This window comes from Pseudomonas sp. UBA1879 (assembly GCF_002338065.1).
Classification (GTDB): Bacteria; Pseudomonadota; Gammaproteobacteria; order Pseudomonadales; family Pseudomonadaceae; genus Aquipseudomonas.
Genome location: NZ_DDHJ01000011.1, coordinates 57,296 through 114,966 on the forward strand (window position 1 = coordinate 57,296; position 57,671 = coordinate 114,966).

General features: G+C 59.9%; 50 protein-coding genes (2 of these 50 running past the window's edge). 16 read left to right on the forward strand and 34 right to left on the reverse strand.

From position 1 onward, the window contains the following. On the reverse strand, positions 1 to 361 hold the beginning of the coding sequence (locus B3N48_RS10805; RefSeq protein WP_296183205.1) for a DeoR/GlpR family DNA-binding transcription regulator. It extends 419 nt beyond the left edge of the window; 361 of the gene's 780 nt are visible here — the first part of the coding sequence; it begins with the start codon at positions 359 to 361; its stop codon lies beyond the left edge, outside the window. A gap of 198 nt (positions 362 to 559) precedes the next feature. On the opposite strand from B3N48_RS10805, the gene B3N48_RS10810 reads away from it, so the two are divergent. Continuing rightward, positions 560 to 1,354, forward strand: a complete 795-nt coding sequence (locus tag B3N48_RS10810) for an SDR family NAD(P)-dependent oxidoreductase (RefSeq protein ID WP_296183209.1) — start codon at positions 560 to 562, stop codon at positions 1,352 to 1,354. 82 nt (positions 1,355 to 1,436) lie between these two features. Here B3N48_RS10810 and B3N48_RS10815 read toward each other — a convergent pair whose 3' ends face one another. The 4 genes from B3N48_RS10815 to B3N48_RS10830 all read right to left on the reverse strand — a co-directional run bounded on the left by B3N48_RS10815 (position 1,437) and on the right by B3N48_RS10830 (position 6,052). Then, entirely contained in the window at positions 1,437 to 2,378 is a 942-nt protein-coding gene (locus B3N48_RS10815) for a sensor domain-containing diguanylate cyclase (RefSeq protein WP_296183212.1), read from the reverse strand. A 172-nt stretch (positions 2,379 to 2,550) separates the two neighbouring features. Further along, complete coding sequence (locus B3N48_RS10820; RefSeq protein WP_296183215.1) at positions 2,551 to 3,840, reverse strand: serine/threonine transporter; 1,290 nt, start codon at positions 3,838 to 3,840, stop codon at positions 2,551 to 2,553. Between the two features lie 191 nt (positions 3,841 to 4,031). Then, the gene (locus tag B3N48_RS10825; protein WP_296183218.1) at positions 4,032 to 5,372 is read right to left on the reverse strand and encodes an ATP-binding protein; all 1,341 of its coding nucleotides are present in this window, start codon (positions 5,370 to 5,372) and stop codon (positions 4,032 to 4,034) included. Next, positions 5,369 to 6,052 carry a response regulator gene (locus B3N48_RS10830; RefSeq protein ID WP_296183221.1) on the reverse strand — a complete coding sequence of 228 codons (684 nt, stop codon included), beginning with the start codon at positions 6,050 to 6,052 and terminating at the stop codon, positions 5,369 to 5,371. The genes B3N48_RS10825 and B3N48_RS10830 overlap by 4 nt, the downstream gene beginning before the upstream one ends. A 279-nt stretch (positions 6,053 to 6,331) precedes the next feature. On the opposite strand from B3N48_RS10830, the gene dsbD reads away from it, so the two are divergent. The 4 genes from dsbD to B3N48_RS10850 all read left to right on the forward strand — a co-directional run bounded on the left by dsbD (position 6,332) and on the right by B3N48_RS10850 (position 10,372). Next, positions 6,332 to 8,068 (forward strand): protein-disulfide reductase DsbD, encoded by a 1,737-nt coding sequence (gene dsbD / locus B3N48_RS10835; RefSeq protein ID WP_296183223.1) that lies wholly within the window; start codon positions 6,332 to 6,334, stop codon positions 8,066 to 8,068. Beyond that, on the forward strand, positions 8,068 to 8,901 hold the full coding sequence (locus B3N48_RS10840; RefSeq protein ID WP_296183226.1) for a TlpA disulfide reductase family protein: 834 nt from the start codon (positions 8,068 to 8,070) through the stop codon (positions 8,899 to 8,901). Before dsbD ends, B3N48_RS10840 begins: the two co-directional genes overlap by 1 nt. Beyond that, a complete protein-coding gene (gene dsbG / locus B3N48_RS10845; protein WP_296183229.1) occupies positions 8,898 to 9,665 on the forward strand; it encodes a thiol:disulfide interchange protein DsbG in 768 nt (255 codons plus the stop codon). The genes B3N48_RS10840 and dsbG overlap by 4 nt, the downstream gene beginning before the upstream one ends. Before the next feature lie 140 nt (positions 9,666 to 9,805). Next, positions 9,806 to 10,372 carry a TetR/AcrR family transcriptional regulator gene (locus B3N48_RS10850; RefSeq protein WP_296183232.1) on the forward strand — a complete coding sequence of 189 codons (567 nt, stop codon included), beginning with the start codon at positions 9,806 to 9,808 and terminating at the stop codon, positions 10,370 to 10,372. A gap of 43 nt (positions 10,373 to 10,415) precedes the next feature. Here B3N48_RS10850 and fabF read toward each other — a convergent pair whose 3' ends face one another. The 17 genes from fabF to mtnA all read right to left on the reverse strand — a co-directional run bounded on the left by fabF (position 10,416) and on the right by mtnA (position 32,990). Further along, the gene (gene fabF / locus B3N48_RS10855; protein WP_296183235.1) at positions 10,416 to 11,690 is read right to left on the reverse strand and encodes a beta-ketoacyl-ACP synthase II; all 1,275 of its coding nucleotides are present in this window, start codon (positions 11,688 to 11,690) and stop codon (positions 10,416 to 10,418) included. 43 nt (positions 11,691 to 11,733) lie between these two features. Beyond that, positions 11,734 to 12,540, reverse strand: a complete 807-nt coding sequence (locus B3N48_RS10860) for an SDR family NAD(P)-dependent oxidoreductase (protein WP_296183238.1) — start codon at positions 12,538 to 12,540, stop codon at positions 11,734 to 11,736. A 184-nt stretch (positions 12,541 to 12,724) separates the two neighbouring features. Further along, positions 12,725 to 13,054: a ComEA family DNA-binding protein gene (locus B3N48_RS10865; RefSeq protein WP_296183241.1), complete on the reverse strand. Its 330-nt coding sequence runs from the start codon at positions 13,052 to 13,054 to the stop codon at positions 12,725 to 12,727. A gap of 190 nt (positions 13,055 to 13,244) precedes the next feature. Continuing rightward, positions 13,245 to 15,239: a polysaccharide biosynthesis protein gene (locus tag B3N48_RS10870; protein WP_296183243.1), complete on the reverse strand. Its 1,995-nt coding sequence runs from the start codon at positions 15,237 to 15,239 to the stop codon at positions 13,245 to 13,247. Positions 15,240 to 15,342: 103 nt separating this feature from the next. Further along, positions 15,343 to 16,359 (reverse strand): MraY family glycosyltransferase, encoded by a 1,017-nt coding sequence (locus B3N48_RS10875; RefSeq protein WP_296183248.1) that lies wholly within the window; start codon positions 16,357 to 16,359, stop codon positions 15,343 to 15,345. Between the two features lie 115 nt (positions 16,360 to 16,474). Further along, on the reverse strand, positions 16,475 to 17,848 hold the full coding sequence (locus B3N48_RS10880; RefSeq protein WP_296183251.1) for a phosphomannomutase: 1,374 nt from the start codon (positions 17,846 to 17,848) through the stop codon (positions 16,475 to 16,477). Positions 17,849 to 18,076: 228 nt separating this feature from the next. Next, positions 18,077 to 19,540: an MBL fold metallo-hydrolase RNA specificity domain-containing protein gene (locus B3N48_RS10885; RefSeq protein ID WP_296183254.1), complete on the reverse strand. Its 1,464-nt coding sequence runs from the start codon at positions 19,538 to 19,540 to the stop codon at positions 18,077 to 18,079. Positions 19,541 to 19,762: 222 nt separating this feature from the next. Further along, the gene (locus B3N48_RS10890; protein WP_296183568.1) at positions 19,763 to 20,002 is read right to left on the reverse strand and encodes a lipopolysaccharide assembly protein LapA domain-containing protein; all 240 of its coding nucleotides are present in this window, start codon (positions 20,000 to 20,002) and stop codon (positions 19,763 to 19,765) included. 19 nt (positions 20,003 to 20,021) lie between these two features. Then, on the reverse strand, positions 20,022 to 20,342 hold the full coding sequence (gene ihfB, locus B3N48_RS10895) for an integration host factor subunit beta (protein ID WP_296183259.1): 321 nt from the start codon (positions 20,340 to 20,342) through the stop codon (positions 20,022 to 20,024). A gap of 262 nt (positions 20,343 to 20,604) precedes the next feature. Further along, positions 20,605 to 22,290: a 30S ribosomal protein S1 gene (rpsA, locus tag B3N48_RS10900; RefSeq protein ID WP_081567543.1), complete on the reverse strand. Its 1,686-nt coding sequence runs from the start codon at positions 22,288 to 22,290 to the stop codon at positions 20,605 to 20,607. Between the two features lie 121 nt (positions 22,291 to 22,411). Beyond that, positions 22,412 to 23,101 carry a (d)CMP kinase gene (gene cmk, locus B3N48_RS10905; RefSeq protein WP_296183289.1) on the reverse strand — a complete coding sequence of 230 codons (690 nt, stop codon included), beginning with the start codon at positions 23,099 to 23,101 and terminating at the stop codon, positions 22,412 to 22,414. After that, positions 23,098 to 25,302 carry a bifunctional prephenate dehydrogenase/3-phosphoshikimate 1-carboxyvinyltransferase gene (locus B3N48_RS10910; RefSeq protein WP_296183290.1) on the reverse strand — a complete coding sequence of 735 codons (2,205 nt, stop codon included), beginning with the start codon at positions 25,300 to 25,302 and terminating at the stop codon, positions 23,098 to 23,100. Before B3N48_RS10910 ends, cmk begins: the two co-directional genes overlap by 4 nt. 28 nt (positions 25,303 to 25,330) lie before the next feature. After that, positions 25,331 to 26,443, reverse strand: coding sequence for a histidinol-phosphate transaminase (gene hisC, locus B3N48_RS10915; RefSeq protein WP_296183294.1), 1,113 nt, complete (start codon positions 26,441 to 26,443; stop codon positions 25,331 to 25,333). 91 nt (positions 26,444 to 26,534) lie between these two features. Continuing rightward, positions 26,535 to 27,629: a prephenate dehydratase gene (pheA, locus tag B3N48_RS10920; RefSeq protein WP_296183296.1), complete on the reverse strand. Its 1,095-nt coding sequence runs from the start codon at positions 27,627 to 27,629 to the stop codon at positions 26,535 to 26,537. Continuing rightward, the gene (serC, locus tag B3N48_RS10925; RefSeq protein ID WP_296183299.1) at positions 27,629 to 28,714 is read right to left on the reverse strand and encodes a 3-phosphoserine/phosphohydroxythreonine transaminase; all 1,086 of its coding nucleotides are present in this window, start codon (positions 28,712 to 28,714) and stop codon (positions 27,629 to 27,631) included. Before serC ends, pheA begins: the two co-directional genes overlap by 1 nt. Before the next feature lie 101 nt (positions 28,715 to 28,815). Then, positions 28,816 to 31,608, reverse strand: coding sequence for a DNA gyrase subunit A (gyrA, locus tag B3N48_RS10930; RefSeq protein ID WP_296183303.1), 2,793 nt, complete (start codon positions 31,606 to 31,608; stop codon positions 28,816 to 28,818). Positions 31,609 to 31,913: 305 nt separating this feature from the next. Next, positions 31,914 to 32,990, reverse strand: coding sequence for an S-methyl-5-thioribose-1-phosphate isomerase (mtnA, locus tag B3N48_RS10935; protein ID WP_296183305.1), 1,077 nt, complete (start codon positions 32,988 to 32,990; stop codon positions 31,914 to 31,916). A gap of 228 nt (positions 32,991 to 33,218) precedes the next feature. Here mtnA and B3N48_RS10940 point away from each other — a divergent pair, with 228 nt between their 5' ends. The 5 genes from B3N48_RS10940 (at position 33,219) to B3N48_RS10960 (ending at position 38,266) form a co-directional block, all read left to right on the forward strand. Continuing rightward, the gene (locus B3N48_RS10940; protein ID WP_296183308.1) at positions 33,219 to 34,547 is read left to right on the forward strand and encodes a TRZ/ATZ family hydrolase; all 1,329 of its coding nucleotides are present in this window, start codon (positions 33,219 to 33,221) and stop codon (positions 34,545 to 34,547) included. Between the two features lie 74 nt (positions 34,548 to 34,621). Beyond that, on the forward strand, positions 34,622 to 35,320 hold the full coding sequence (ubiG, locus tag B3N48_RS10945; protein ID WP_274132325.1) for a bifunctional 2-polyprenyl-6-hydroxyphenol methylase/3-demethylubiquinol 3-O-methyltransferase UbiG: 699 nt from the start codon (positions 34,622 to 34,624) through the stop codon (positions 35,318 to 35,320). 3 nt (positions 35,321 to 35,323) lie between these two features. Continuing rightward, positions 35,324 to 35,995: an N-acetylmuramic acid 6-phosphate phosphatase MupP gene (mupP, locus tag B3N48_RS10950; RefSeq protein WP_296183311.1), complete on the forward strand. Its 672-nt coding sequence runs from the start codon at positions 35,324 to 35,326 to the stop codon at positions 35,993 to 35,995. Positions 35,996 to 36,295: 300 nt separating this feature from the next. Then, the gene (locus tag B3N48_RS10955; RefSeq protein ID WP_296183312.1) at positions 36,296 to 37,042 is read left to right on the forward strand and encodes a YciK family oxidoreductase; all 747 of its coding nucleotides are present in this window, start codon (positions 36,296 to 36,298) and stop codon (positions 37,040 to 37,042) included. A gap of 297 nt (positions 37,043 to 37,339) precedes the next feature. Next, positions 37,340 to 38,266 (forward strand): GGDEF domain-containing protein, encoded by a 927-nt coding sequence (locus B3N48_RS10960; RefSeq protein ID WP_296183314.1) that lies wholly within the window; start codon positions 37,340 to 37,342, stop codon positions 38,264 to 38,266. Positions 38,267 to 38,271: 5 nt separating this feature from the next. On the opposite strand, the gene B3N48_RS10965 is transcribed toward B3N48_RS10960, so the two are convergent. The 7 genes from B3N48_RS10965 to B3N48_RS10995 all read right to left on the reverse strand — a co-directional run bounded on the left by B3N48_RS10965 (position 38,272) and on the right by B3N48_RS10995 (position 46,433). Beyond that, positions 38,272 to 39,069 (reverse strand): TenA family transcriptional regulator, encoded by a 798-nt coding sequence (locus B3N48_RS10965; protein WP_296183316.1) that lies wholly within the window; start codon positions 39,067 to 39,069, stop codon positions 38,272 to 38,274. A 35-nt stretch (positions 39,070 to 39,104) separates the two neighbouring features. Further along, positions 39,105 to 41,570, reverse strand: coding sequence for an EAL domain-containing protein (locus tag B3N48_RS10970; protein WP_296183319.1), 2,466 nt, complete (start codon positions 41,568 to 41,570; stop codon positions 39,105 to 39,107). A 274-nt stretch (positions 41,571 to 41,844) separates the two neighbouring features. Next, positions 41,845 to 43,749, reverse strand: a complete 1,905-nt coding sequence (locus B3N48_RS10975) for an ABC transporter ATP-binding protein (RefSeq protein ID WP_414704225.1) — start codon at positions 43,747 to 43,749, stop codon at positions 41,845 to 41,847. Continuing rightward, positions 43,679 to 44,281, reverse strand: a complete 603-nt coding sequence (locus B3N48_RS10980; protein WP_296183571.1) for a DsbA family protein — start codon at positions 44,279 to 44,281, stop codon at positions 43,679 to 43,681. Before B3N48_RS10980 ends, B3N48_RS10975 begins: the two co-directional genes overlap by 71 nt. Positions 44,282 to 44,317: 36 nt before the next feature. Continuing rightward, positions 44,318 to 45,289 carry a rhodanese-related sulfurtransferase gene (locus tag B3N48_RS10985; RefSeq protein WP_296183322.1) on the reverse strand — a complete coding sequence of 324 codons (972 nt, stop codon included), beginning with the start codon at positions 45,287 to 45,289 and terminating at the stop codon, positions 44,318 to 44,320. 298 nt (positions 45,290 to 45,587) lie between these two features. Further along, positions 45,588 to 45,884 (reverse strand): BolA family protein, encoded by a 297-nt coding sequence (locus B3N48_RS10990; protein WP_166596663.1) that lies wholly within the window; start codon positions 45,882 to 45,884, stop codon positions 45,588 to 45,590. Positions 45,885 to 45,896: 12 nt separating this feature from the next. Next, positions 45,897 to 46,433, reverse strand: a complete 537-nt coding sequence (locus tag B3N48_RS10995) for a DUF2059 domain-containing protein (protein WP_296183332.1) — start codon at positions 46,431 to 46,433, stop codon at positions 45,897 to 45,899. A 452-nt stretch (positions 46,434 to 46,885) separates the two neighbouring features. On the opposite strand from B3N48_RS10995, the gene B3N48_RS11000 reads away from it, so the two are divergent. From B3N48_RS11000 to B3N48_RS11010, 3 genes are all read left to right on the forward strand, one after another. Then, complete coding sequence (locus tag B3N48_RS11000) at positions 46,886 to 48,280, forward strand: class II fumarate hydratase (RefSeq protein ID WP_296183335.1); 1,395 nt, start codon at positions 46,886 to 46,888, stop codon at positions 48,278 to 48,280. Continuing rightward, a complete protein-coding gene (locus tag B3N48_RS11005; RefSeq protein WP_296183341.1) occupies positions 48,273 to 48,887 on the forward strand; it encodes an NAD(P)H-dependent oxidoreductase in 615 nt (204 codons plus the stop codon). The genes B3N48_RS11000 and B3N48_RS11005 overlap by 8 nt, the downstream gene beginning before the upstream one ends. Before the next feature lie 375 nt (positions 48,888 to 49,262). After that, complete coding sequence (locus tag B3N48_RS11010; RefSeq protein ID WP_296183344.1) at positions 49,263 to 49,484, forward strand: DUF6316 family protein; 222 nt, start codon at positions 49,263 to 49,265, stop codon at positions 49,482 to 49,484. Between the two features lie 3 nt (positions 49,485 to 49,487). Here the strand turns inward: B3N48_RS11010 and B3N48_RS11015 are convergent, their stop codons facing one another. Continuing rightward, positions 49,488 to 50,078, reverse strand: coding sequence for a tRNA-uridine aminocarboxypropyltransferase (locus tag B3N48_RS11015; protein ID WP_296183346.1), 591 nt, complete (start codon positions 50,076 to 50,078; stop codon positions 49,488 to 49,490). 12 nt (positions 50,079 to 50,090) lie between these two features. Then, positions 50,091 to 50,984 (reverse strand): LysR family transcriptional regulator, encoded by an 894-nt coding sequence (locus B3N48_RS11020; protein WP_296183348.1) that lies wholly within the window; start codon positions 50,982 to 50,984, stop codon positions 50,091 to 50,093. A gap of 154 nt (positions 50,985 to 51,138) precedes the next feature. On the opposite strand from B3N48_RS11020, the gene speB reads away from it, so the two are divergent. The 3 genes from speB (at position 51,139) to B3N48_RS11035 (ending at position 54,223) form a co-directional block, all read left to right on the forward strand. Further along, positions 51,139 to 52,089: an agmatinase gene (speB, locus tag B3N48_RS11025; RefSeq protein ID WP_296183350.1), complete on the forward strand. Its 951-nt coding sequence runs from the start codon at positions 51,139 to 51,141 to the stop codon at positions 52,087 to 52,089. A gap of 214 nt (positions 52,090 to 52,303) precedes the next feature. Then, the gene (locus tag B3N48_RS11030) at positions 52,304 to 53,683 is read left to right on the forward strand and encodes a sodium:solute symporter (protein WP_296183352.1); all 1,380 of its coding nucleotides are present in this window, start codon (positions 52,304 to 52,306) and stop codon (positions 53,681 to 53,683) included. Between the two features lie 249 nt (positions 53,684 to 53,932). Beyond that, positions 53,933 to 54,223, forward strand: a complete 291-nt coding sequence (locus tag B3N48_RS11035) for a hypothetical protein (protein WP_296183357.1) — start codon at positions 53,933 to 53,935, stop codon at positions 54,221 to 54,223. Positions 54,224 to 54,379: 156 nt separating this feature from the next. Here B3N48_RS11035 and B3N48_RS11040 read toward each other — a convergent pair whose 3' ends face one another. The 3 genes from B3N48_RS11040 to rmuC all read right to left on the reverse strand — a co-directional run. Continuing rightward, positions 54,380 to 54,505: a PA1414 family protein gene (locus B3N48_RS11040; protein WP_256601618.1), complete on the reverse strand. Its 126-nt coding sequence runs from the start codon at positions 54,503 to 54,505 to the stop codon at positions 54,380 to 54,382. Between the two features lie 190 nt (positions 54,506 to 54,695). Further along, positions 54,696 to 56,147, reverse strand: a complete 1,452-nt coding sequence (locus tag B3N48_RS11045; RefSeq protein ID WP_296183368.1) for an NCS1 family nucleobase:cation symporter-1 — start codon at positions 56,145 to 56,147, stop codon at positions 54,696 to 54,698. A gap of 346 nt (positions 56,148 to 56,493) precedes the next feature. Continuing rightward, on the reverse strand, positions 56,494 to 57,671 hold the 3' portion of the coding sequence (gene rmuC, locus B3N48_RS11050; protein ID WP_296183573.1) for a DNA recombination protein RmuC. It continues 157 nt past the right edge of the window; only the last 1,178 of its 1,335 coding nucleotides appear in the window; its start codon lies beyond the right edge, outside the window; its stop codon occupies positions 56,494 to 56,496.

Sequence of the window (57,671 nt, forward strand, 5' to 3'; positions counted from 1 at the left end):
TCAGCGGCATGCCCGGATCGAGGGACCGAGCGATCGCCAGATTGGTCGACCCGCCGTCGATGAACACATGCTGCCCGGCGCTGATCAACTGCACAGCCGCCAGACCCAGTGCGCGCTTGCGCTGAGGCTCATGCTCGATCCGAGCAGTGATCGGCCCGTCGGAAGCCAACGAAATCGCCCCGCCATACACCCGCTTACATACCCCGGCCGCTGCCAGCGCGCCCAAGTCCCGACGAATCGAATGCTCGGAAACGTTGAACTCCGCGGCCAGATCTGCCGCAAGCACGCGCCCATGCGCCGCCAGACGCTCGGTGATCAAGCGCTGACGCTCGCCGGGGAAGGCTTCGGAACTGGCAGACATAAGGGCCTCGCGATCAAGCGGAATCGGTCATGAACGAGCAGGATGATGATCGCGGACCGGGGTGGTGTCAAACCAGCGCGCGCCTGCGCTTACACGGCAAAGGCAAACGAATCGGGAACGCGGATAAACACGGTTTTCCTGAACCCCTCCCCGTTTAAGTACTCCATCTTTCTTTGAACCTTGATGGAGATTTCTGACATGAAAATCGAGTTGACGGGCAAGACCGCTCTGGTAACGGGTTCGACGTTGGGCATCGGCTATGCCATTGCCAAAGGGCTGGCCGAGACAGGCGCTGAGGTGATCGTCAACGGGCGTAAACAGGAGGCGGTGGATGCGACGGTCGCGCGCATTCGGAGCGAAGTGCCGGGCGCGAAGTTGCGGGGGGTGGCGACGGACGTAGGGACGGCCGAGGGCTGCGAGGCGCTGGTGAAGGCCGTGCCGACGGTGGACATTCTGATCAACAACGTCGGCGTTTATGGCCCTCAGGACTTCTTCGAAACGCCGGACGACGTCTGGCAGCGCTTCTTCGATGTGAACGTGATGTCGGGTGTGCGTCTCTCCCGCGCCTACGCCGATGACATGGCGAAAAAAGGCTGGGGCCGAATTGTGTTCATTTCGTCGGAGTCGGCGCTGAACATTCCTGCCGACATGATTCACTACGGCTTTACCAAGACGTCCAACCTGTCCATTTCTCGCGGACTGGCCAAGCGGCTGGCGGGCACCGGAGTCACGGTCAACGCCGTGCTGCCTGGCCCCACGCTGTCCGAAGGCGTGGCCGACATGCTGAAAGACGACGTGCAAAAATCCGGAAAATCCCTGGAAGACTGCGCGGCTGATTTCGTCATGGCCCATCGTCCGAGCTCGATCATTCAACGGGCGGCAAGCATCGAGGAAGTGGCGAACATGGTGGTGTACGTCTCGTCGAAGCAAGCGTCCGCCACCAGCGGCGCCGCTTTGCGAGTGGACGGGGGTGTGGTCGATACCATCGCCTGATCAGCGCCGATCAATGGGTGACCAAGGGCGCAGACCCTGCCCCTTTGGTCATTCTTGCGAGGGCCGGAAGCAGGCTTAGAGGTCAAAACTCGCCGTATTCTGCGCGCATCCGCCCGTTGCGCTTGACCTGATACAGCAGCCCGTCGACCTGTTCGATAAACGACACCGCGCTGGCGCCCGGCCCTGGAATGATAGTGCCGACGCCCAGGCTCAACGTCAGCAACGGCGAAACTTCGGATTTCTCGTGAGTGATCTGCTGCTGGCGCACGAGCTGCATGCACTTGTCTGCGACCCTACGTGCCGCCGCCTGAGACGTGGCCGGCAGCAGCCACACGAACTCTTCACCGCCGATGCGGGCAATGAAGTCGCCGGGATTGTTGGCCGCCTGCGACAGCGTCTTGGCCACCGTGCGCAACGCTTCGTCACCTTTGATGTGCCCGTAATGGTCGTTGTACTGCTTGAAGTAGTCGATATCCAGAATGATCAATGACAGCGGCAGCCCGGTCTCCTGCGCGTGCGTCCATTCGCGTTCCAGCACGGTGTCGAACATGCGCCGGTTGGCGATGCCGGTCAGGCCGTCCTGATACGAAAACGCCTCAAGTTGCTTCTGCAGGCGTACCAGATGCTCTTCAGTCTTTTTGCGCTCGCTGATGTCGAACATGAAGCCCACCAGCGCCTCGACCTCGCCATCCTTGCGCACCACATGGACCACGTCGCGAATCCATACGTAATCTCCCGATTTGGTCATGGCGCGATAGTCGGCCTCATGATCGACGCCGGCCTTGGATTGAGAAACGCAAAAGTTGACCACGTAATCGCGATCGTCCGGGTGCATGCGCTCCACCCAGTCGTTGATTCCAACCCAACTGCCCTGCTCCCATCCCAGCAACTGCTCGATCTGCGGGCCGATGTAACTGAAGGTCAGGCTCTGCCAATCAATTCGCCAAGGAATGGCCTTGGTCGACTCGAGCAGGGTTTTGTAGACATCGCTGTCGGTGCCGGACGGCAGAGTAGGTTCGCTCATAATCGGCCACGTTCCACAGGGGTTAAGTGATGAGAGCATGTTGCCACTATCGGCGGGACGCAATAGCCAACACAAGGCTCTCACATACTTTCTGATCATCGGCGACACGGTGGCGCGGCAGTGAAGGCGACCCGATCACATTCAGGCCGCCAATGTCAGGGTTACGGCAGGGTTACGGCAATAGCGAGTACACCAGCGCAGAAATCGACACCAACCCCACCACCACGACGAACACGTTGGAGGCTTTACCCGCGTACTGACGCATTGCGGGCACCTTGCGCACGGCGTACATGGGCATCAGGAACAGCAATGCCGCAATGACCGGACCGCCGAGGGTTTCGATCATGCCAAGAATGCTTGGGTTGAGGGTCGCCACCAGCCAGCACACCACCAGCATGAACCCTGCGGTCAGGCGATCCAGCGCCCGGGGTGAAGGACGTTGTCCGCTCTTGATCACCAGCCCCTTGAGGCCTTCGCTGGCGCCGATGTAGTGACCGAGAAACGATTTGGTGATCGCCACGAAGGCGATCAAGGGCGCGGCAAAAGCGATGGTCGGGTTGCTGAAATGATTGGCCAGGTACGACAGGATCGACAGGTTTTGCGCTTTCGCCTCGGCCAGCTGCGCGGGCGACAGCGTTAACACGCAACTGAAAACGAAGAACAGCACCATGACCACCATCAGGCCATGAGCCCGGGCAAGAATCCGCGAACTGCGCTGTTCAGCCTGGTCGCCATATCGGCGCTTCTGATCGACGGCAAAGGCTGAAATGATCGGTGAATGGTTGAACGAGAACACCATGACCGGGATTGCCAGCCACAGGGTGTGCAAGAAAGCAGACGGTGCGGGGACGGAGGTAGCGGTGGTCAGAATGCCGCCGGTCCAGTGCGGGATCAGAAACACCGCCAGAAACAGCAATGCAACGATGAACGGATAGACCATCAGACTCATGGCCTTGACGATGAGCTGCTCGCCGCAACGCACCACGGCCAGCAGACCGAGGATGAGGACGAAGGCCAGTATCGCCCGAGGCGGCGGCTGAATGTGCAACTGATGTTCCAGGAAACTGCCCACGGTATTGGTCAGCGCGACGCTGTAAATCAGCAGGATCGGAAACACGGCGAAAAAATACAGCAGGGTGATCAGCGCACCGGCCTTCTTGCCGAAATGATCCTCGACCACCTCAGTGATATCAGCGCCTTCGCGTCCGGACAGCACGAAACGGGTCAGCCCGCGATGGGCGTAAAACGTCATCGGGAACGCCAGCACAGCCAGGATCAACAAGGGCCAGAAGCCACCGATGCCTGCGTTGATCGGCAAGAAAAGCGTGCCGGCACCGATGGCGGTGCCAAACAACCCGAGCATCCAGGTGGTGTCCTGACGCGCCCATTTGCTCATGCCCGTGGTCGCGCCTGCGGGCGCGGCGTCGAGGGCGTGCTCGACGCTTTTGGCCTGATCGTTCATCCGGTCGATTTCTCCGTTGCCGGTGATAACTACAAGGTCAAAAGCGCATCGAAAAGCTCGGCAGTCAGCGCCCCTGACCGGTTCTCTACAGGGAAAGGGGCGCGATTGTCCGGGATTAAGGAACAGAATCAAAGGGTTGTCGGAGGGATGGTCGTCGATTCAGAGATTTCTGACGGGTGACTACGACAGGATTACGCCGGCCCCGCACCCGCATTCCGACGCAGCGGCACACTCAACTCCACCCGCAAACCGTCACTGCGGCTGTCGAACTTCAACGAACAATCGCAGCGCTGCACGATGGCCTGGACGATGGCCAGGCCCAAACCGGCGCCGGGGCTTTTGCCATTGCGCCAGAAGCGCTGCGTGAGTTTGTCCAGATCCGGCTCAGGAATGCCCGGCCCGTAATCCCTCACGCGGAAATGCGCATGGCCGTCGAAGGTTTCCAGGCTCAACTCGACCCGCGCCCCCGCTTGCGTATGGCGCAGCGCGTTGTCCAGAAGATTGCGCAAGGCCGCTACGGCCAGTGCCGCCGGCATTTCGACCGGCGCTGTGGACAATTGCGTCGGCAGGGTCAGTTGGATGCGCGAATCATCGCCATGATTGGCGTCGTGAATGGCCAGGCGCGCCACGTTCTCGGCGTCGCACTGCACGCCGTCATCGAACGACAGACTGCCCTCGACCCGTGCCAGCAACAGCAATTGCTCAAGGGTGCGGTGCATGCGATCGGCGCCCTCTTCCGCATGGGCCAGCGCTCTGTCGCGCTTGTCGCCCTCGGTCATGCGCGCCACTTGCAGGTGGGTCTTGATGGCCGTCAGCGGGCTGCGCAGTTCGTGAGCGGCATCTCCCGTCAGCCGACGCTCGCGTTCGAGGGTCTGAGCGATGCGCTGGAACAACTGGTTCTGGCTCGTCAACAACGGCTGCAGTTCGCTGGGCAGATTGGGCACGTCCAGCGGTTCGACAGAGTCGGCGCTGTGTCTATTCAAGGCATCGCGCATTCGGTTCAACGGTGCGAGTCCTCGACCGATACCGAACCAGACGAGAATCAGACTGCCGAACAGCGCCACCAGCACTGGCACCGACGCCGCGAGCAACACCGAGTGGCCAAGCGCGTCCCGTTCGATCTGCCGGTCCGCCGTGCTGACCCGCACGTTGCCGTGCATCATGGTGTAAACGCGCCAATGCTCGCCGTTGATCATTTGATCGACGAAGCCGCTGGAATCAGCCTTCAATGGTTCTGCGGGCGAACTCTCGGTGCGTGCCAGCACTTCACCGCGCAATGAGCTCAGTTGACAGGCCATGCCGTTGGGAATGCTCAGCTCGCCAGCGTGCAGAATTTTGTCATCACCGTCGGTGGGCATCTGCATTTGTTCGAGCAACCCGGCCACCATGCGCGCCGACGCTTCCAGCCGTTGATCCAGAGACTCCATCATCTGCATGCGCAGGTCGCGCAGCATCCATGCGGCCGCCAGCACCCAGATGACGATGAACGCCGAGCCCAGGATCAGACTCAGGCGTGTTCTGAGGCTCATCATCGCTGCGGCTCCGGCAGGTCACCGGCGGGGCCCAGGCGATAGCCCAAGCCTCGTACGGTTTCGATGATGCCGCCACCGAGTTTGCGGCGCAGGTGATGAATGTGGACATTGAGCGCGTTGCTTTCGACTTCGTCGCCAAAGCCGTACACGCAGTCCTTGAGTTGTTCGCTCGACATCACGCGGCCACTGTTGTTGAGTAGAGCCTGAAGCAGCGCCTGTTCACGCCGCGACAGGTCCACGGGCCGACCGGCGAGGCGGGTTTCCCGGCTGCTGGGGTCGTAGGTCAGCGGGCCATGTTCGATGACGTTGACGCTACGCCCGGCCATACGCCGGACCAGCGTATGCAGACGCGCGCTCAGCTCGCGCAGGTCGAAGGGTTTAAGCAGGTAATCATCCGCCCCGGCCTGAAGGCCATCGACCCGATCGGTGACGGTGTCGCGCGCGGTGAGGATCAGCACCGGAATGTCGGTACCCTGCTGACGCAACTGGCGCAGCAGCTTGAGACCATCCTCGTCCGGCAGACCGAGATCCAGCACCATGACGTCAAAATGCGCCGCCGACAGCATTGCCCGCGCCGCAGACGCCGTCGCCACCCGGTCCACCGTCAGGCCTTGGGCATCCAGACCCGCCACAATGCCGCTGGCAATCAGGTCGTCGTCTTCACAGAGCAATACGTGCATGGCGGGCCTCGAAAAAAAGGCGATTGGAACAGGGAGCGATTAAGGATGGATTATGCCTCACAAATCCTGTCCCTGGCCGCAGGCAAGGCAGCGTCTGCGGTCTGCGGTCTGCGGTCTGCGGTCTGCGGTCTGCGGTCTGCGGTCTGCGCCAGCATCGAGCGCGGACCGCATTGCGCCAGCTATCTCACATACATCGGAATCTGGATGCGGTCCGCGTTAATAACTGCTTAATCACTCGCCCTCAGCCTCTCGCCATTGATAAATGAGCTGAGGGTGGGCATGCGCAGGTTGTGGGTGTTGGTGTTTCTCTGGTTTCCGTTGCTGGCGCAAGCGCTGCCGGGTGGGGATCTGTTCAACAAAAAGCCTGATTTTCTGCCAGTCGGGCAGGCTTTCATGTTCAGCTCCGAGCGTCTGCAGTCAGGGGAAACCCGTTTGTATTGGCAGATCGCCGACGGTTATTACCTGTACCAGAAGCGCCTCAAGTTCGAAGGCCTGCAGCTCGATCAGCAACCCACGCTCCCCACCGGCGAAGACCACAACGACGACTATTTCGGCCAGCAGCCCGTCTATCGCCAAGGGCTGGAACTGGTCATTCCCGCGTCCGCCACCGGCCAGGTGAAAATCGGCTGGCAAGGCTGCGCAGATGCCGGGCTGTGCTATCCCCCCCAAAGTCAGACCGTCGATCTGGGCGGCCTCCCCGCGAATGTCGACACCGCTCAGGCCGAGGATCAGGCGCTGGCGAGCACGCTTGAAGAACGCTCGCTGGGCTGGAGCCTGCTGATCTTCTTCGGCCTGGGTCTGCTGCTGGCGTTCACCCCTTGTTCCTTGCCCATGCTGCCGATCCTGGCGGGCGTGGTGGTGGGCAGCGGCGCCCGACCGCGCCGAGGTTTCGCGCTGGCCGGGGTTTATGTGCTGAGCATGGCGCTGGTCTACGCTGGCTTGGGCGTGATAGCGGCATTGCTAGGCAGTAATCTGCAAGCGACGTTGCAACAGCCGTGGTTGCTGGGCAGCTTTGCGGGACTGTTCGTCCTTCTCTCGCTGCCGATGTTCGGCTTCTTCGAACTGCAATTGCCGGCGTCCCTGCGCGACCGTCTGGACAGCGCCGGTCGTCAGCGCCGGGGAGGCAGCCTGATGGGCGCGGGTGTGCTGGGCGCGCTGTCGGGGCTGATGGTCGGGCCCTGCATGACCGCTCCTCTTGCAGGCGCCCTGCTGTACATCGCGCAAAGCGGCAATGCGCTGCACGGCGCGCTGGTGCTGTTCGTCATGGGGCTCGGGATCGGTTTGCCACTGGTGCTGATCGTCACGCTAGGCAACCGTTTCCTGCCGAAACCGGGCGCGTGGATGGACCTGATCAAGGGCGTGTTCGGCTTTCTGCTGTTGGGCACAGCCTTGATCATGATCCGTCCGCTGCTGGCGGAAAGTCTCTGGCTGGCGCTGTTCGGTGGCCTGTTGCTGGTCGTCGCGTACAGCGCCGTGGTGCAGACCCGCACGTTGAAACGCGCAGCGCTGATCGTCACACCTGTCGGCCTGATACTTGGCGCGTGGGGCACGATGATGCTGGTCGGCGCAGCGGGTGGCGGCGATGATCCCTGGCAGCCGCTGAATATTTACAGCGGGTCGCGATCAGGCGTGAACAGCGAGCGTCATGACGCCTTCACTACCCTCAAAGACCCCGCCGCCCTTGACCGCGAGCTGGCAGACGCGCACGCCAGCGGCCAATGGGTGCTGGTGGATTACTACGCCGATTGGTGTGTCTCCTGCAAAGTCATGGAAAAAAACGTGTTCGGCAACACCGATGTCATACAGGCCCTGAACGGCGTACGTCTGCTACGTCTGGACGTGACCGCCGACAACGACGCCAGCCGTCATTTGCTTCAGCGGTATCAGGTGCCTGGCCCACCAACCCTGCTGTGGCTCGGCCCTGATGGCAACGAACGTCGCGAACGGCGCATCACCGGCGAAGTCGATGACAAAGGTTTCATCCGACAGTGGCAAGCCACCCGGGAGCATGGCTAGTGCTGAGTCTCGCGCTGGGCCCTTTCGTGCTGGCCGTCGGTCATTTGCTGTTGATCGGCGCGCTGGCGCTAGCCACGCTGGTCGGCTGGATCGCCGGGCGTCGGCATGGGGTCAATCCTGAGCGCGCGATCTTCGGCCTGTTCATCGCCGGGTTGATGATCTCGCGGCTGAGTTTTGTGATCGCCTATTGGAGCCAGTATCAGCGTCACCCCCTGAACATCTTCGACATTCGCGACGGCGGTTTTTTGGTCTGGCCGGGCGTCCTCGCGATACTGATCGGTACAGCGTATTGGGGCTGGACCCGGCCCCCTCTGCGAAAATCGCTGGGGATGGGCGTCGCGAGCGGTCTACTGTTCGGGTGGCTGACGGGAGTCGGGCTGAACGCCCTGCAAGCGAATGCCCCTCTACCGGACCTCACGCTGCGCAATGCCGCTGGCGAAACGGTGCACCTGCGCGACTTTCAAGGCCAGGCACTGGTGGTCAATCTGTGGGCCACCTGGTGCCCGCCATGCCGCCGCGAGATGCCGGTCCTGCAGGCCGCACAGCAAGCCAACGCAAACGTGACCTTTCTCCTCATCAACCAGGGTGAAACACCCGATGAGGTCGCGACTTTTTTCGCTCACCAAGGTCTGCATCTGGACAACGTGCTATTTGACGCTAAGGGCCGATTGGCCGAACACGTCGGATCCGCGGCCCTACCGACCACCCTGTTCTACGGCCCCGACGGTCGCTTGTCGGGGACACACACGGGCGAACTGTCCAGCGCCAGTCTCAAACACGCTCTGGACACCATCATCGACCCCACGCCCTCTGTTTCCAGGAGCATTCCATGAGTTTCGTGCAACTTTCCGTTTTGACCGCCGCGTGCCTGATCGCACTGCAAGGCACCTGGGCGCAGGCCGAAGAGCTGCCAGCGCCGATCAAGGCCATGGAAGCAAAAGGCGCCACTATCAAAGGCGCGTTCGACGCCCCCGGGGGCTTGAAAGGCTATGCCGCCGAATACCAGAAACAGGCCATGGCGCTGTACCTGACGTCCGATGGCAAACACGTGCTGGCGGGCAATCTGTTCGATGAAAAGGGCGCAGACCTGAGCGAAGCGCCGCTACAAAAGCTGGTTTATGAGCCCATGAGCAAAGAAATGTGGGGCCAGATGGAACACAGCACCTGGATCCCCGACGGCGTCAACACCGCGCCGAAAATCATCTACCTCTTCAGCGACGCCAACTGCCCCTATTGCAATATGTTCTGGGAGCAGGCGCGTCCTTGGGTCAAATCCGGCAAGGTCCAGTTGCGCCACATCATGGTCGGCGTGATCCGCGAGGACAGCGCTGCCAAGGCTGCCACGCTGCTGGCCGACGACAACCCCGAAACCGCATTGCAAAAACACGAGCAGGCAGGTCCGAAGAGCACGCTCAAAGCCATGTCCACAATTCCCAAAGACATTCAGGCCAAACTCGACGCCAACATGAAGCTGATGGAGGACATGGGACTGTCAGCCACCCCGTCGATTTTCTACAAGGACGCTGCTGGCCACCTGCAACAGCAGCAAGGCGCGCCTCGGCCTGACGTGCTGGCGAAGATGATGGGGCCGAAGTGATTCATTACGTCCTGGCATGCGCGTTCCTGTGACCTTCTGACCAATGGCAACCTGGGTCGAAACGTGGATACTGCATCGGCGCACCATACGTGTAAAAATGTCGATCACCATTTCAAGAGCCAAAGCGGGAGGCTCGTTCAATGCGTTACGCCGAAGATCATAAAGCCCAAACCCACCAGCGCATCCTTCACGAAGCCGCTTCGCGTTTTCGTCGTGACGGTATTGGCGCTACCGGTTTGCAGCCCTTGATGAAGGCACTGGGCCTGACTCACGGCGGCTTCTATGCCCATTTCAAATCCAAGGATGACCTGGTCGAGAAAGCGCTGCGTTGCGCAGTCGATCAACTGAATGAATCACGGGCCGCCAAGTTGGCGGGAGACAATTCCGCCGCGGCATTCATTGATATGTACCTGGCGCCTGAACACCGGACACAACCGGAACAGGGCTGCCCGCTGACCACCATGTCGTCGGAATTGGGCCAGCGTGGCCAGCCAAGCGAGATCACCGACGAACTGATTAACCGCATGCTGTCCACGCTCCAGGCGGGCATGCCCTCCGATCAGGAAAACACCGACAAGAGTGTGATGATCATGGCCGGATTGGTGGGCGCGATGGTGCTCGCCCGTAGTGCGAAAGATCCGCAGCTGGCCGAGCGCATCCTGCAAACCACCCGCGATCAGCTCAAGCAGCAAGTTGCCGGAGCCTGATGTAAAAAGCCCCTGACGTCGCCGTCATGGGCTTTTCATTGACTCAAGGATGCCAGCGCCGGAACAGCGCGCTGGCATTGACCCCGCCAAATCCGAAACCGTTCGACAAGGCGTACTCGATGGCCATCGGGCGCGCCTTGCCATGAACGATATCGATGCCTGCCGCCGCCTCGTCCGGGTTGTTCAAATTGAGCGTCATGGGCGCGATCTGATCGCGAAGGGCCAACGCCGTGAAAATCGCCTCGATGCCGCCCGCAGCACCCAACAGGTGGCCGGTGGCGGATTTGGTGGAGGTCACCGCAATGCCGTTCTGATCGCCAAACAGGCTTTTGATCGCCGCCATTTCGCCTTTGTCACCCACTGGCGTGGACGTCGCGTGAGCGTTGAGGTGCTGAATGTCCGACGGTTTGATGCCCGCCTGACGAATCGCCGCCTGCATCGCTCGACGCGCCCCGCTGCCGTCTTCCGGCCCGGCCGTCAGGTGATAGGCATCGGCGCTGGTGCCATAGCCTACGAGCTCGACGATGGGTTTCGCGCCACGCGCCAGCGCGTGTTCCAGGGTTTCAATGACGACGATGCCGGCACCCTCGCCCATGACGAACCCGTCACGGTCTCGGTCGAAGGGGCGCGATGCACGTTCCGGCGTCTCGTTAAAGTCGCTGGACAACGCACGCGCCGCTGCGAAGCCACCCAGCGCGACGCGGTCGATGCAGGCTTCCGCACCGCCGCAAATGGCGACGTCGGCTTCGCCAGTCAGAATCATCCGCGCGGCATCGCCAATCGCCTGTACACCGGCCGCACACGCTGTAACCGGGGCCCCGAGTGGCCCCTTGAAACCGTGCTGGATTGACACATGCCCTGCCGCGAGGTTGACCAGAAACGAAGGAATGGTGAACGGCGACAACCTGCGCGGGCCTCGCGCATCCGTGGTACGCACCGCATCCGAAATCGATACGAAACCGCCAATACCGGAGCCGATGATCGTCGCCGTGCGCTCCCGCTCCTCCTCTGTCGAAGGCGCCCAACCCGCTTGCTTGACGGCCTCTTGAGCCGCTGCAAGGGCGAACAGAATGAAGCGGTCCATTTTCTTCTGCTCTTTTGGTGGAGCGGCGGCGTCGGCATCGAACCCCGCCTCGGGATCGTCGGCCAGCAACGGCACGATACCGCCCACCTTGCCGGGCAAATCGGCCACGGTTTCGTCAGACAAACGGACGATGCCAGAGCGCCCCTCAAGCAACCGGCGCCAAACAGCTTCGACCCCGGTGCCCAAAGGCGTCACCAACCCCATTCCCGTCACTACAATGCGACGTTCGCTCATGCGTTCACCCTTTCAACTTTCAGTGCGTAGGCCAGACGCGATCTCAAGCGCCTGGCGTTTTGTAACGTGCTGCTGCGTGCTGCAACGACAGGTTCGGGCCCAGCGCCAGGCGTGCGTTGACGAAGGCGTCCCAGTCCGCAACGTTCGCCAGCGATGGAATGGTCACGAGCTCTTTCTGGTCGAACCCGGCCAACGCAGCGTCGACCATTTCGTTCACGTCCATGACCATTTCAGCCGGAAACGCGTTGATGTCCATGCCCGCGCGCTCCCAGATTTCAGTGCGTGTGGCTCCCGGCATGACCGCTTGGACTTGAACACCCTTGTCGCTGATCTCGGCGTTCAACGACTGGGTCAGGCTCAGCACATAGGCCTTACTGGCGGTGTACACGGCATTGAAGCGTTCGGGAATCATCGGCACCACCGAGGCGATGTTCACAATGGCACCGCGCCCCCGCGCCACGAACCCGGCCGCTGCGGCCGAGGCCAGGTGAGTCAGCGCCACGATATTCAACTGGATGAGACGATCGACCTCGTTCAGGTCGGCTTCTGCCAAAGCGCTATTGGTGGCCACACCCGCGTTGTTCAGCAATAACGTAATTGAGGCATCGTTACGCAGACGCTGCTCGACGGCGGAAACATCCGAAGCGTCGGTCAAATCCGCCTTGAGCACTTCGACCTTGGCGGAAGTTGTCTTACGCAGATCAGCGGCGAGCGTCTCGAGTCGCGACTGATCGCGGGCGACCAGCAACAGATCGTATCCGCGCTTGGCCAGGCGATTCGCATACGTGGCACCGATACCTGAAGAAGCGCCGGTGATCAGGGCTGTACCTTGAATGGTGTTCGTGCTCATGGGGGGACTCCGTGGACAGTGAGGATAGCGACGAGCGCATATTACGCTCATAATTTAAGAAATTATATGTTGAGCGACATTTTTCCTGTCAAGCACGCATTTTGTGATCCGTAACAAATCCTTCAGGAAGGCCACGCAAAAAAAAGACCGATCAATGATCGGCCTTTCTAACGTCATGCAGAGGTTAGTCGATAGCGAGCTTCTCCCGATTCTTGTCCAGTAAAGCCTTGCCGATCCCTTTGACTTCAATCAGCTCATCCACCGAGGTAAACGCACCGTTTTCACTGCGATAAGCCACAATCGCTTCTGCTTTGGCTGCACCGATACCCGACAACGCTTTTTGCAACGCTTCGGCCGTGGCGGTGTTGAGATTGATTTTACCCCCCTGTTCGGCAGGTGCGGCGAGCGCCGGTGCCGGATTGGAAGGCGTGGCCGGGGTGGGTGCCGCATTGACGGCGACAGCGGTGCTGGCCAGCAAGCCAAACAGGAGGGACGACAGATAGGAAATACGCATGAGTAACTCTCTCCATGACATCGTGGGTTGGGAAACAGCATTCCTGAGCTGCTTTCCAAACCTAGTCGATGACCGTGGAGGGTCAATGCGGGGATGGGTGACTGAATGTGTAGCGCCCGCCAGCCCGCGAAATACGGGGCCTTACAGCGGCTCGCGAATTGACAGGACAGCGTAAGCGGAAGTGTCAGCCTCAGGGCTCATGTCGGCGCTGCTGGTGAATCCAGTCGACAATCTCGCCTTCTGGCGCATAACCGCTGACGGTGTCGCCGAGGATCTGGCGCACCTTGTCATAGTCGTCGTCATCGAGTGCTTTGAGCAGCAGCGTCAGGCTGTGCTTGAAGGCGTCCCACGGCAGATGATCCTCTTGAGCGCTCATGATCATTGGATGACGGGTCACCGCCACGTTATCGCCGATCAGGAGCTCTTCGTAGAGCTTTTCGCCCGGTCGCAGACCGGTGAACTCAATGGAAATATCCCCGTGGGGGTTCTTTTCCGAGCGAATGCTCAGGCCGGACAGATGGACCATTTTCTCGGCCAGTTCGATGATCTTCACCGGTTCGCCCATGTCGAGTACGAACACGTCACCGCCTTGGCCCATGGAGCCTGCCTGGATCACCAGTTGTGCAGCCTCGGGGATAGTCATGAAGTAGCGGGTGATTTTAGGGTGCGTGACGGTCAGCGGCCCCCCAGATTTGATCTGCGAATGGAACAGCGGAATCACCGAGCCAGACGAGCCCAACACGTTGCCAAATCGCACCATGATGAACCGAGTCTTGTTGACTTGATGCACATTGGCGCGGTCACCGAACATCACTGGCGCCGTTTCCCTGCTCAATGCCTGCAAAATCAGCTCGGCCAGGCGCTTGGTGCTACCCATGATATTGGTCGGGCGCACGGCCTTGTCGGTCGAGATCAGAACAAAGTTGGAAACGCCCGCCTGCAACGCGGCCTGCGCTGCGTTCAGCGTGCCGACCACATTGTTGATCACCCCTTCGGCAATATTGTGCTCGACCATCGGCACATGCTTGTAGGCAGCGGCGTGGTAGACCGTGTCCACTCGCCAGGTCTTCATGACGTCCAATAGCTTGGCGTGATTGCGCACGGACCCCAGAATCGGCAGCACTTTGACCTTCAGGGACTCCCGCGCGATACGTCGTTCCAGCTCAGAGAGGATCGTGTACAGGTTGAACTCGCTGTGGTCCAGCAGCAACAGCGTGGTGGGCTTGTGCAGAATGATCTGACGGCACAGCTCCGAACCGATCGATCCGCCCGCGCCTGTCACCAGCACGCACTGATTCTTGATGCAGTGCTCCAGGAGCTCTTCCTGCGCAGGGACCGCATCCCGGCCCAGCAAGTCGGCGATGTCGACTTCCTGCAGATCATCGACCTGCACTCGGCCAGCAGCCAGATCGGAGAAATTCGGCACGCTGCGCACATGCAGCGGAAAGCCTTCAAGGAAACCGAGGATCTCTCGACGACGGGCTCTGGCGGACGAGGGAATCGCCAGCAGAATTTCCTGCGCTCCGGTGACGTCGATCATCTGCTGAATATGTTTGGGCTTGTAGACCTGCAGTCCTGAAATGACCCGGTTGGAAATCGAGTCGTCGTCATCGATGAAAGCCACAGGGCGCATTGACCGCCCCATCCGCAGTGCCGCCACCAACTGGTTACCGGCCGCGCCTGCGCCGTAGATCGCTACCTTCGGCAAGCCATCGTCGCGCGTGGCAAATGGCACGTGCTGCACCGCTGAGAACCAGTCGCCAAGGAAATACTGGCGCATGGCGAGACGAAGACCACCGATCATCACCAGGCTCAACCACCAATAGTTGAACATCACCGAACGCGGCACGACGTGCTGATGGTTGCTGTAGAGGTAGACCACAACGCCCAGTATCAGGGCGGACAGGCTGACGGCCTTGATGATCGCCACCAGCGCGTCATTGCCGAAATAGCGCATGACGGCGCGATACATACCGATGCGGATGAACAGAGGGATGGCGATGACGGGCGCGCTGATGAACAGCCAGGTGTGAACAGCCAGCGGATTGATAAGGTCATCGATGCCCAGACGCACCACGAAGGCCATCCACAGCGCGAGCCAGACCAGACAAACGTCCGCCGCCACCTGAATGATCCGCTTTTGCCGACGCGGCAACGCAAGCAACATGACGCGCAACTTTTCCATGCATCCCTCGAACACGAGTTCAATCTCCTATCGACCTGAAACAGGGGCGTTTGATTCCAGCCTGAGGCGAGAATTCCACCCGCCTATTACCCGCAGGAAGCGTTTAGCCTCTTTCAAGTTCCCCGGCCCTGAAACCGAGCGCCAGGATCACCAGCGGGACATAAGCGACGATGAGACCCACGACCCCATCCATACCAAACTGCGTCACCGCGATAGCGACCGGCAAAAGCCAGAACAGGTTGATTACACCGACTGCGGACGTCACTGGAAGATGCTTGCCATATTTGCGCGAAGCGAATTGGTAAGCATGACTTCTGTGAGCCTCATAGATCTTGTCTCCTCGGACGAGGCGACGGATGAGGGTAACTGTAGCGTCTACGATGAAAACCCCCAGAAGAATAAGCCATGCCCACAGTAACTGCGAGGAAATCCACGCCGCCTGCAACGACAATACCCCCAGCGTGATGCCGAGAAAGCCGCTTCCGGCATCGCCCATGAAGATTTTCGCAGGCGGGAAATTCCAGATCAGAAAGCCGAGTACGGCAGCCGCCAGCAGTAGCGGCTGCCAGATCAACTCGGCATGGCCGCCCAATACATAGAGCAGCACAGCCCCGAGGCATACGCAGACCGCCTCTACACTGGCGATGCCATCAATGCCGTCCATGAAATTGTAGAGATTCAGCAACCACACCAGATACAGCGCTGCCAGCCCATGGCCCAGCCAGCTCAATTCCAGCGTCGCACCGAACAGACTGACCGGCGGCAAACCGCCTAGCCAGGACAAGGCCCAAACGGCCGCAAGGAAATGACCTGATAGACGCCACCGCGCTGCCACATGCCCGTGATCGTCCAGAAAACCAAGGGCCGCAACAGCAAGACCTGCCCCTCCCATTGCTGCAAAATCCGGTAACTTCAGTACGCCTTCGCCATATAGCACTGCCAAGGCCAAGAGATAACTCACAACAATGGCCACACCGCCGCCGCGTGGGGTCGGAACAGTGTGGGAGCTTCTGCCGTTCGGGATGTCCAGCAGACTCTTGTGCAATGCATAGCGTCGAAGCCAATAGGTAAACGCGAAAGAACAGCCGATAACGGCGACCGCTAACCACCAATGATTCATCTTTGTTCCGTTATAAAAAGGTCGGCTGCGTTTCTTCAGCTATCACTATTACTTCAACCACGTTTGCAGCGGTGGTGCCCTGTGCTGAGGCCCAAGCCACCCCGCTGCCCTCGCCTCAATCGGCCTTGAGTAGTGACTCGATTTCCTTGACCTTGGCCTCTACCAATTGCGGATCGCGTCGGCTCTCGACGTTCAAACGCAGCAACGGCTCGGTATTAGAGCCGCGCAGATTGAAGCGCCACTCAGGAAATTCAAGGCTGATGCCGTCCGTTTTGTCGATGTTCGAACAGGTCGGCGTGTAATGCTCCAGCACCTTGCTGATGATCCCCTTGACATCCGTCACCTTGTAGTTGATCTCGCCGCTGCACGGATAAGCCGCCATGCGCTCGTCTACCAGTTGCGAGAAAGACTTGCCGGAGACCGACATCAACGCGGTGACGAGCAGCCACGGAATCATGCCGCTGTCGCAATACGCGAAGTCGCGGAAATAGTGGTGCGCGCTCATCTCGCCACCGTAGACCGCATCTTCCTTGCGCATGCGCTCTTTGATGAACGCATGACCGGTTTTGCACAGCACCGGCGTACCGCCCGCCAGATTCACCTGATCAATGGTGTTCCAGGTCAGGCGTGGGTCGTGAATGATCTTCGAACCGGGGTGCTGCTTGAGGAGCATTTCCGCGAGCAGGCCTACCAGATAGTAGCCCTCGACAAAACGGCCTTGCTCATCGAAGAAGAAGCAGCGGTCGAAGTCGCCATCCCAAGCGAGTCCCAAATCACATTTGTGCTCGAGCAACGCATCGCGCGTGATGCTGCGATTCTCGGGCAACAGCGGGTTGGGCACCCCATTCGGAAAATTGCCATCCGGCTCGGCATTGATGATCACCCATTCGAAAGGCAGCTGCGACTTGATAGCCTGCAGCGCAGGGCCGACCGCGCCATTGCCCGGATCGGCCAGGATCTTTAGGGGGCGCAGTTCTGCACCTTCGACATACGTCAGCAAATGCTTGATGTACGCGTCTTTGTCCGGAGCGGATCGGACGCTGCCGGGTTGCGAGGCGACGGGGCCAAAATCGCCGGCATCGACCCGTTGGCGAATGGCATCCAGACCGGTATCACCGCTGATCGGGCGGGATTCACGCTGGACCAGCTTCATGCCGTTGTAACCCTTCGGATTATGACTGGCCGTGACCATCACCCCGCCATCAGCGGCATAGTGACTGGTCGCAAAATAGACTTCCTCGGTTCCGCACAAGCCGATGTCGATCACGTCCGCGCCGGCGTCCAGAATGCCTTGAGTCAAGGCTTGGGCGAGGGACGGGCTTTCGAGACGCATGTCTCTGCCGACCACGATATTTTTGGCACCCAGTTCCACCACCATGGAGCGCCCAATCCGATAGGCGATATCGGCATCCAGATCGTTAGGGACCTGTCCGCGGATGTCGTAGGCTTTGAAGCAACGGGTCTGAATAACGGGATAGTCGGGATTCATGTGTAAAAACCTATGCGACGAAAAAACCCGGAGGTTCCTCTGTTCAGTATGAAGCAGCCCATCCTTCGGGCTGCGCGCTACCCTCGCGCACAACAGCTTGAGGCGAGGGTTAGGCAGTAAAAATCCAGTTTTGTTAATCACTGAGGCGTAATTATCTTTGAAACGCAGAACCACGTCTCAAATGTTTTAACCACGCTGCCCATCCGATCAAATAGATATATAGCGATTTCACGGCACTGGGTGTTGCTCAACGACGATGGGACGATATGCTCGTTCGGCGCAACGGCTTTCGAGCGCTTGTTTTAGCATTTTTCGGGCTCGCGCCTCACCGTGCACCAGGCGAATTTCGGCAGGGAGCACATTCATGCCCATGACAAAATCCACTAATGCCTGCCGATCGGCGTGGGCTGAATAGCCGCCGAGGGTTTCAACACCGGCTTTTATTTCATAACGCCGCCCATCGAGTTCGACGTACCCCCCTTTCGGGCCATAGGTTTGAATGGCTGCGCCGGGCGTGCCCTTTCCCTGGTAGCCCACAAATACGACGTTGTGCCGAGGATCGCCTAGCATGGCTTTCAGGTAATTGACGATTCGCCCTCCTGCGCACATTCCGTGACCGGCAATGACGATGGCCGGGCGCCCTGTGCTTGCCAGGTAATTCAACGTTTGCTGGTGCTTCGCGTGGCTGTCGAGGGTGATGAGTTGCCTGAAACCCAAAGGCTTACGACCGAGGGTGAGTCGTTCGGCGGCCTCTTCATCCCAGAGGTCATCAAACGCCTGATACACCTTAGTCAATCGACTGGCCAGCGGCGAGTCGAGAATCACCGGCAACTGCGGCCAATTGACCGGCAGCGTAGCATCCGTCGAGGGGTCGATCTGGTCGGGGCCCGGCAACGCCTTACGGTGCAGAATGTCTTCTATTTCATAAAGCAGTTCTTGAGTCCTGCCCACGCTGAACGCCGGGATCAACACGGTCCCATGGTCGGCCAATGCCTTGTCGATGACGGCTTCGAGACGAGCTTGGCGAGTCGTTCGGTCTTCGTGAAGGCGATCGCCGTAGGTGCTTTCCAGTACGAGCAGGTCGGCGCGTTCAGGTGGTCGGGGGTCTGGAAGAATCGGGGTGTGGGATGAGCCCAAATCACCGGAGAAAACCACACGCTGATGACGCTTCTCACAGGGATAATCCACATCGCATTCGACGAACGCCGATCCGAGAATGTGGCCGGCGCGCTGCAACCGGATACGGCAGCTCAATTCTGGCGTATTGACCACGCTGAACCATTCGGCAAAGGGAACCGCGATGAGACGCTCATCGATCAACTTCAGGTAGCGTGCGATCTGCAGCTTGTCGCCCCCCAGCTCGATCCTGAAGGCATCTTCAAGGACCAGCGGCAGCAGCCTCGCAGAAGGTTCGCTGCACAGAATAGGTCCTTTAAAGCCTGCAGCGAGCAGATGCGGAATGCGGCCCACGTGATCAGCATGGACATGGGTGACGATAAGCAGCTTCAGGGTTTCGATGTTGAAGCCGACGGCATTGGCAGACGTCCCGACATGTGCGGTGTGGTCTGCTTCAGATCCTTGAAACAATCCGCAGTCGATCAAGACGCTGTGGGCGGCGTCCAGCTGCAACTGGTGGCACGAACCCGTCACACCCTCGCCCGCGCCGTGGTGGATGACGTCTGGATATATCATGAGCTTCCCTGTCGATCCTGTGCCCGAAAAGCGGCGCAGCTTAACCGTCTTGATTTCAGGGTTCAGCCATCAAGGTTTTGCGAGAGATTTCGGAAGCATTTGGGAATACATCTACTGATCGGAAATCGAGGGCATTTTCCTCGCGAGCAGGCAAACGAGTCGTTACGTACGGAGCGTGGTGTATAGGCGAATGAGAACTCACGCGGCCTATGGCCGCGACATTCAAGCGAGACGTGAAGCGTTTGGCTTTCTGCGCAGCCGGGTAACCCATGCTAGAAAAGGGCCGATCAGCATTCCGAGCAACAGCGCGAGGATCACCGGCACAGCCACCGACAATTCAGGTGCTGCCCAGCCAAAGAACACCAACGCCACAGGCTGTTGATTTTCCAGCATGAAAACGACCGTCGCTGCGACGATGAGCAGGACGACGACAAAAAACAGGAAGCGTCTAAGGTTTCGCATCGAGAACTCCATCGACTTGTTATGCGTGCCGGTGCTCCATGTGCTCGTGACCGTCCTCCTCGTCTTCATTAACCCGATCGCGCAACTCTTTGCCAGGTTTGAAATGAGGGACGAACTTGCCGTCGAGACTGACCGATTGCCCGGTTTTAGGATTGCGACCAACGCGAGGTGCGCGGTAGTGAAGGGAAAAGCTGCCAAAGCCCCGTATTTCGATACGGTCGCCTGTGGCAAGGCATTGCGACATCTGCTCAAGCATGGTCTTGATGGCCAGCTCCACATCTTTGGATGAGAGCAGTCCTTGATGGGTGACAATTCGTTCGATCAACTCCGACTTCGTCATATTTTTCCCTTCTTTTTCAAGCAGCTAGGTAAAGCGCTTTGAAGGTTTTAGCACGACAAGAGGTTTTTGAACAGCCCATGTTTCCAGTTATGTGAACAGCGCTTTCAGGCAACAGGCCATTACACCGTGCAACCCTTGTCAATACGAGGGGCTCAACCGGATCTGTTTTTTCCTCAACGACCCCGGATGATCGTCTCCACCGGACAGTCGGCCACAAAAAAGGGCGACCGAAGTCGCCCTTTTTTTAATGGTCAGACAGAACTCAGTTCTGTTTTTCCATTTGAGCACGCAGCAGGTCACCCAGCGTGGTAGGACCTGTGTTCTCAGCGGTTTCAGGCTTGCTACGCAGGCTCTGAATCGCTTCTTTCTCGTCTTCAACGTCTTTCGACTTGATGGACAAGCTGATCACGCGGCTCTTGCGATCAACGCTGATGATCTTCGCTTCGATCTCTTCGCCTTCTTTCAGAACGTTACGCGCGTCTTCAACGCGGTCACGGCTGATTTCGGAGGCTTTCAGAGTCGCTTCGATGTCATCGGCCAAGGTGATGATGGCGCCTTTGGCGTCAACTTCCTTGACAGTACCGCGAACGATAGCGCCTTTGTCGTTGACAGTGACGTACTCGGAGAACGGATCGCTTTCCAGTTGCTTGATACCCAGCGAGATGCGCTCACGCTCTGGATCAACCGACAGGATGACGGTGTCGAGTTCGTCGCCCTTCTTGAAGCGACGTACGGCTTCTTCGCCCACTTCGTTCCAGGAAATGTCGGACAGGTGAACCAGGCCGTCGATGCCGCCGTCCAGACCAATGAAGATACCGAAATCGGTGATCGACTTGATGGTGCCGGAGATCTTGTCACCCTTGTTGAACTGGCCAGAGAAATCTTCCCATGGGTTAGATTTGCACTGCTTGATGCCGAGGGAGATACGACGACGCTCTTCGTCGATGTCCAGGACCATGACTTCCACTTCGTCGCCGACTTGTACGACTTTCGAAGGGTGGATGTTTTTGTTGGTCCAGTCCATTTCGGAAACGTGTACCAGGCCTTCCACGCCTTCTTCCAGCTCTGCGAAGCAGCCGTAGTCGGTCAGGTTGGTGACACGCGCGGTCACGCGAGTGCCTTCTGGGTAACGTGCCTTGATAGCAACCCATGGGTCTTCGCCCAGCTGCTTCAGGCCCAGGGAAACACGATTGCGTTCACGATCGTACTTCAGGACTTTTACATCGATCTCATCGCCAACGTTGACGATTTCCGATGGATGCTTGATGCGCTTCCAGGCCATGTCGGTGATGTGCAGCAGGCCATCGACGCCACCCAGATCGACGAATGCGCCGTAATCGGTGAGGTTCTTGACGATACCTTTGACTTGCTGACCTTCCTGCAAGGATTCCAGCAGAGCTTCGCGCTCGGCACTGTTCTCGGCTTCCAGGACGCTGCGACGGGAAACGACAACGTTGTTGCGCTTCTGGTCCAGCTTGATGACCTTGAATTCCAGCTCTTTGCCTTCCAGGTGCGTGGTGTCGCGCACTGGACGAACGTCAACCAGAGAACCTGGCAGGAACGCACGGATGCCGTTAACGTCGACTGTGAAGCCGCCTTTAACCTTACCGTTGATAACGCCCTTGACCACTTCTTCGGCTGCGAAAGCGGCTTCCAGAACGATCCAGCACTCAGCACGCTTGGCTTTTTCGCGGGACAGTTTGGTTTCGCCAAAGCCGTCTTCAACCGCGTCCAGCGCAACGTGTACTTCGTCGCCGACCTTGATGGTCAGTTCGCCAGCATCGTTGTAGAACTGCTCGAGCGGGATGACGCCCTCGGACTTCAGGCCAGCGTGTACGGTAACCCAGTCGCCGTCGATGTCGACAACGATACCGGTGATGATCGCACCCGGCTGAAGATTGAGGGTTTTCAGGCTTTCTTCAAAGAGTTCTGCAAAGCTTTCGCTCATTTTAATTCCTGTTGATAAAGGCGAAGAATCCGCCTATCTGCCACGCTCCAGACAACGTGGGTTTCGTTCATATGAAAGGAAGCCTGCGGGACTGTGACTGGTCTCCCACATGGCTCCTTGATCATCCAGCAAGATCGCGAAGTGCGACTTCACTCAGGATGCGTTCCAGCACCTGCTCGATGGACAATTCGGTGGAATCCAGCTGGATGGCGTCATGCGCCGGTTTGAGCGGGGCTACCGCTCGCTGGGTGTCGCGCTCGTCGCGGACACGTATCTCATCTAGCAGACTCGACAGACTAACATCGTCCCCTTTCGCCTTCAACTGCAAATATCGGCGTCGGGCACGCTCTTCGGCACTTGCCGTCAGGAAAACCTTCAGCGGCGCCGCGGGGAACACCACTGTTCCCATGTCTCGCCCATCCGCAATCAGGCCCGGAAACTCCTGAAACGCGCGCTGGCGCTGGAGCAAAGCTTCGCGCACTGCCGGCAGTGAAGCCACCTGCGAAGCGCCACTGCCGATCTGCTCATTGCGGATGGCCAGGGTCACTTCTTCGCCTTCGAGGATGATGCGTTGGCCGTGGTCGCCAGTCGCCGCCTCGAACTGCACGTCCAGGTGAGCGGCCAACAGCTTGAGCGCTTCTTCGTTGGTCAGGTCGACCCCATGATTACGGGCCGCGAATGCCAGCAGTCGATACAGCGCACCTGAATCCAGCAGGCACCACCCTAGACGCTTGGCCAGCAGACCCGCCACCGTCCCCTTTCCGGAACCGCTTGGTCCGTCGATCGTAATGACCGGAGCTTGAACTTTCACGATTGCCCCTCTTGCGCTACACGAATACCCACCTGGCCGCACAGCGCCAGGAAATTGGGGAATGAAGTCGTCACATTGGCGCAGTCCCGGATACGGATCGGAGCTGACGCGCGCAACGACGCAATACTGAACGCCATGGCGATACGATGATCGCCATGGCCATTGACTTCGCCCCCACCGAGCTTACCGCCTTCAATAATGATGCCATCGGCGGTGGGTTCAACCTTGATGCCCAAAGCGACCAGACCATCGGCCATGACCTGGATGCGATCGGACTCCTTGACGCGCAACGCTTGCGCCCCCCGCAACACCGTACGCCCTTCGGCACAGGCAGCGGCTATAAAGATCGCTGGAAACTCGTCGATGGCCAAGGGCACCAGGGCCGCAGGGATCACGACACCCTTGAGCGGGGCGTGACGCACGTGCACGTCGGCCACCGGTTCGCCACCCACTTCCCGCAGGTTCTGCACCGACAGGTCTGCCCCCATCAAGCGCAGAATGTCGATCACGCCGGTGCGCGTCGGGTTGACGCCCACGTGCTCAAGCACCAGATCTGAGCCCTTGGCAATTGATGCCGCCACCAAAAAAAACGCCGCAGAAGAGATGTCGGCCGGCACTTCGATACGCGTCGCTTTGAGTGTGCTACCCGCTTCGACAGACGCCGTCGCACCGTTGCCGCCTACTGGATAACCGAAACCACGGAGCATCCGCTCGGTGTGATCGCGGGTGGGGGCAGGCTCGGTCACCGTTGTCGTGCCATCGGCATACAGCCCGGCCAGCAGCAGGCAGGATTTGACCTGCGCGCTGGCCACAGGCATCACATAACGGATGCCTGTGAGGGACTGCCCCCCACGAATGGTCAGCGGCGGTCGGCCCTGCGCAGCGGTATCGATCACGGCGCCCATTTCACGCAGCGGCTTTGCCACGCGGTCCATGGGACGTCTGGACAATGACGCATCTCCCGTCAGGACGCTGTCGAAACCCTGGGCAGCCAATAAGCCAGCGAGCAAGCGCATCGACGTGCCGGAGTTGCCCAGGTAAATCGGACCGGGCGCAGGCTTCAGCCCATTGAGGCCGACACCATGAATGGTCAGCCGACCGTGGTGCGGACCTTCGATGACCACGCCCATGTCGCGAAAGGCCTGCAAGGTCGCCAACGCGTCTTCGCCTTCAAGGAAGCCTTCGACTTCGGTGGTGCCTTCCGCAAGTGAGCCCAGCATGATCGCCCGATGGGAAATCGACTTGTCGCCTGGCACACGAATCTTCCCTCGGACGCTACCGCCCGGCTGACCAACAAAGGTCAGGTGGTCGGCGGCGGCCTTATCGACATAGGCGCGGCGCGCGAGGATGTTACCAAAATGTTCCCGCGCGACCCGGGCCCGGGTGAACACACCGAGCAACTGATGGCCATCGCCCGCATCCACCGCATCGCGCAGCGCGTCCAGGTCGTGGCGGAAGGTGTCCAGCGTACGCAGCACTGCCTCGCGATTGGCCAGGAAGATGTCGTGCCACATCACCGGGTCGCTTCCGGCGATACGGGTGAAGTCACGGAAACCGCCCGCGGCGTAGCGAAAGATTTCGAGGTTTTCATTACGCTTGGCCAGCGAGTCCACGAGACCAAACGCCAGCAAGTGAGGCAGATGACTGGTCGCGGCCAACACTTCGTCGTGTCGCTCGACCTGCATATGTTCGACATCGGCCCCCAGCGCAGACCACATGCGATCGACCAATGCCAACGCCTGGGGATCTGTGTCAGGCAGCGGCGTGAGGATGACCTTGTGACGGCGGAACAGCTGCGCGTTCGACGCCTCGACCCCGCTCTGCTCGGAACCGGCAATCGGGTGGCCTGGCACGAAGCGCGCGGGCGTCGTTCCGAACACCTCACGGGCGGCGCGCACGACATTGCCCTTGGCGCTGCCCACGTCCGTCAGCACAGCATCACCCAGGTCGAGGGTTGCCAGTACGCCGAGCAGTTTTTCCATGGCCAGGATCGGCACGGCCAATTGAATGACATCGGCACCGACGCAGGCGGTAGCAAGGTCTTCACAGCGATCGACGACACCCAGTTCGACGGCCAGCTTGCGCGACTGTGGATCGAGATCGACGCCGACCACCTCGCGACACAGGCCGCTTTCTTTAAGGCCCTTGGCGAACGAACCTCCGATCAAACCGAGGCCGACCACCACCAGGCGGCCGATCATAGGCGCAGTCGATTGCACTGCCGTGACATCAACCACGCGCCAGAACCTTGCTCAAGGCCTCAAGGAAGCGGTCGTTCTCGGCAGACAATCCAATGCTGACCCGCAGGTGGTTAGGCATGCCGTAACCTGCCACCGGCCGAACGATCACGCCTTCGCGCAGCAAACCTTCGTAAACCGAAGCGGCTTCTCGGCCCAGATCCACCGCGATGAAGTTGGCCCTGGACGGAATCCAGCCCAGGCCCATTCGACGCAGGCCCTCCTCCAGCTGAGCCATGCCGGCTTCGTTCAGGCGACGGCTTTCTGCAACAAACTCAACGTCGTCCAATGCGGCGCAGGCGCCGACCAGCGCAAGGCTGTTCACATTGAATGGCTGACGAACGCGGTTCAGCACATCCGCCACGACCGGCGACGACAGGCCGTATCCCACGCGCAACGACGCCAGCCCGTAGGCTTTGGAAAACGTGCGCGAGACGAGCAGATTCGGATGATCGGCCAGAAAACTCAGGCCGTCTGGCAGCTCGGAACCTGAGGCGTATTCGATGTAGGCCTCGTCCAACACAACCAGCACGTTTTCGGGCACGGCAGCAAGGAAATCGGTCAGCGCCTGGGGGCCGAACCAGGTGCCGGTTGGGTTGTTCGGGTTGGCGATGAACACCACCCGGGTGTGGCTGTCGATGGACGCGAGCATCGCTGTGAGGTCATGCCCCCAATCCTTGGCTTTCGCCACACGGGCACCGGCGCCCACGGCCTGAGTGACGATCGGGTAAATCGCAAAGGCGTGTTCACTGAACACCGCGTTCAGTCCGGGGGCCAGGTAGGCGCGCGCGACGATTTCAAGAATGTCGTTGGAACCGTTGCCCAGCGTGACCTGATTCGGCTGGACACCGCAGCGCTCGGACAACCGCTGTTTAAGGTCGAAGCCGTTGCCATCGGGGTAACGGGTCAATTCGGCCAGTGCATCACGAATCGCTGATAGCGCCTTGGGGCTGCCGCCCAGCGGATTTTCATTGCTGGCCAGCTTGATGATGCGAGCCGGATCGATATCCAGTTCACGTGCCAGCTCGTCCACCGGTTTGCCGGGAACGTAAGGCGAAAGTTTTTGCACACCGGCCTGCGCCAGCGCGAGGAAGTCGCCGCTCATTTACCGCATTACCTCTTCAAATATTGCTTGGCTCGTTGCTGCGAAGCGCAGGTTCCAGTCCGGGCGCCCCAACACTCGGGGCACCCGCCAATCAGAGAACTGCCTTCGGATAAGAACCCAGCACCTTGAGAGCCACCGCTTCCTGGCTGATGCGCTCCAGTACTGCCTTGATCAATGGATCGCGGTAATGACCGACGAAATCGATGAAGAACACGTAGGTCCATTTACCGCTGCGCGACGGCCGGGTCTCGATGCGGGTCAGGTCGATTCCGTTGTCGTGGAAAGGCACCAGCAGCTCGTGCAATGCGCCCGGCTTGTTGCTCATCGACACGATGATCGATGTCTTGTCGTCACCGGTCGGCGGCACTTCCTGATTGCCGATCATCAAGAAGCGCGTCGCGTTGTCCGGACGGTCTTCGATCTTTTCGGCAATGCGTGTGAGGCTGTACAGGCCAGCCGCCATGTCGCCGGCAATGGCAGCGGAGTTCCACTCACCCTTCACGCGCTTGGCCGCTTCGGCATTGCTGGAAACCGCCACGCGCTCGACGTTCGGGTAGTGGGCGTCGAGCCACTTGCGGCACTGCGCCAGCGACTGAGCGTGGGAATAGATGCGGCTGATGCTGTCGGTCTTGGTGTTTTCGCCCACCAACAAATGGTGGTGAATACGCAATTCGACTTCGCCGCAGATGACCATGTCATGTTCGAGGAAACTGTCCAACGTGTGGTTAACCGCGCCTTCGGTGGAGTTCTCCACCGGGACCACGCCGAAGTTGACCGCGCCCGCGGCCACTTCGCGGAACACTTCGTCGATGGCGGCCATCGGCTTGCTGATCACGGCATGGCCGAAGTGCTTCAGCGCCGCTGCCTGGGTAAAGGTACCTTCCGGGCCGAGGTAAGCCACCTTGAGCGGCTGCTCCAAAGCCAGGCAGGACGACATGATTTCACGGAACAGACGCGCCATTTCTTCGTTGCTGAGCGGGCCGCGATTACGCTCCATGACCCGTTTCAGCACCGCCGCTTCGCGCTCCGGCCGATAGAACACCGGCTCCTCGCCTTCAGCCAGACTGGCCATCTTCACACGTGCCACTTCCTGCGCGCAGCGAGCACGTTCGCTGATCAGCTCCAGAACCTTTTCGTCCAGGCTGTCGATGCGGACGCGCAGCGCCTTGAGTTCTTGCTCAGACATCAGCCATGTTCCTTCTCGAATTCGGCCATGTACGCCACCAGTGCTTCGACGGCGTCCAGGCCCAGTGCGTTGTAAATCGAGGCGCGCATGCCACCCACCGAGCGGTGCCCCTTGAGATTGAGCAGCGCGCGCTCTTCTGCACCGGCCAGGAACGCCTTGTCGAGACGTTCGTCCGCCAGGCGGAACGGCACGTTCATCCAGGAACGGGCGTTGTGGCTGATCGGGTTGGTGTAGAAGTCGCTGCCGTCAATGAAGCCGTACAGGCGATCCTTCTTCGCCCGGTTACGCTTCTCCATGGCGTCGACGCCGCCCTGCTCCTTGAGCCATTCGAAAACCAGACCCGACAAGTACCAGGAATAGGTGGCCGGGGTGTTGTACATCGAGGCGTTGTCGGCCGAGACCTTGTAATTGAGCATGGTCGGGCAACTGCTGCGGGCGCGACCGAGGAGGTCTTCGCGAACGATCACCACCACCAGGCCGCTCGGGCCGATGTTTTTCTGAGCCCCGGCGTAGATCAGGCCGAACTGCGAGACATCGGTCGGGCGCGACAGAATGTCGGACGACATGTCCACCACCAGCGGAACATCGCCGGTTTCAGGCACCCAGTCGAACTGCAGACCGCCGATGGTTTCGTTGGAGGCGTAATGCACGTAAGCCGCATTCTTCGTCAGGTTCCACTCGTTCTGACCCGGAATCGCCAGGTAGTCGAACGGTTTGGCGCTGGCGGCAACGTTGACGTGACCGAAGCGGCGGGCCTCCTCGATGGCTTTCTTCGACCAGATACCGGTTTCGATGTAATCGGCAGTGCCGTTTTCCGGCAGCAGATTGAGCGGAATCTCGGCGAACTGCTGACTGGCGCCACCTTGCAGGAACAGGATTTTGTAGTTGGAGGGGACGGACAGCAGCTCACGCAGGTCCTGCTCGGCCTTTTCCGCGATGGCGGTGTAGTCATCGCTGCGATGGCTCATCTCCATCACTGACAAGCCCTTGCCGTGCCAATCCAGCATTTCGGCCTGGGCGCGTTGCAGAACAGCATCAGGAAGCGCGGCAGGACCGGCGCAGAAGTTAAAGGCTCGCTTGCTCATATCCACTCTCGTCAACTCGTAGAATTCGAAACGGCCATCGCCAACACGCCTGCTGGCTAAAGCCAAGAGGGCCCGTCAAGGGCCCTCGAAAACAACGTCTATCAGTCCTGCGGTTCTTCGTCGGCAGCGGCGTCAGCCTGCAGATCGGTGGACGAGTCGTCGGCGTCAGAGAGGTTTGCAACCTCCCCGTCGAGCGCTTCGCCATCCAACGCTTCACCTTCGAGCTCTTCGCCTTCGACTTCGGACGGCTCCTGAACACGCTCAAGCCCGACCAGCTTCTCGTCTTTCGCCAGCTTGATCAGGGTCACGCCCTGGGTGTTGCGGCCCAGACTCGAGACTTCACCAACGCGCGTGCGCACCAGGGTGCCCTGGTCGGAAATCAGCATGATCTCTTCACCGTCCTGCACCTGAACCGCGCCGACCAGGCGGCCGTTACGCTCGTTGCTGACCATGGCGATAACGCCCTGACCGCCACGTTTGTATTCAGGGAATTCGGTGATGGCCGTGCGTTTGCCGTAGCCACGCTCGGATGCGGTAAGAATCTGGCTGCCTTCTTCCGGAATCAGCATGGAAATCAGCTTCTGCCCTTCCGCCAGACGCATACCGCGGACACCACGGGCAGTACGGCCCATGGCGCGGACGTCGGATTCCTTGAAACGGGTGACTTTGCCGCCGTCGGAGAACAGCATGATTTCCTGCTCGCCGTCGGTGATGGCCGCCGAAATCAGAATGTCGCCTTCGTCCAGCTCCAGCGCGATCAGACCGACGCTGCGCTGACGGCTGAAGGCTACCAGCGGGGTTTTCTTGACCGTACCGTTGGCGGTCGACATGAAGATGAACGGCGCCTTCTTCTTGTCTGCAGCCTTGATACGCGCCTTGCGCTCTTCTTCGGTCTCGTTGCTGTTCTCGACGTCGTCCACATCGACGTCAAGGCCCTCGGCCTCTTCTTCATCGGCCTGCTTACGCATGGCTTCCAGATCGACCGGCAGCATCGTGGTGATGTATTCGCCTTCGCTCAATGGCAGCAAATTGACCAGCGGACGGCCCCGGGCAGCGCGGGAGGCTTCCGGAATTTCGTAGGTCTTGAGCCAGTACACCTTGCCCTTGCTGGAGAACATCAACAGCGTGGTGTGGCTGTTGGCGACCAGCAGGTGAGCGATGTAGTCCTCATCCTTGACGCCGGTAGCCGATTTGCCTTTGCCGCCGCGACGCTGGGCCTGGTAAACGGCCAGCGGTTGAGTCTTGGCGTAGCCACCATGGGAGATGGTCACGACGCGCTCTTCTTCAGGAATCATGTCGCCCAGGGTCAGGTCCAGACGCGCATCGAGGATCTCGGTGCGGCGGACATCGCCGTATTCGGCACGAATCAGCTCCAGCTCTTCGCGGATGACTTCCATCAGGCGCGTGGAGCTGTTGAGGATGCGGATCAGCTCGCCGATCTGGGTCAGGATTTCCTGATACTCGGTCAGCAGTTTTTCGTGTTCCAGACCGGTCAGGCGATGCAGACGCAGCTCCAGGATCGCCTGGGCCTGTTCCGGCGACAGGAAGTACTTGCCGTCGCGCAGCCCGTATTGCGGGTCGAGGTTTTCCGGACGGGACGATTCGGCGCCTGCGCGCTCGACCATCTCGACCACGGCGCTTGATTCCCAAGGCGTGTTGATCAGGCCTTCCTTCGCTTCCGCCGGCGTCGGCGACGCCTTGATCAGCTCGATAACCGGGTCGATGTTCGACAGGGCAACGGCCTGACCTTCGAGAATGTGACCGCGCTCGCGGGCCTTGCGCAGTTCGAACACGGTGCGGCGGGTGACGACTTCACGACGGTGGCGAATGAAGGCTTCCAGCAGGTCCTTGAGGTTGAGGATCCGGGGGCGGCCGTCGATCAGCGCGACGATGTTGATGCCGAACACACTCTGCAGTTGGGTCTGGGCGTAGAGGTTGTTGAGGATGACCTCAGGCACTTCGCCGCGACGCAGCTCGATGACCACGCGCATGCCGTCCTTGTCGGACTCGTCGCGCAGTTCGGTGATGCCTTCGAGCTTCTTCTCTTTCACCAGCTCGGCGATCTTCTCGATCAGACGGGCCTTGTTCAGCTGGTACGGCAGCTCGGTGATGACGATCTGCTGGCGGCCGCCTACCTTGTCGATGTCCTCGACGATGGAGCGGGCGCGCATGTAAATGCGGCCACGACCGGTCTTGTAGGCTTCGACGATACCGGCGCGGCCGTTGATGATGCCCGCCGTCGGGAAATCAGGGCCGGGGATGTACTGCATCAGTTCGTCGACGGTCAGGTCGCCGTTGTCGATGAGTGCCAGGCAGCCATCGATGACTTCACCCAGGTTGTGCGGCGGAATGTTGGTCGCCATGCCCACGGCGATACCGCTGGAGCCGTTGACCAGCAGGTTGGGAATACGGGTCGGCATGACCGCCGGAATCTGCTCGGTGCCGTCGTAGTTGGGCACCCAGTCGACGGTTTCCTTGTGCAGGTCCGCCAGCAGTTCGTGGGCCAGCTTGGTCATGCGCACTTCGGTGTATCGCATGGCGGCGGCGTTGTCGCCGTCCACGGAACCGAAGTTGCCCTGGCCGTCTACCAGCAGGTAGCGCAGGGAGAACGGCTGGGCCATACGCACGATGGTGTCGTAGACCGCAGTGTCGCCGTGCGGGTGGTATTTACCGATGACGTCACCGACCACACGGGCGGATTTCTTGTACGGCTTGTTCCAGTCGTTACCCAGTTCGCTCATTGCGTACAGTACACGCCGGTGCACGGGCTTCAAGCCATCGCGTGCATCGGGCAGAGCTCGTCCGACGATGACGCTCATTGCGTAGTCGAGGTAGGACTGCTTCAGCTCGTCTTCGATATTGACCGGTAGGATTTCTTTGGCCAGTTCGCCCATGAGAAGCTCGATTCCTTTTTCTGGTGAAACCTCGTGCACCCATCCGGGATGAACGAAGCTCGCCGCCGCCGGCGATTGCCTGGCGGCGACTTACGACAAATCAGCGAGTTAAGCCATGGATTTGCGCAGTGAAGGAGGCCGCAATGCGCCCCCTTGGAAACCGCCGGATGTTACCACAATCGTCGTCGGACACGCAGCATCTGAGCGCCCTGCAAACACGCCTTTTCGCCATCAGCGGCCTGAGAAGCGCTCACAGGCCCCGTTAGTGCTCACCCGGCTGACCGGTAGCGCCTGCGACAAAGTGATCAATGCAAGCGTTTACGGCACATCAGCTGCGCCAATTTCGCGGTATCGGGACGTTCGACGATGCCCTTCTCGGTCACGATGGCGTCGATCAGGTCGGCGGGCGTCACATCGAACACCGGGTTGAACGCATCGACCTCGGCGGCCAGACGCTGCCCGCCGACGTTCAGAATCTCGCTGCCCCCACGTTCTTCGAGGGGGATGTCATCGCCGCTGGCGAGGTTCAGGTCGATGGTCGAACTCGGCGCCACGACCATGAAGCGGACGCCGTGGTGCATCGCCGCCACGGCCAACTGGTACGTGCCGATCTTGTTCGCCACGTCGCCGTTGGCCGCGATGCGGTCAGCGCCGACAATGACCCAAGTCAGGCCCTTGGTTTTCATCAGGTGCGCGGCGGCCGAGTCGACGGTGACTGTCACCGGGATGCCTTCGTTGGCGAGCTCCCAGGCCGTCAGCCGTGAGCCTTGCAGCCAGGGCCGGGTCTCGTCGGCGTAGACCCGCTCGATCATGCCTTCTATATATGCCGCGCGAATCACGCCGAGCGCCGTGCCGAAGCCGCCGGTTGCCAACGCGCCTGCGTTGCAGTGAGTGAGCACGGTTTGCAGATTGCCCTGATGTTTGCGGATGAGGTCCACGCCCAGTTGCGCCATCGTCAGGTTGGCTTCGCGGTCGCTGAGGTGAATCGCTTTGGCTTCGGCCTCCATGAGCGGGCGTGGGTCGTCGCCTTCTTTCAACCGATACAAACGTTCGCGCATGCGGTTCAGCGCCCAGAACAGGTTGACGGCCGTGGGCCGGGCGTTGACCAGCAGGTCGAAGTCCTCTTCCAAAGCCATTTGCCAGCGGTCGCCCTGGGAATAGCGCTCGAACACACCGAGGACCAGACCGTACGCGGCCGCGATGCCGATGGCCGGGGCGCCGCGCACGACCATCGCGCGGATGGCCTCGGCCACCCCTTCAGCGGTGTGATAAGCCAGCCACGTTTGCTCGAAGGGCAATGCGCGTTGATCCAGCAGATACAACGTGCCATCCCGCCATTCGATGGCTCTCACCTTTTCCGCGGCCAGTAATTGATCGCGCATTGCACACCCCACTTGCTGAATGTTGAAGATCAGGGCGCTCAGAACATTCGAATCATTGCGGTGATCGAACCGTAGCTTTCGCGAGCATGCTCGCTCCCACAATTTGTCTCGGATGCCAGAAATCAAATGGCCAGCAGCTGAAAAAGCCGCCGATTATAGCGAGCCGCCCGCCAAGACGCTCGGGTATACTTCGCCGTCCCCGTATTGCGCGATTGGATAGCCCTCCCCATGCCCCATTCTGCTGCCCCGCTCGACCTCTTGCTGTTGCCGGACTGGCTGGTACCGGTGGAACCCGCTGGCGTTGTGTTGCAGCAACACGGCATTGGCATTCGCGACGGCCTTATCGCGTATATCGGCCCCAAGGCCGAAGCCTTGCGGCAAAACGCCCTTGAGATCCGCGAACTGCCTGGCATGCTGCTCAGCCCTGGTCTGATCAACGCCCACGGACATGCGGCGATGACGCTCTTTCGTGGCCTGGCCGATGATCTGCCGCTGATGACCTGGCTGCAGGACCACATCTGGCCCGCCGAGGGCAAGTGGGTCGATGAAGACTTCGTGCGCGACGGCACCGATATCGCTATCGCCGAGCAGTTGAAGGGCGGCATCACCTGCTTTTCTGATATGTACTTCTTCCCGAAAGTGGCTGCAGAGCGGGCCCACAACAGTGGCATTCGCGCACAAATCACCGTGCCTGTGCTGGATTTCCCGATACCCGGCGCCCGCAATGTCGACGAAGCGCTGCACATCGGCATTGAACTGTTCAACGACATGGCGCATCACGATCGCATCCGGATCGCCATGGGGCCGCACGCGCCGTATACCGTCAGCGATGAAAACCTGGAAAAGATCCGGGTCATCGCCGACGAGCTGGACGCTGCCATTCACATGCACGTTCATGAAACCGCCTTTGAGGTGAATGAAGCGGTTCAGCAACGCAACGAACGTCCGCTGGCGCGGTTGCACCGACTGGGCCTGCTGGGGCCGCGCTTTCAGGCCGTGCACATGACGCAGATCAGCGATGACGATCTGGCGATTCTGGTGGAAACCAACTCCAGCGTGATCCATTGCCCCGAGTCGAACATGAAGCTGGCCAGTGGTTTCTGTCCGGTAGAGCGCCTGTGGCAAGCCGGCGTCAACGTGGCGATTGGCACTGACGGCGCGGCCAGCAATAACGACCTGGATCTGCTGAGCGAGACCCGGACGGCTGCCTTGTTGGCCAAAGCCGTTGCGGGCTCTGCCACCGCGCTGGATGCCCATCGCGCGCTACGCATGGCGACATTGAACGGCGCCCGGGCCTTGGGCATCGAAGATCAGACCGGCTCGCTGCAACTCGGCAAAGCGGCAGACATGACCGCTTTCGATCTGTCGGGGCTGGCCCAACAGCCGGTGTACGACCCTGTGTCCCAGTTGATCTACGCCAGCGGGCGCGATTGCGTGACCCACGTCTGGGTCGGCGGCAAACAGCTGCTGCACGACAAGCGCCTGACGCGGATGGACGAGGACGCGCTGGTCAGGGCGGCCAAAGCCTGGGGCAACCGCATCGCCGTCAAAGGCTGAGCACACGCCATATTGCACGATCAGGGCCAGACGCCGTGATCTGACACCGAATTCACGTTTTTGAGGGATCACACATGAGCAACGTCGACCACGCCGAAATCGCCAAATTCGAGGCCCTGGCCCATCGCTGGTGGGACCGCAACAGCGAATTCAAGCCGCTGCACGACATCAACCCCTTGCGAGTGAACTGGATCGACGAACGCGTCAGTCTGGCGGGCAAGAAAGTGCTGGACGTGGGCTGCGGCGGGGGCATTCTCAGCGAGGCGATGGCCCTGCGCGGCGCCACGGTGACCGGAATCGACATGGGCGAAGCGCCGCTGGCGGTGGCTCAGTTGCATCAGCTGGAATCCGGCGTCAGCGTCGAGTATCGCCAGATCACCGCCGAAGCCCTGGCCGAAGAGATGCCTGAGCAATTCGACGTCGTGACCTGCTTGGAGATGCTGGAGCACGTACCCGATCCGTCGTCGGTGATTCGCGCCTGCTACAGGATGGTCAAGCCGGGGGGCCAGGTGTTTTTCTCCACCATCAACCGCAATCCGAAAGCGTATCTGTTCGCGATCATCGGCGCGGAATACATCATGAACCTGCTGCCGCGCGGCACCCATGACTTCAAGAAATTCATCCGCCCCTCCGAGTTGGGGGCGTGGAGCCGTCAGGCGGGTCTTGAGGTCAAGGACATCATCGGGCTGACGTACAACCCGCTGACCAAGCACTACAAGCTGGCTTCGGACGTCGACGTCAATTACATGATTCAGACCTTGAAGGGAGCCTGAATCATGCGCCTGAGAGCGGTTCTCTTCGACATGGACGGCACGCTGCTCGACACCGCGCCGGACTTCATCGCGATTTGCCAGGCAATGCGCATCGAGCGCGGATACCCGCCGGTGGACGACAAGCTGATCCGCGACGAAATTTCAGGCGGCGCCAAGGCGATGGTCTCGGCGGCCTTCGCCATGTCGCCCACCGCGCCTGAATTCGAGCCTTTGCGGCTGGAGTTCCTCGAGCGTTATCAGCAGGATTGCGCGGTGCACAGCCGACTGTTCGACGGCATGGCCGAGTTATTGGCCGATATTGAAAAGGCCAGGCTGATCTGGGGCGTGGTCACCAACAAACCGCTGCGTTTCGCCCAACCGATCATGGACCAGTTGGGGCTGACGGAGCGCTCGGCGCTGCTGATTTGCCCTGACCATGTGACCAAGAGCAAACCCGACCCCGAGCCGCTGCTGCTGGCGTGCAAGATGCTCGATCTGGATCCGGCGAGCGTGCTGTTTGTGGGTGATGATTTGCGCGACATAGAGTCCGGTCGCGACGCAGGCACCAAGACGGCAGCGGTGCGTTATGGCTACATTCACCCCCACGACAACCCCGATCATTGGGGCGCAGACGTGGTGGTGAATCACCCACTGGAATTGCGTCGGGTGCTGGACAATGCGTTGTGCGGTTGCTGAGGGTTCTGACACCGTACACATAACCTGTGGGAGTGAGTTTGCTCACGAATCAGTCGGTACATCCGCGGCATTCAGTCGATCGTCAATACGCCTTCGTGAGCAAGCTCACTCCCACAGGATTCGACACCAGGCGATCGTTCGTCGTAAAACCTGACACCTCCTTTATGTCAAATGCGCTGCATCCGCTGGTTTTGCTGCCGCTTCGCGCCAGATCGCGAGCAAGCCAGCTCCCACGCCCTCCGCGCAGAAGCCGTTCGCGGCGTGTCATTTTCCAAAGGACCTAACAAACCGAGGCCCCCCATGTTCAATTATTCCGCCCGCCCCGACCTGCTCAGCGGCCGAATCATTCTGGTCACCGGCGCAGGCCGTGGTATCGGCGCTGCGGCAGCCCGCACCTACGCCGCCCATGGCGCGACGGTGTTGTTGCTCGGCAAGACTGAAGCGAACCTGACGACCATCTACGACGAAATCGAAGCGGCCGGGCATCCGCAGCCGGTAGTGATCCCCTTCAATCTGGAGACCGCCCTGCCCCACCAGTACGACGAACTGGCGGCCATGATCGAAGCTGAATTCGGACACCTCGACGGTCTGCTGCACAATGCCTCGATCATCGGTCCGCGCACGCCTATCGAGCAGTTGTCCGGCGAACACTTCATGCGGGTCATGCACATCAACGTCAACGCCACGTTCATGCTGACGGCCACGCTGCTGCCGCTGCTCAAGCGCTCACAGCAGGCGTCGGTGGTGTTTACCTCCAGCAGTGTCGGGCGCAAGGGACGCGCGTATTGGGGTGCTTACGGGGTGTCGAAATTCGCCACCGAAGGCCTCATGCAAACCTTGGCCGATGAACTGGAAGACGTGGCCACCGTGCGCGCCAACAGCATCAACCCGGGCGGCACCCGTACTGACATGCGCGCCCAGGCCTATCCGGCGGAAAATCCGCTGAATAACCCCACACCGGAAGCGATCATGCCGGTGTATCTGTACCTGATGGGGCCTGACAGTTCGGGCATCAACGGCCAGGCGTTTGATGCGCAGAAAAAATGATGCTCTGGAAGCATCTGGCGAGACTGCGCAGGCGTTTGAGTCGGGTGCCAAGCCTTTCGGCCAGCATCAAAGTACGCCGCCATTGCCTGCTCCTTCGGCGGTTTTCCGTCGCGTCTTCGTCGCTAAACACCTCGCAAACCCTCACGCCAGTCAATTCCTGGGCGTAGACAGGCTCAGCTCCTGAAGCAGTCCACGCTAACGTGCTGATTTGCAACAACATCGACGAAACGCATCGAACTGGCATGACTTTCGCTCTGTCAACGTCAGGCCGCCCGGAAGAGGCGCAGGAGCGAACACATGAGTTCTCCAACCAGAACCAACGCCATTGATTTCGACAGTGCACGGCTGCAACGCTTCGGCTTCTCTCACGGGCACACGCCTGCGCAACCGCTTCTGGACTTTGAACAACTGCAACGTCGCTTGGCCCTGCAACTGCAGACCAGTCTCGAAGCGGACAAGATTCTGGCGATGCTTTTTCACAATGTCGGCCAGGTCATTCCCCTTGATGCCCTGCTTTATAAGCACCTGGGTACGGACCTGCGTGTGGAATTCGGCGAGCGCGCACGGCACAACGCCAGCTACCGCATGACCTATGAAGGCGAGCAATTGGGGGAGTTGGCGTTTCAACGGGACCGGCGCTTCAACGAAGACGAATTGGCTCAGCTCGAATCGCTGCTGACCAGTCTGCTGTATCCGCTGCGCAATGCCCTGCTGTATCGCAACGCCAGTCTGAGCGCCTTGCGCGACCCGTTGACCGGCGCAGGCAACCGGATTGCCATGGCCCAGTCGCTGACCCGCGAGACCGACATTGCCCGGCGTCAGCAGCAACCGCTGTCGGTGCTGATGTTGGATATCGATCATTTCAAGGGTATTAACGACACCCATGGCCATGCCACAGGGGATGACGTGCTGAAAGCGGTCGCGGACGCGATCAAGGATCGCCTGCGCAACATCGATCAGGTGTTCAGATTCGGTGGGGAGGAATTTCTGATCCTGCTGACCAATACCGGTCGCGAGTCAGCCGCACGGGTCGGCGAACGCCTGCGGCAGGCGGCACTGCAACTCGCTTATCCAATCAATGGAAGCCCGGTGGAACTGACCGTCAGCCTCGGCTGCTCGACGCTGCTGCCGGGGGAATCCCACGACAGCCTGGTGCGCCGCGCGGATACGGCCCTGTACGCTGCAAAACGCCAGGGCCGCAATCGCCTCGAAATGGCTGGCTGAATCGCTCAGGCGCGAACAGCGAACCGGCGATCGTACGCAGGCGCTTTCGCTTCCTGCGGACGTTCCAGCACCATGCACCGTTCAAGGAACAGGTACATGTACTCGTAGCTCTTGCAAATGGCCATTCTCAGGTCGGCCTGCAGTTGTTCGCTGGGGTTGTTACCGGCCAGCGTGCAAATGATTTCCAGGGCCTCCCATGGGTGGGAATCGTCATACTGCGCATGCATTTTCAGCCACTTCATCGCGCGCTTTCGTGTCTCCGGCGGGAACAAATCTGCGTATGTCTCTTGTGAACATACGACAGCAGACCACTCACCGGTCGCGCCTTCGATGGCATAGTTGGTGGCCGCGATCGCGACCACCAGCGGCTCCGAGGAACAACTGTGCCAGCACCAGTGATTGAGTGCGTGCAGCTCGGATGGAACGCGTTGCGCCTGCAGGTCCTCCAGCGTGACCCCATGGGCCGCGCTCCAATTTACCCAGTAATCGGCATGATTGAGTTCAACCCGAATATTGCGCATCAACCAGCGACGCGCCATGTCTTCGCCCGGGTGACGGGCGAAACGGGTTTTGGTCAGGTTATGCGCCATGTAAACCGCAAACTGTTCAACGACAGGCCATCCGCCAATCAAATATTGGCGCATGGTCTTTGAACTCAGCTGACCATCTCGCATACGTTGATAAAGTTCATGCCCTACCACGCGTGACTTGGCTTCACTGCAATCTTTGATCAATTGCTGTGCCCAGGCGGGGTAACTGCTGGCATCCATCAGCGGACCGGTTCTAATGAACATATCGATCACTGTGTAGCTCCTTATAGTGTGTTGCATCGAGTGATTCAGCGAAAAGTCCCGGGTGCGCTGAATAACATGGGGGTCTGCCTCGCGGGCCGTGCGTGCAGACATTCACAGGTGAATAATTGCGGCCGCTCAATAACGTACCCTTGAGCGTAGTCCACCCCGATTTCCAATAACGCCTGCTCTATCTGGGGGCTTTCGACGAACTCAGCGATCGTCTTTTTGCCCATCACGTGCCCGATATGGTTGATCACTTCCACCATCGCCCGGTTCACCGGATCGTCGAGCATGTCTTTCACGAAACTGCCATCAATCTTCAAGAAATCCACAGGCAAATGTTTCAAGTATGCGAATGACGACATGCCTGCACAGAAGTCATCCAAAGAAAAACGGCACCCCAGGCTTTTCAGTTCGTTGATGAACCGAATGGCGCTGCCCAAATTGGCGATCGCACTGGTTTCGGTGATTTCGAAACAGATAAGTTCAGGGGGGATTGCGTAGATTTGGAACTGCTGCCGCAAATATTCGAGGAAAGCATCGTCGCCAATACTGATCCCGGACAAATTGATAGCACAGACCGCCAATGGACCTTTACGGTGATTGTCATGCAGGCATTCAGAGATGATCTTGAATACATTCTGCACCACCCACCGATCCAGCGTGGTCATCATCCCATAGCGCTCGGCAGCCGGTATGAAATTATCCGGCAAGATCATGCGACCGGATTCGTCACGCAGCCGCAACAGGATTTCGATGTGACCCTTGCCGTCAGCGGCATCACGGCTCAACGGCGCGATTTCCTGTGAGTAAAGGCAGAAGCGGTTGTCGTCCAGGGCCATGTGCAGGCGTTGAATCCAGGCCATTTCGCCGAAGCGCGTGGACAATTCCGAATCGTCGTCGTGGTAAACCTGCACCCGGTTTCGGCCTTTTTCCTTGGCCATGTAGCACGCCATGTCAGCCGACCGGAGCGAGGCTTCAAGGGTCGTCGGCGTGTCGGAAATGTGCACCAGCCCCACGCTCACCGTGGTCACGAAAGGTCGCCCTTTCCAGACAAAATGCAGGCTTTCCACGGTCTGGCGCAGGCCTTCGGCGATTTTCTCGGCGGCGTCGGGTGTGCAGTGTTCCAACAGAATCCCGAACTCATCGCCGCCAAGCCGCGCCAGCGTGTCGCCTTCGCGTATCCCCTGCTGCAACAGCGCACAAATATGCTTGAGCAGTTCGTCGCCGGCCGCATGGCCGCTGGTGTCGTTGACCAGCTTGAACTGGTCCAGATCGAGAAACATCACGGCATGGTGACCCGGATGATGACCCAGACCGCTCAGCGCCAGTTCCAGTCGGTACTCGAACTCGCGGCGGTTGGCCAGGCCGGTGAGCGCGTCGTGGGTGGCCTGCCACGAGAGGTTGGCGATGTACTGCCGCTCCTGCGTCATGTCGTGCAGCACCAGGACCGCACCGCTGATCTCCCCTTCGGTGCGGATCGGCGAGCCCACCAGCGCCACCGACACCGTGCTGCCGTCCAGACGCTGGATCACCTTGGCGTTTTCGCTGCCGCCCCCCAGTTTTCCGGTGAGGATGTGTTCGATGAGGGTCGGGGTTTCCTTCTGGTCGTTTTCATCGATCAGATTGAATAAGGCGGCCAATGGCAAACCGGTTGCCTGCGCGGTTTTCCAATGAGTCATCTGCTCGGCGGCGGGGTTCATGTAAGCAATGGAGCCGTCGACGTCGGTGGTGATCACCCCGTCGCCAATGGACTCCAGTGTGACCTGTGCACGCTCCTTTTCGGTTTGCAGGGCAAGTGCGAAGGCGTGTCGTTGTTCCAGCAACTTGTGCGTGCGCAATAGAGCAAGAAGGATCAGGAAGATCGCAGTGGTCAGGTTGACCACCACCAGAATCCGCAAGATCACCCGAGAGCCTTCACCCAGGGCGTCGCTGAACGCCATTGCCGCCGGGGTCACGCCTTCGTTGATGGCGTTGATCTTCTGCCGCCACGCCAGCACGTCTTCTTGAGTGGCGCTGCCGTCGACGATGCGCCCGTGCATTTCCTGTGCGACTTCATCGAGCTCAACGAGGTAGTTGTCACCGATCTTCCACAGGTCGATGGCCCTTTCCAAATAGCTGAAATGTCGGAAATTCAGGTAAAGCCAGATGATGCCTTGGGCATCGTCAGGATGGTTACCACCCTGCAGAATGCCTGCATTGGCGCGTACAAGGTCGGGTGTCGGCTGATCCATCGCGACCCTTAAATCATGGCCGCCCTGGGGGATTGCGATCGCTTTCTGGTACTTCTGAAAATTGCTCTCATCGCGACTGTTGGCGTAGAGATTCAGGTAATAAATGGCGTCTTTCTGGCCTTTGGACCAGAGGCTTTCTCCACCCACATAGCTGCGCACGGCCGACATCATGTAAAGGCTGACGCAACCAATCAGCGTTTGCAGCAGCACTACAGCGATAAATGGCCAAACGATGCCCAGAAGACGGGGCTTCTCGAGAATCCGCTTTTGCTTCATGGTGTCCCTTTCATCAGCACTGCCAGATACTCACTTCCCGGCCCAGGCGACCTGCCTGTAACTCGAGGAATTCGGCTAATTGTCCACGATGCAGCGGTCCGCTCTCACACTCTCAAAAGAGCCATTTAAGCAGCAATTCGCGAAAGCGGAGACGTAAATATGACGCTTTTCACAATTTCATTGAACACAGCGCTCAAGCGTAGCCCAAGAATTGACGTGTTCCAGTGGCGATACGCCATTTGAGCGAGGATGTGCGGAAACCCGACCAGCTGTATCAGAGCTGTTGCAGGTGTCCGTACAACCTTGCATAGAGACCGCCATCAGCAATGAGTTGCTGGTGATCGCCGTCTTCAGCAATTCGACCGCCGTCGAACACTAATACTCGATCCGCTTGCTTAACGGCTGACAGACGGTGCGCGATGATGAGTGTGGTTCTGCCACTGAGGAAGCGATTCAGGGCTTGATGCAGGTTGTACTCGGTCGCAGCGTCCAGCGCCGACGTCGCCTCGTCGAGGATCACGACCTTGGGATCGGCCAATACCATCCGCGCAATGGCCAACCGCTGTCGCTGGCCGCCCGACAGGCGCACGCCGGAACGGCCGACGACGCTGTCCAGCCCTTGGGGCAACGCGCGAATCGTGGCGTCCAGTTGGGCGATTTCCAAGGCCTGCCAGCACGCCTCGTCCGTGCGTTCACGGCCCATGGAAAGATTGGCCCGAACGGTGTCGTTGAACAACGCCGGGTGCTGCAGCACGATCGCGACGTGCTCCCGAACGGTTTCCAGCCCAATCTCTTCAAGGGGTGCGCCGCCGAAAAAAATCGTTCCGGACTGGGGACTGTAAAGGCCGAGTAACAGTTGCACCAGCGTGCTCTTGCCTCCCCCGCTGGCGCCAACGATGGCGACCTTTTCCCCCGGTCGGATGGACAAGTCGAGGTGATCGAGCACGCGCTCCTCGTTGTAGCCGAAGCACAGGCCGCGCACTTCGATACTCACCGTGTCCCGCCCGGCGAAGGGATTCAAGCCGCCGGCGTACTGCGGTTCATCGGCACGGGCCAGCAGTTCGTTGATTCGGGTCAACGCGCCGCCCGCCGCATAAAACGCATATTGCAGGTTCAGCAGTTGTTCTACCGGGCCAATCATGAACCACAGATAACTGAACACGGCCAGCATGTGGCCGATGGACAGGTCGGAAAACAGCACCGTGAGCATGGCCGCCGCGCGGAACATATCGATGCCGAACTGGAACAGCAAACCGCTCGCGCGGCTCGATGCATCGCTCTTCCACTGGGATGAGACGGCGTAGTCCCGCACTTCCCTGGCGCGGCCGCCGAGCAAGCCGAGGAAGTAGCCTTGGCGATTACCGGCGCGAATTTCTTGAATCGCATCGAGGGTTTCGGTCAGGGCTTGGGTGAAGCGCGACGTGCTGTCGTTTTCCAGTTTTTTGAGGTGTTTGACCCGCTTGCCCAACTTGACCGTGGCGAAGATCACCAGCGGGTTGAACAGCAGGATCAGCAGGGCCAGTTGCCAGTGCATCCACACCAGAATTGCTGCGGTGCCGGTCAGGGTCAGCATGGCGACGAGGAACTTGCTCAGGGTTTCGCCGACGAATTTGTCCAGCGTGTCCAGGTCGGTCACCAGGTGCGCCGTCACCGTGCCGCTGCCCAGACTTTCGTATTCGCCCAGAGAAATCCGCTTCAAGCGTTCGATCAGACGAATGCGGATGCGGTAGACGATGTCCTTGGCCAGCCCGGCGAAAGCACGCGCCTGAATCACGTTGAACACCAATGCCCCGAGCCTCAGACACAGCGTGGCAATGAGCATCAGGCCGATGTAGCCCACCGGCTTGTGCAGGCTGAGAGGCAGGAAACGCTGCATGAACAGCAAAGCGGCGTCGCCCTTGCCCAACAGCACTTCGTCCACCAGCAACGGCAGCAGCAGCGGAATGGGCACTGAACACAACACCGCCAGTACCGCCACGCCGTTGGCAATCCATAGGGCTTTCTTGTGATACAGCGCCAGCGCGCGAATCTGCGCCCAGTCGAGACGATCGACCCGAGCCAGCGAGGGCTCGACAACGGGGTGCAAGCGTTCTATCTCGAGGTTTTCATCACGCACGGGCAGCGCGCTCCAGCCAGCGGCTGAGCAACGGGGCCAATGATTCCAAAGGTTGATAGCCATTGGTCAGCAAGGCCAGTTGGCCCTCGCGTTCGGCGAGCAGGGTCGGGAAACCGGCAATCCCGAGGTCTTGCACCCAGGCAAAATCCGATGCAGTCGCGGCGTGCTGTTCAGCGCTGTCGAACGCTTCGGCGAACTCGATGCGGGGCAGACCTGCGTTTTCAGCCAGCTCAGCCAGTGTCGAGCCTTTGGTCGTGTCACGGCCTTTGAGGTAGAACGCCTGCTGAATTTCCCGGACCAGCTTCCAGGCGATGTCCGGGGCCAGGCTGCGAGCCGCCACAATGGCGCGACAGGCCGGTTCGGTGTCGTAGACGAACCCGTCCGGCAATGCGTCTTCAAACCTGAATGACTGCCCCGTCGTCTCTTGCACCGCGTGCCAGTGTTCGAGGATGTAACGCCGGGTGTTGGGTTCGAGGGCCGCGCCGCTACCGGTACGCAACCCCCCCACCACCAGGTGCAGCGGCACCCCGGCCGCATTCGCCTGCTCTATCAATGCCTGGGCCACGGGCGCAAAGCCCCAGCACCATGAACACATCGGGTCCATCACGTAGAGCAGGCGGGCGTTCATGGTTCAGGCCTCGTTCGTGTGCGTTTCGTCAGGCTGGGTGTCCAATAGACGGTAGTTGCGGCCGATCGGGTGCGGTTGATTGCGGGCCTTGGCCAACTCGATCTGCTTCTGCCGGTCGATCGCGCTGCGGCGGGTTTTCTCGCTCAGGGAATCCCAGCAATGCGGGCAACTGACGCCAGGGGAATAATGCTCACTGGCACGGTCTTCGACGCTGATCGGGGTGCGGCAGGCATGGCACTGGTCGTAGTCGCCTTCGGTCAGGTCATGACGCACAGTGACGCGATTGTCGAACACGAAGCAGTCGCCGCGCCACTGGCTCTCTTCCTGCGGGACTTCTTCGAGGTATTTGAGGATGCCGCCCTTGAGGTGATAGACCTCTTCGAAGCCCTCGCCGAGCATGTAGCTGGAGGCCTTCTCGCAGCGAATGCCGCCGGTGCAGAACATCGCGACTTTCTTGTGTTTGGCCGGGTCGAAATTGGCTTTGATGTACTCGGGAAACTCACGGAAGCTCGTGGTCTTCGGGTCGATGGCGCCTTCGAAAGTGCCGATGGACACTTCGTAATCATTACGCGTATCGATCAGCAGCACTTCCGGATCGGCGATCAGCGCGTTCCAGTCTTGTGGTTCGACGTAGGTACCCACGGCTTTATTCGGGTCGACCCCTGCGACGCCCAGGGTCACGATCTCTTTTTTCAGCTTGACCTTGGTGCGGTAAAACGGCTGCTCGTCGCAGTACGACTCTTTATGGTCGATGTCGATCATGCGCGGGTCTTTCTTGAGCCAGGCCAGCAGACCATCGATGCCTTCGCGGCTGCCGGAGACGGTGCCGTTGATGCCCTCTTCGGCGATCAGCAGGGTACCTTTGATGCCGTTCTCGACCATGGCGTTGAGCAACGGCTCACGCAGTTCGACGTAGTCCGACAGGGTGACGAATTTGTACAGCGCCGCGACGACGATAGGTGCGGTTTGGGTCATGTTGCGTCTCCAGGTGGTGACCCTCGCAAAGGGCCGACCGGATGAAATATTCAGGTGAACACGTGCCGACCAGGCAACGCGGCGCGGATTCTAGCAAAAATCGGAGAGTGGCAGACAGGCCGGGTGATCGGTGGGGAATTGATACAAGTCAACAACCAGCGGGCGAAGGCATCCGAGACATCCGAATTGCCTGAACGACTGCTATCGCGAACAAGCTCACGCCTACAGGAACGTGCGCATACCTGTAGGCGTGAGCCTGCTCGCGATGAGTGCGCTGATCATCGCCCGAAACGGGAGATCAATCATGCCCCCCGGCACAGGTCGGTGAGGCCGGCGCAGCGCCGATTTTCGCCCATTCTTCCGGGGTGTAGGTGTGCAGCGCCAGAGCATGGAACTCACCCATCAGGCCACCGAGCAGGCCGTAGACCTTCTGATGGCGCTTGACGGCGTTGAGGCCAGCGAATTGCTCGCTGACCACCACGGCCTTGTAGTGAGTGTCGGTGCCGCGACTGTGCATGTGGCTTTCGTTGAGCACTTGAAGGTACTCGGGCTGAAAGACCGTCAACGCGGATTCGATTCGCTGTTGCATGCTCATGTCAGGCTTCGCTTATGGCTTCTTGGCAGGGGCAGCCGGAGCAGCACCCTTGGCGCCGGCCGGGACCAGTTCTTTGGTCATGGACTCCAGCAAACCGGTAACCACAGGCACTGCCGGTTGCAGTTTGTCCTGGGTCATCTGGAACGATTGCTGGCTGATCTGTGGCATCTTGGCCTGGACTTTCTTGCCCAATGGCGACTGATAGAAAGCCACCAGATCTTTCAGCTCTTGCTCGCTGAAGTTGTCGGTGTACAGCTTGACCATGTCAGGCTGCAGCTTGTCCCAGCCGATGGCCTTGTCCAGCGCAGCATTGGCCTGGGCCTGATATTTTTCCAGCACGGCTTTCTTGGAATCCGGCGCTTTGGTTTCGGCGAAACGCTGAGCGAACATTTGCTGCGCTTGCATGTAGATCGGCGCACCCAACTGATCGGCGTGAGCCAGTTTGAGGAACGCAACAGCACTGGCCTCGTGGCTGGCGGTGGCAGCAAGAGCCTGGCCGCTGGCACATACCAGAGCGACCGCAGCACAGATGGCGCGAAGACGGGTCATCGAGTTTCCTTATCTAGCAGGCGAGGCTGAACCCCAAGGCCGCACATTCTGCGCCCCTTTTCGTGCTGCGCTCAACCCCCGACACTACGAGCGGTCGAAACCCTCGTCCACGACACTGATATGCCGCAAAGGTTTTACGCGACCCGGCTCGCGGCCGTCGTTCCTCCGGCGGCGCTTACAGGTCCTGCGACGAGTCCGGGTTACGGGTCTGTTCCGAGAAGACTCAAAGGCCTAACCGGGAGTTCAGAGACGGTGAAGTCCTGTAGGAGCCGCTGGAGGCACGACGGCAGCGATGGCGTCGGGTCAGTCATTAATGTGTTATCTGACACACCGCTTTCCGCCCTTTTGTCGCACACTGACCCCGCTTGTCTTTGCCGCGCAGCCATCAACGGGAACCGAAGCCGCTTGCGGGGTACTAAACTGCGCTATTTCGACCTTGAGGAGTAAGTCCAGTGAGCCGTACCGAAACCGATAGCATAGGTCCGATCGAAGTCCCTGAAGATGCTTACTGGGGGGCGCAAACCCAGCGTTCGCTGATCAACTTCGCCATTGGCCAGGAGCGCATGCCCTTGCCGGTACTCCACGCGCTGGCGTTGATCAAGAAGGCGGCCGCGCGGGTCAATGACCGAAACGGCGACCTGCCTGCCGATATCGCCCGCCTCATCGAACAGTCTGCCGACGAAGTGCTGGGCGGCCAGTTGGACGACCAGTTTCCGCTGGTGGTATGGCAAACCGGCAGTGGCACCCAGAGCAACATGAACGTCAACGAAGTGATCGCCGGGCGCGCCAATGAGCTGTCTGGCAAGGGTCGCGGAGGCAAATCGCCTGTTCATCCCAACGATCATGTCAACCGCTCGCAAAGCTCCAATGACTGCTTCCCCACAGCCATGCACATTGCCGCCGCGCAGGCTGTTAAAGAGCAGTTACTCCCGGCGATTGCCGAACTGTCTGCAGGCATCGCCGAGCAGTCGTCGCGTCACATGAAGCTGGTGAAAACCGGCCGCACCCACATGATGGATGCCACGCCGATCACCTTCGGTCAGGAACTCTCGGCCTACGTCGCGCAACTGGACTACGCGGAAAAAAGCATTCGCGCCGCCCTCCCCGCCGTATGCGAACTGGCGCAGGGCGGCACGGCCGTCGGCACGGGGTTGAACTCGCCCCACGGTTTCGCCGAGGCGGTGGCGGCTGAACTGGCGGCGCTGTCGGGCCTGCCGTTCGTGACGGCGCCGAACAAATTCGCCGCGCTGGCAGGGCATGAACCGCTGACGGCGCTGTCCGGGGCGTTGAAAACCCTCGCCGTGACGCTGATGAAAATCGCCAACGACCTGCGCCTGCTGGGCTCGGGCCCCCGTGCCGGTCTGGCGGAGGTCAAGCTGCCGGCCAACGAACCGGGCAGCTCGATCATGCCGGGCAAGGTCAACCCGACCCAGTGCGAGGCGCTGTCGATGTTGGCCTGTCAGGTCCTGGGCAACGACACCACCATCGCCTTCGCGGCCAGTCAGGGCCACCTGCAATTGAACGTGTTCAAGCCGGTGATCATCCACAACCTGCTGCAATCGATCCGCCTGTTGGGCGACGGCTGCCGCAACTTCAACGAGCACTGCATCGCGGGCATGGAGCCGGACGCAGGCAAAATGGCCGAGCACCTGGAGCGCGGCTTGATGCTGGTGACGGCGCTGAACCCGCACATCGGCTACGACAAGTCGGCGCAAATTGCCAAGAAAGCCTACAGCGAAGGCTTGACCCTGCGCGAAGCCGCGTTGCAGCTGGGCTTCCTGACGGACGCCGAGTTCGATGCATGGGTCCGCCCCGAGAAGATGCTGGAGGCCGGCAGCAATGGCTGAGGCTATCAGCGGCGCCACGCCGCTGGAGGGGTACGGCAAGCGCATCCTGATGGTCATCGGTTCGCCGAAGACCATCAGCCTTTGCCATGCCTTGGGCGATGCATACGCCCAGGGCGCGCGCAGTCAGGGCCATGTGGTGCGGGTGCTGAAGCTGGAAGAACTGAATTTCGACCCGGTGCTGCATAACGGCTATGAATCCAGCCAGACCCTCGAACACGACCTGCTCGAAGCGCAGCGGGAGATTCACTGGGCGCAGCACCTGGTGTTCGTTTATCCGGTCTGGTGGGGCGGGCTGCCGAGCCTGCTCAGTGGCTTTTTCGAACGGGTGTTCATGCCGGGTTTTGCGTTCAAGGCCCATGGCCGTCATCACCCGTCCAATGAACTGCTCAAAGGCCGGACGGCTGAGATGCTAGTGACCCTGGACACCCCGTCGCGCTACTTCCGCTGGGTGTTCAAGGCGCCAGCGCATCATCAGATCAAACGAGCGATCCTGGAGTTCTGCGGGATCAAGACCACGCGTTTGACCGAATTTTCACCGGTCAGGACATCAACGGAAGAGCAGCGCCAGCAATGGATTCAACAGGCTGAGGCGTTAGGTAAACGCTGAAGCGATGACTGTGCGGTCAATCGCTTCGCGGGCTGACTGAACCGGCGCCTTTCGGCCGTTGCGCCACCGGCGGCGCCTACGGTTTGCCCACCGCTTGCGAGGCTTTGCAGGGATTGGCGAGCGAAAAAGGTGACCAATCAGCCATGACCCGCGGATCACCCAGAACCTCGTAGGAGACGCCGGAGGTACGACGGCAGCGACAGCGATGCGTGGTGCAGCGCATTTCACGCTGACCCACCGCATTCTTTGGCGTAAAGTATCGAACGTTCAGCCAGTCTTTCCGTCTCACGCTGTGGAAACGTCATGTGGCTGTCGTCCCCCAGGTTTTGTTGTCCTGAATCGTTTCCGAACAGACTCCCCAGACCGGTGATGGCTATGTTGAGCAAGCGTGAGCAAGACCCTCAGACCGCCGTGCACTTTCGCAGTGACCGGGTTTCCCGCGTCAACGGCATGTACTTTTTCAGTACCCGCGAGAACACCCTCGAAGGGCCCTTCTTTACCAAGGAAGACGCGGCCCGTGAAACCGACGCCTACATCCGGCGCATGCAGGCCCTCAGCCTGACGTCGTCGGAGCCGCCTGAGTCGTTGAACGGCTGACGATCAGCCGTGATTGCGGCGAAAGGTATCGTCCCCCATCGCCGCAATCTGCCCGTCGATCAAGGCGTCGAACGGGTGCAGCAACGACTCGAATGAGCGATCCGGCTCCAGCGTGTGCAGAGCGTGAGTGATCGCTTCCAGCGTGGAGAGCGCATCGGGCTCCGGTGCTTTGCGCAAGCGATAGCGCGATGCCGGCGCATCGTCCAGCGTGACCCTGGGCAGTGCCGCCAGCAGCGGATTCATGTGCAACAGTTTGCGCGCCTTGCGCCAAGTGCCATCGGGCACCACCAGCAGCGTCGGCAATGACTGGGGCGGGTGGGCCGTCAATGGCGTGGCGTCTTCGCCAGGAAACAGTAACCGAGCCTGATAACCCGGTGTGCTCAGCCAGTCAGCGAGCCCCTCGAACACCTCTCCCACCACCAACTGCGCGTTGCTCAACCCCAGTGCGGCGAATCGCGCCGTGTTCAGCGCATGATTGACCTCGCTGGGGTGTTGCAGAATCAGCACGCGGGTGCGGCTGTTCAAATGAGGAATCAGCGCGCACAGGCAATGATCTTGCGGGCGATGACAGCGTTCACAGCGGGCGCGGGGCATGTCTGGCCTCTCCTATGGCGGATTGAGCTGCGCTTTCAGCAGATCGCGGAAGGTCTGTATCAGTGGCTCGCGGCTGCGACCCCGACGCAGGATCATCGAAAACGGCGCCTGATAGCCGAAGGTGGCTGGCAACAACACCCGCAGATGGCCGGAGTCGACCCAGGATTGTGCGTAATGTTCAGGCAGGTAGCCGATGTACGCACCGGAGAGCACCAGAATCAGCTGGGCCTCCATACTTTCCACCGTTGCGGCGCTGTGTTTGAAACCATGCCGCGCCAACTCCGCCTGACTCCAATAACCGCGACCGACCATGCGCTGCTGGGTGATCACCGGCTCTGGAATGCGTCGCTCGTTGAATAACGGGTGACGATTACTGCAATACAGCCAGTGCTGCTCGCGGTACAGCGGCTGATACAGCAAGCCATTCATCCGCGTGGAAAATGAGCCGATGGCCAAGTCGAGGCGGTTGTCTAGCACGCCCAGTTGCAGCTCGTATGGACTCATGACCGACAGGTGCAAATGCACGGCCGGATGCTCTTCGCTGTAGGCGCCGATCACTTCGGCGAACGGCAATGCGCGGTCGCTGACCGTGGAGTCCAACACCCCCAGATTCAGCGTCCCGCGCAGTTCGCCCTTGAGCGCGGCTGCGTAGAGTTCGAAGCCTTCCAGCTCGCCCAACAGGCGCAGGGTTTCCTGATGAAACAGCTCGCCCTTGCTCGTCAAGCTGAACCCGCCGCGACCGCGATGGCATAGCACGATGCCCAGTGCGGACTCCAGTTGACTCATGTACGTGCTGATCGCCGAGGTGGACAGGTTCAATTCTTGCTGGGCACTGGCGAAGCCCTGATGGCGGACCACGCACGTGAAGATTCGCAGCAGTTTCAGATCAGGTAATGCGCTGGCCATGATGCGTCCGGGTGTCGATGAACGCGCAGCTTACCCGATACTTCAGAATTATCTGAACTAAGTATTTTGCCTCAGCGATTGTTCGCCAGCCCTTCGATTCGCAGAATCCGCCCAGCGCTTCACTCTTTTGATTCCCCACCGATGAGGCAATCCCGTGGACAAGATTTTCCACCAACCACTGGGCGGCAACGAGATGCCGCGCTTCGCCGGCATCGCCACCATGATGCGTCTGCCCCACCTGCAAACGGCTGCGGGCCTGGACGCAGCCTTCATTGGCGTGCCACTGGACATTGGCACGTCGTTGCGCGCAGGGACCCGTTTCGGGCCTCGCGAAATCCGCGCCGAATCCGTGATGATTCGCCCCTACAACATGGCTACGGGCGCTGCCCCCTTCGATTCGCTGTCGGTGGCTGACATTGGCGATGTCGCCATCAACACCTTCAATCTGCTGGATGCGGTGCGCATCATCGAGGAGGCCTACGACGGTTTCCTTGAGCACGGCATCATCCCGCTGACCTTGGGCGGCGATCATACGATCACCTTGCCGATCCTGCGGGCGATCCATAAAAAGCACGGCAAGGTCGGGCTGGTGCACATCGATGCCCACGCGGACGTCAACGATCACATGTTCGGCGAGAAAATCGCCCACGGCACGACCTTCCGTCGCGCGGTGGAAGAAGGCTTGCTGGATTGCGACCGGGTGGTGCAGATCGGCCTGCGCGCCCAGGGCTACACCGCCGAGGATTTCAATTGGAGCCGCAAACAGGGTTTCCGCGTGGTACAGGCCGAAGAGTGCTGGCACCAATCGCTGGCGCCATTGATGGCCGAAGTGCGCGAAAAAGTCGGGGGCGGGCCGGTTTACCTGAGCTTCGACATCGACGGCATCGACCCTGCTTGGGCGCCCGGCACCGGCACCCCTGAGATCGGCGGGCTGACGACCATTCAGGCCATCGAAATCATCCGCGGCTGCCAGGGCCTGGACCTGATCGGCTGCGATCTGGTGGAAGTGTCACCACCGTACGACACCACCGGCAACACCTCGCTGCTGGGCGCCAACTTGCTGTACGAGATGCTCTGCGTGCTGCCGGGTGTGACGCACCGCTGACCTGACAATGTTGAACCTGTAGGAGCGCGCTTGCCCGCGATTGCAATTTACCTCCAACAACGTTGGTAACAGACACACCGCAATCGCGGGCAAGCGCGCTCCTACAAAAAGCTCATCCCTGCAAAACCTTGATAAGCCTTCACCGCTGACTGCCTGCGTCACTTCAGCCGGATGATTCGCGATTCACTATAAAAACAATGATCGGAGACACCCCATGGCTTTAGATATTTTTGTCGTGCTGATTTACGCAGCCGGCATGCTGGTGCTGGGCTGGTACGGCATGCGCAAGGCCAAGACCCACGAGGACTACCTCGTCGCCGGGCGCAACCTCGGCCCGAGCCTGTACATGGGCACCATGGCCGCCACAGTCTTGGGCGGTGCCTCGACGGTGGGCACGGTGCGCCTCGGCTACGTACACGGCATTTCCGGGTTCTGGTTGTGCGCCGCGCTGGGCGTCGGCATCATCGCGCTGAACCTGTTCCTCGCCAAACCATTGCTCCAGCTGCGCATCTTCACCGTCACGCAGATCCTCGAAAAGCGCTACAACCCCATGGCCCGCCAGGCCAGCGCGGTGATCATGCTGGCCTACGCGCTGATGATCGGCGTGACCTCGATCCTGGCCATCGGCACCGTCATGCAAGTGCTGTTCGACCTGCCGTTCTGGGTTTCGGTGATCCTGGGGGGTGGCGTCGTCGTGGTGTACTCGACCATCGGCGGCATGTGGTCGCTGACCCTCACCGACATCGTGCAATTCGTGATCAAGACCGTCGGCCTGATGTTCATTCTGCTGCCGATCTGCCTGTACCGCGTCGGCGGCTGGGACGAACTGGTGGCCAAACTGCCAGCGTCGAGCTTCAGTTGGACCACCATCGGCTGGGACACCATCGTCACCTACTTCCTGATCTACTTCTTCGGCATTCTGATCGGCCAGGACATCTGGCAGCGGGTGTTCACGGCCCGCACCGAAAAAGTCGCCAGGTACGCGGGTTCCGTCGCCGGCGTGTATTGCATCGTTTATGGCTTGGTGTGTGCACTGATCGGCATGGCGGCTCACGTGTTGCTGCCAGACCTGGCCAACGTCAACACGGCATTTGCGGCCATCGTCAAAGCCTCGTTGCCGGACGGCATTCGGGGTCTGGTCATCGCCGCCGCATTGGCGGCCATGATGTCCACCGCCAGCGCGGGACTGCTCGCAGCCTCCACCACCCTGACCGAAGACCTGCTGCCAAAGCTGCGCGGCGGCAAGCAGTCGAGCCTGGGCATCAACCGCCTCTTCACCGCCCTCACCGGCCTCGTCGTGTTGGCCATCGCGCTGGTAGTGAACGACGTGATCAGCGCTTTGACCCTGGCCTATAACCTGCTGGTCGGCGGCATGCTGATCCCGCTGATCGGGGCGATTTTCTGGAAACGCGCCACGACTTATGGCGCGATCACCAGCATGACGCTGGGTTTCGTCATTGCGCTGGTATTCATGTTCAAGGATGGCCTGGACGCCAATACGCCAATCTATTACAGCCTGGCAGTTGGCCTGGTGAGTTTCGTCGTGGTGAGCCTGGTTTCGCCCCGCCGGGTGACAGTCGCCCGCATGGCCTGATGCTCGTCACGTTGCTGAAGCACATCAAGGGCGCCTTCGGGCGCCCTTATTTATGAGCGGTTACAAATTTCATGTCGAGAGCGTGGGTAGACGGGCTGAAATCTGAACTAGCCTTAGACCAGACAGCAGCATGGCCATGTGCCAAAACGCCATAATTCGGGGCGTATTCCCTGATTCAACTGTCAGACCGCAAACCTCTTTGAAATGTTGTCGGGGTGAGTTCGAACGCAAACAGGCAGAGGCTTCCCCATGGACCGCAGCGAAATGGAGCAGCACATTTTCGACACACTCGGGAAAATCCTCGTCGACAAGTCGATCATTCAAGAAAAGGCTGACCCTTTGATGAGTGAACTCGTCCTGGAGCCGGAAGATTTCGACGACTTCTTTGCCGAGCTTCAGAGCTACTTCGGTATCACCCTGCCCACCCGGATCAAAACCGACCTCTCCCACCTGCCGGACAGCCAAGACTACAGCCAGCTGACGTTGCAGGGCCTGGTGGACGTGATCCTGATCGAAATGAACAACAAAAAATCCCGTTGAAAATGCGGACCGTAGGTTGAAAACAGCCAGGGTCATGCACTTTCAGGCCGGCGAACGAATGACGCGGATGGGTTTGCAGCGATTGAGGAATCAGCGGGCTACCGGACGATAGCACCGCCGCCCTTCAAGACAATCGGGGATGAACGATGACCAGACTCAACGCCGGGGACGGCGACGCTCGTCATCATCGGTACGAACGGGAATGGGTTGCAGCTTTGGCCGTTCAATCAAGCCGAGCGCAACGCCTACATCGTGAAGCCATTCTTGCAATTTGCTGTTCATATACGCCCCCTTCAGGGAAATGCCGGCAGCCAACTTCAGGTCCGCTTACCGCAGATCATAGTGCTAAGTCGCACTTTACGCCTGCTGCGGCGCGTCGCGGCAGGAAATTTTCGCTTTCTTTACGTTGTGACATTGCAAAGCGGCCACCTCCTGACGTCACCTGACCAACGGCATCCCTTTCAAACGAGGCTCAGCCTGCGACTGCAGGCGTCAACGCCGCGGATTCATGGGCTTGGGTACGCCGGGCAAAGATGAAAAACAACGCCCCGCCCAGGAAACATCCTGTAAACCATGCGAAGTTGGCCATGGGCTGCAACGCCGGAACGAAGGTGATCGCGATGCCCACCAGTGTCGCCAGAATCAACGCTTTCACGGCCGTATAATTGACCCCGCCGTTATACCAGTATCGGCCGCTCGGCCCATCGTTGAAGAGGGCGTCCACATCAATTTGCTGTTTTTTTATCAAGTAGTAGTCCACCAGCAGGATGCCGAACAACGGGCCGATGAAGGCGGCGAGCACGTCCAGGGTGTAATGGATCACCGCCGGATTATTGAACAGGTTCCACGGCGTGATGAAGATCGAGGCCACCGCAGCGATCATTCCTCCTACGCGCCAGCTGATCTTGCTCGGTGCGACGTTGGCGAAGTCGAACGCCGGGGAGACGAAGTTGGCGACGATGTTGATGCCAATGGTGGCGGTCACGAAGGCGAATGCGCCGAGGAGAACCGCAATGCTGTTATCGATGCGGGCGACTGTGGCGATCGGGTCATGCAGCATTTCGCCAAACACCGGCAAGGTACCGGACACAATGACGACCGTGACCAGAGAAAACGCAAGAAAGTTGACCGGAAGGCCCCAGAAATTGCCGCGACGCACCTCAGACATACTTCGGCAATAGCGACTGAAATCTCCAAAGTTGAGCGTAGGGCCTGAGAAGTACGACACCACCAACGCGGTTGCCATGATCACTTGGGCGATCGCGTCCCACCCCGTCAGGGATTTTTCGGACAGGGTGAAGCTGATATTGACCCAACCGGCCTTCCAGACAATCCAGCCCGCCAGCAAAAACATTACGGCGTAGACCACCGGCCCGGCCCAGTCGATGAAGCGGCGGATCGAGTCCATGCCGGTCCAGAAAACGGCCGCCTGCACCAACCATAGCGCCAGAAAACCAAACCACCCAAGGTAGGAAAGGCCTGCAAAATGCGGCTCGGCGTACGCTGCCATCTGTGGGAAGAAGCGCAGAACCACGATGATCAGTGCGCTGGAGGCCAGGTAGGTTTGTACGCCGTACCACGCCACCGCAATGAGTCCGCGAATGACCGCCGGAATGTTCGCCCCGAACACCCCGAACGCCAACCGACAGATCACCGGGTACGGCACGGCCGCTTTCTGACTGGGTTTGGCCAGCAGGTTGGCAATCAGTTGGATGATGCAAATCCCTGCCAGCAGCGCGACGAGTACCTGCCAACTGGCCAGCCCCAGCGCGAACAGACTGGCGGCGAAGACGTAGCCGCCGACGCTGTGCACGTCACTCATCCAGAACGCGAAAATGTTGTACCACGTCCATGTCTGCGGGACGGGTCCCAGGTCTTGGTTATACAAACGGGGGCTGTAGCGCTTGGGCATTGGCTGGGTCATCGCATATCTCCCTGAAAGGACAGGCAGGCACCCGAAGCAGGCAAGTAAGGCACACTGCGTACGGGAGCGCCCTTGGGTTGTATACGAACCAATAGGCAGAATGCGTGCCATGACGATTTTCAGAAAAGAAAAAAACAGCTAAATAGCGGTTTTATAAGAAGATCAAGACGAACTTGATAGCAGAATGACTCTATCTTTCGGCGCGCCCTCTATGCCCACAGACAGTGCGCGGGTGCCTGATCAGCGTGCGTTTTGAGGAGGGCAATTTGCCCATTTAAGACGTGCATACAATTCACCTGTCGATTGTTCATGAAAAGCACTCCGCTGTGTTTGACCATCCCCTGAATCACTCCGGCAACTGCACGACCCCGTCCTCATCGGTCATTGCCCGCTCAAGCAAATCGGCTGGCAGGTTTTTGCTCGCTCTGGCACCCAGCAGCTTCAGTTGCTCACTGCGACTGACCAGATTTCCGCGCCCCTCGACCAGCTTGTTACGCGCCGCCCCATAGGCCTTGTCCAATTGCTGCACGCGGCTGCCCACTTCGTCGAGGTCTTGAATGAACAGGACGAACTTGTCGTACAGCCACCCTGCCCGCTCGGCGATTTCACGCGCGTTCTGGCTCTGACGTTCCTGCTTCCACAGGCTGTCGATGACGCGAAGCGTGGCGAGCAGCGTGGTCGGGCTGACGATGACGATGTTGCGGTCGAAGGCGTCCTGAAACATGCTCGGCTCTGCCTGCAACGCCGCTGAAAAGGCCGCTTCGATCGGCACGAACAACAACACGAAGTCCAGGCTGTGCAGGCCTTCGAGGCGTTTGTAATCCTTGCCGGACAGCCCTTTCACATGATTGCGCAGCGACAGCACGTGCTGTTTGAGTGCAACCTGAGCGATCACCTCATCATCCGCCGAGACGTACTGTTGATAGGCCGTCAGGCTGACCTTGGCGTCAACCACCACCTGCTTGTCGCCGGGCAGCATGATCAACACATCCGGCTGAAAACGTTCGCCATCCGGGCCTTTGAGGCTGACCTGGGTCTGGTACTCGCGCCCCTTCTCCAGCCCCGCGTGCTCAAGCACCCGCTCCAGAATCAACTCTCCCCAATTGCCTTGGGTTTTCTGGCCTTTGAGGGCGCGCGTCAGGTTGGTGGCTTCATCACTCAGGCGTTGATTGAGCAGTTGCAGACGCTCCAGCTCCTTGCCCAGGGAAAAACGCTCCCGCGCTTCCTGCTGATAGCTCTCCTCGACCCGTTTCTCGAACGATTGAATTCTCTCCTTTAGCGGGTTGAGCAATTGCCCCAACTGCTGCTGGCTGGTTTCGGCGAACCGCTGCTCGCGCTCGTCGAAGATCCTCCCCGCCAGTTCGGCAAATTGCGCCCGGAGTTCATCCCGCGACCCTTGCAGGTCGCTTAGCCGCTGTTGATGGCCTTCCTGCTGCTCACGCAACTCGGCGTTCAGCGACGCACATTGCGCGTCGAGGCGACGCAGCTCAGCCTCTTTATGGCTGCGCTCGTGGCCCCAGTCGT

What these genes read in the sequence shown, in the direction of transcription:
- B3N48_RS10880 (WP_296183251.1), bottom strand. Translation starts at nt 17,848, where the DNA reads ATGAATCCCGACTATCCCGTTATTCAGACCCGTTGCTTCAAAGCCTAC.
- B3N48_RS10890 (WP_296183568.1), bottom strand. Translation starts at nt 20,002, where the DNA reads ATGCGAAACCTTAGACGCTTCCTGTTTTTTGTCGTCGTCCTGCTCATC.
- dsbG (WP_296183229.1), top strand. Translation starts at nt 8,898, where the DNA reads ATGAGTTTCGTGCAACTTTCCGTTTTGACCGCCGCGTGCCTGATCGCA.
- B3N48_RS10865 (WP_296183241.1), bottom strand. Translation starts at nt 13,054, where the DNA reads ATGCGTATTTCCTATCTGTCGTCCCTCCTGTTTGGCTTGCTGGCCAGC.
- B3N48_RS10955 (WP_296183312.1), top strand. Translation starts at nt 36,296, where the DNA reads ATGTTCAATTATTCCGCCCGCCCCGACCTGCTCAGCGGCCGAATCATT.
- B3N48_RS10825 (WP_296183218.1), bottom strand. Translation starts at nt 5,372, where the DNA reads ATGATGAGCCTCAGAACACGCCTGAGTCTGATCCTGGGCTCGGCGTTC.
- fabF (WP_296183235.1), bottom strand. Translation starts at nt 11,690, where the DNA reads ATGAGCGAACGTCGCATTGTAGTGACGGGAATGGGGTTGGTGACGCCT.
- B3N48_RS10870 (WP_296183243.1), bottom strand. Translation starts at nt 15,239, where the DNA reads ATGGAAAAGTTGCGCGTCATGTTGCTTGCGTTGCCGCGTCGGCAAAAG.
- B3N48_RS10815 (WP_296183212.1), bottom strand. Translation starts at nt 2,378, where the DNA reads ATGAGCGAACCTACTCTGCCGTCCGGCACCGACAGCGATGTCTACAAA.
- B3N48_RS10960 (WP_296183314.1), top strand. Translation starts at nt 37,340, where the DNA reads ATGAGTTCTCCAACCAGAACCAACGCCATTGATTTCGACAGTGCACGG.
- B3N48_RS10820 (WP_296183215.1), bottom strand. Translation starts at nt 3,840, where the DNA reads ATGAACGATCAGGCCAAAAGCGTCGAGCACGCCCTCGACGCCGCGCCC.
- serC (WP_296183299.1), bottom strand. Translation starts at nt 28,714, where the DNA reads ATGAGCAAGCGAGCCTTTAACTTCTGCGCCGGTCCTGCCGCGCTTCCT.
- B3N48_RS10875 (WP_296183248.1), bottom strand. Translation starts at nt 16,359, where the DNA reads ATGAATCATTGGTGGTTAGCGGTCGCCGTTATCGGCTGTTCTTTCGCG.
- B3N48_RS10940 (WP_296183308.1), top strand. Translation starts at nt 33,219, where the DNA reads ATGCCCCATTCTGCTGCCCCGCTCGACCTCTTGCTGTTGCCGGACTGG.
- B3N48_RS11040 (WP_256601618.1), bottom strand. Translation starts at nt 54,505, where the DNA reads ATGAACAGCAAATTGCAAGAATGGCTTCACGATGTAGGCGTTGCGCTC.
- mtnA (WP_296183305.1), bottom strand. Translation starts at nt 32,990, where the DNA reads ATGCGCGATCAATTACTGGCCGCGGAAAAGGTGAGAGCCATCGAATGG.
- B3N48_RS10885 (WP_296183254.1), bottom strand. Translation starts at nt 19,540, where the DNA reads ATGATATATCCAGACGTCATCCACCACGGCGCGGGCGAGGGTGTGACG.
- dsbD (WP_296183223.1), top strand. Translation starts at nt 6,332, where the DNA reads ATGCGCAGGTTGTGGGTGTTGGTGTTTCTCTGGTTTCCGTTGCTGGCG.
- B3N48_RS10995 (WP_296183332.1), bottom strand. Translation starts at nt 46,433, where the DNA reads ATGACCCGTCTTCGCGCCATCTGTGCTGCGGTCGCTCTGGTATGTGCC.
- B3N48_RS10970 (WP_296183319.1), bottom strand. Translation starts at nt 41,570, where the DNA reads ATGAAGCAAAAGCGGATTCTCGAGAAGCCCCGTCTTCTGGGCATCGTT.
- hisC (WP_296183294.1), bottom strand. Translation starts at nt 26,443, where the DNA reads ATGAGCGGCGACTTCCTCGCGCTGGCGCAGGCCGGTGTGCAAAAACTT.
- B3N48_RS10850 (WP_296183232.1), top strand. Translation starts at nt 9,806, where the DNA reads ATGCGTTACGCCGAAGATCATAAAGCCCAAACCCACCAGCGCATCCTT.
- ubiG (WP_274132325.1), top strand. Translation starts at nt 34,622, where the DNA reads ATGAGCAACGTCGACCACGCCGAAATCGCCAAATTCGAGGCCCTGGCC.
- B3N48_RS10980 (WP_296183571.1), bottom strand. Translation starts at nt 44,281, where the DNA reads ATGTGTTCATGGTGCTGGGGCTTTGCGCCCGTGGCCCAGGCATTGATA.
- B3N48_RS11035 (WP_296183357.1), top strand. Translation starts at nt 53,933, where the DNA reads ATGGACCGCAGCGAAATGGAGCAGCACATTTTCGACACACTCGGGAAA.
- B3N48_RS11010 (WP_296183344.1), top strand. Translation starts at nt 49,263, where the DNA reads ATGTTGAGCAAGCGTGAGCAAGACCCTCAGACCGCCGTGCACTTTCGC.
- B3N48_RS10975 (WP_414704225.1), bottom strand. Translation starts at nt 43,749, where the DNA reads ATGGCTATCAACCTTTGGAATCATTGGCCCCGTTGCTCAGCCGCTGGC.
- B3N48_RS10985 (WP_296183322.1), bottom strand. Translation starts at nt 45,289, where the DNA reads ATGACCCAAACCGCACCTATCGTCGTCGCGGCGCTGTACAAATTCGTC.
- B3N48_RS11020 (WP_296183348.1), bottom strand. Translation starts at nt 50,984, where the DNA reads ATGGCCAGCGCATTACCTGATCTGAAACTGCTGCGAATCTTCACGTGC.
- B3N48_RS11030 (WP_296183352.1), top strand. Translation starts at nt 52,304, where the DNA reads ATGGCTTTAGATATTTTTGTCGTGCTGATTTACGCAGCCGGCATGCTG.
- B3N48_RS10810 (WP_296183209.1), top strand. Translation starts at nt 560, where the DNA reads ATGAAAATCGAGTTGACGGGCAAGACCGCTCTGGTAACGGGTTCGACG.
- gyrA (WP_296183303.1), bottom strand. Translation starts at nt 31,608, where the DNA reads ATGGGCGAACTGGCCAAAGAAATCCTACCGGTCAATATCGAAGACGAG.
- B3N48_RS11045 (WP_296183368.1), bottom strand. Translation starts at nt 56,147, where the DNA reads ATGACCCAGCCAATGCCCAAGCGCTACAGCCCCCGTTTGTATAACCAA.
- mupP (WP_296183311.1), top strand. Translation starts at nt 35,324, where the DNA reads ATGCGCCTGAGAGCGGTTCTCTTCGACATGGACGGCACGCTGCTCGAC.
- B3N48_RS10860 (WP_296183238.1), bottom strand. Translation starts at nt 12,540, where the DNA reads ATGAGCACGAACACCATTCAAGGTACAGCCCTGATCACCGGCGCTTCT.
- B3N48_RS10830 (WP_296183221.1), bottom strand. Translation starts at nt 6,052, where the DNA reads ATGCACGTATTGCTCTGTGAAGACGACGACCTGATTGCCAGCGGCATT.
- B3N48_RS10910 (WP_296183290.1), bottom strand. Translation starts at nt 25,302, where the DNA reads ATGATCGGCCGCCTGGTGGTGGTCGGCCTCGGTTTGATCGGAGGTTCG.
- pheA (WP_296183296.1), bottom strand. Translation starts at nt 27,629, where the DNA reads ATGTCTGAGCAAGAACTCAAGGCGCTGCGCGTCCGCATCGACAGCCTG.
- B3N48_RS11015 (WP_296183346.1), bottom strand. Translation starts at nt 50,078, where the DNA reads ATGCCCCGCGCCCGCTGTGAACGCTGTCATCGCCCGCAAGATCATTGC.
- B3N48_RS10990 (WP_166596663.1), bottom strand. Translation starts at nt 45,884, where the DNA reads ATGAGCATGCAACAGCGAATCGAATCCGCGTTGACGGTCTTTCAGCCC.
- B3N48_RS11005 (WP_296183341.1), top strand. Translation starts at nt 48,273, where the DNA reads ATGGCTGAGGCTATCAGCGGCGCCACGCCGCTGGAGGGGTACGGCAAG.
- rpsA (WP_081567543.1), bottom strand. Translation starts at nt 22,290, where the DNA reads ATGAGCGAAAGCTTTGCAGAACTCTTTGAAGAAAGCCTGAAAACCCTC.
- ihfB (WP_296183259.1), bottom strand. Translation starts at nt 20,342, where the DNA reads ATGACGAAGTCGGAGTTGATCGAACGAATTGTCACCCATCAAGGACTG.